Below are 56484 nucleotides of genomic sequence, written 5' to 3'. Positions count from 1 at the left end.
GGCGGGGCTGCTGAAGGGCCGCAGGGCGACGACCCACTGGGGATGGCTCGACCAGCTCGCCGGGTTCGGCGCCGAGCCGGTCGGCGAGCGCGTGGTCATCGACGGCAAGATCGTGACGGCGGCGGGGGTGTCCGCCGGCATCGACATGGCCCTGAGCCTGCTGGCCGCGACGCACGACGAGGAGACGGCGCAGACCGTGCAACTCGCGATCGAGTACGACCCGCGGCCGCCCTACTCGGCAGGCAGCCCGAAGACCGCCCCGGCCGGCCTGAGCGACAAGGCGCTGGCCCTGATCGGCTGAGCCGTTCGTGCCGTCGAGCGTGTCGACCGGCACGGGCCTCGCGCCGCCCCCGCGGCTCCTCCGGGAGATTGTTCCGCATCGACCCCAGGCAACCGGTGAGGCCGCCGGGTGAACGAGGGTGATACCACCGGGCGCCTCTGGGGCGGTCCGGTGCGCGACCCTCAGGAGCGTACCGCTCGGTCATGACCCGCGGGAGCGCCTCGTCGAGACCGCCGCGTGAGGTGGTCGCCCACCTCGCGCGGCAGCCGGCCGCGCTACGTCACAGGGCCCGCCGCGTCCGGCCCTCCGGACACCGCGGGCAGGTCGAGGTGCTCGCGCAACGTCGTCCCGGTGTACTCGGTGCGGTAGGCGCCCCTGTCCTGCAACTCCGGAATCAGCTTGTTCACGATGTCCTCCAGAGAGGAGGGGAGCAGGTGCGGGCTGATGTTGAACCCGTCCACCGCACGCGTACGGACGTATCGCACCCATTCGTCGGCGACTTGCGACGCGGTGCCGACGAAGGCGCGCTCGCGCGGCGTGACCCGGCGGACGAGCTGCAGGATCGACAGGTTCTCCGCCGCGGCCTGCTCCCGCCACCGGGCGATGGTGGCGAGCTTGCCGGTGCGCCGCTCGATGGGGAGCGTGCCGCGAGAGGGGTCCAGCTCGGCCGCGCTCGGCTCGATGTCGGGCAGCGGGCCGTGCGGATCGTAGGCCGACAGGTCGGTGTTCCAGTACTGCTCCAGGAACGCGATCGCCCGGGGTGGCGAGACCTGCTCCGCGAACACCCACTCGGCGCGCTCTCTCGCCTCTTCCGGAGTGTCGCCGATGATCACCGAGGCGCCGGGCAGGATGCGCAGCGAGTCCGGCGAGCGGCCGTGACGGGCCAGCCGGGCCCGCAGATCGGCGGCGTAGGCGACGGCCTTGTCATAGTCGGTGTTGGCCGAGAACACCACGTCGGCATGACGGGCCGCCAGCTCGCGGCCGCCGTCGGAGTCGCCCGCCTGGAACAGCACCGGCCGTCCCTGGGGGCTGGCCGGAACGGTGGCGCGGGCGCGCAGCCGTACCAGGTCGGTGTCGCGTCCGACCTCGCGGATCGCGCCGGGCCGTGCCCAGGACGCCTCCTCTCCTGACTCGGCGATCGCGTCCGGCGCCCAGGACGCCCACAGCTCCTTGGCCGCCTCCACGAACTGCGTGGCCCGCTCGTAACGGCGCTCATGGGCAAGCCAGCCGCCGTGGCGGAAGTTCGCGCCCGTCCAGGCGTTGTCGGTGGTGACGATGTTCCAGCCGGCCCGTCCGCCGGACAGGAAGTCCAGGCTCGCCAGGCGGCGGGCCAGGTCGGCGGGGAAGTTGTAGGTCGTGTTCTGCGTGGCGACCAGGCCGATCCGCTCGGTCACCGCGGCGAGGGCGGAGAGCTGGGTGATCGCGTCGGGGCGGCCGGCCACGTCCAGGTCGTGCACACGTCCGCGGTTCTCCCGTACGCGGAGCCCCTCGCCGAGGAAGAACGCGTCGAACAGCCCGCGCTCCAGGAGCTGCGCGACGTGGACGAAGGTCTCGATCGCGGTGTGGGATGCGGCGTGCGGATCCGTCCAGATGAGCTGGGGGCCGACCCCGGGATAGAACACGCCGAGGTGCACCTGGGCGTGCGGGTCGTAGGGGGCGCCGGTCGGGCTGGGGGAGGTCATGGGGCGTCCCTTCAGACGGTCGCGCTCGCGACGGCGGCGAAGCGGTTGGCGGGATGGGGCAGGCCCAGCGTCGTACGGAGCGTGGCCCCGGGCACGGGCGGTGCGTGCAGGCCCGCCGCGGCGAGCGCGGGCAGCACGTCCGCGGCGAGCACCGGCAGGTCGGCGGCGAGGACGGCGGGGTGCAGGCGAACCCCGTCGACGGCCGGGGGGAGCGAACGCAGCAGTGCCACGAGCCCGCCGGCCGGTCCGGTGTAACGCAGGCGTCCCGAGTCCGGCCACGGCGTCGCCGCGTCCAGGACGGCGAGCCTCCGCGCCGCCGGTTCGGCGGCGTCGAGCACGACCTCGATCTCGGCGAACGCGAGCGCCGCGCCCGCGTCCTTGGCCTGCCGTGCCCGGCGGGCGAGCGCGTCGGGATCGGTCTCGCTCACGAGCACCACGTCGGCCAGGGCGTCGAGTTCCAGGGCGGCCGGGGCGAGCACGACGACCTGGCCCTGCGGCGGGCGCGGTGTGATGAGAGGTCCCGAGATGGTGAAGTTCGTCCCGATGTAGTTGACGTGATGGACGCGGCCGGAGTCGAGGTAGCGGCCGGTGGCCACGTCCTTGATCACCGCGTCGTCCTCCCAGGAGTCCCACAGCAGGCGGGCCACCTCGATGACGTCGGCCGCCTCACGCCGCGCGTCCTCGCCGGTGAGCGCCCGCGCCCCGATGGTGGCGAAGGCGTCGTCGCCGTCGGCCGCGCCGACCACCCAGGCCGCCCGGCCCCGGCTGGCGTGGTCCAGGCTCGCCAGCTGCGTGGCCAGGTGGAACGGCTCCGTCGTGGTCGTGTGCAGCGTGGGGGCGAGCCCGATGCCGCTGGTCAGAAGGGCGGCGAACGCGGCCCGGGTGCCCGCCTCCAGGCGCCCGGCGTCGTCCGGCGCGGGGCCGGCCGGGAGCGGGGAGTCGGCGAAGGTGGCGAGCGTGAAGCCGGCCGCCTCCGCCTCGGTGACGACCCGCCGCAGCGCCGCGGCCGTCAGCGTGTGCGCGGGTGGGCGGCCACTGTGGCGCCAGGAGGCCGGATGGGCGCCGTCTCCGTCCAGATCGACGGCGAGCGACAGGCGACGATCGGTCATGGTGGGCTCGTCCTCTTCTCTCCGTGCGGGTGTTCCTCCGCGGCGTTGCCGTCCAGCAATTAGCTGGTTATTTGGTAGGAATAGTCTGGAAGACGGATATGTTCCCGCACAAGGCGATCTTTTTCTGAGGACGCGTTCTGAGGGGCCCGGTCAGCCCGCGACCGGGGGCGCTGCCCCGTCCGGCCCTGTCGCGGGTCGCCAGCCGAGTTCGGGCCCCAGCCTCGTGGCGATGTCGGTGAGGATCTGCACGTAGTCCTCGTGGCCGAAGGTGAACGGCAGCGCGAACGCGACCTCGTCGATCTCCCGGAAGGCGGCGTGCGCGTACAGCCGCTCGGCGATTTCCGCCGAGCTGCCGACGAGATCGGGCGCGAACATCATGCGGGCAGGTCCCTGCGGTGCGGCGGTGCGGGGCGTGCGCTCGGCGGCGTACTCCTCGTACTTGGCCCGCTGCTCCGGCGTCGCCGTGTCGGTGGGGATGACGACCAGCCCCTGGGAGACGCGGGCCTTCTGCCCGTCGGGGTGGCGGTCGCGGAACTCCCGAATGTGGGAGAGCTGGATCTCGGCGAAGTCCTCCGACTCCTCCGCCTTGACGACGCTGCTGGTCAGGAAGTTCATGCCGTGTTCGCCCGCCCATCGGGCCGAGCGGAGGCTGGCGCCGCCGTACCACATGCGATCGCCCAGCCCCGGCGAGTGCGGCTGGACCCGGTCGGAGAAGACCTCGAACCCCTCGGTGCCGCTGAAATCGGTGACCGGCTCGCCGCGTACGAAGGACAGCAACCGGCGCACCCGCTCGTAACTGAAGTCCTCCAGGTCGGCGGTCCCGGGGTGGAGCGCGTCCTTGACCTGGTCGTAGTGCATCGGGGGCCCGACGCTGACGCCCGGGTTGAGCCGGCCCCCGGACAGGATGTCCACCGTGGCAAGGTCTTCGGCGAGCCGTAGTGGGTTCTCCCAGCCGAGGGGGGTGACCGCCGTCCCCAGCTCGATGCGGGTGGTGCGCTGGGAGGCCGCCGCCAGGATGGCGACCGGGGAGGAGATGCCGTACTGCAGATGGCGGTGCCGCACCCAGGCGCTGTCGAAACCGAGCCGCTCGCCCAGCTCGATGATCCGCAGCGTCGACTCGTGTCCCGGGCGCGGGTCGTCCCCGTCGAACAGTCCGATGGTCAGAAAACCCAGCTTGCGCAGTGGTTGTGTGGGCACCGGCATGATGACCTTCCTCCTCTTTGTCCAAAGCCAACCAGGAATGAGGGGAAATAATTGCCGGGGCCCGGCGGCTCCGCAACACTCGACGTCCTCGCTGGTCTACGACCGGCCGGCCGGTGCGCCGAACGGCCCGGCGTCGTCCGCGCGGCGCCGCCTGATGACGGTCTCGACCACGATCAGGTTGACGACCCAGCCCAGCGTCTGCCCGACCGGGATCATCGAGTTCGCGAGCTCTCCCATCGCTTCGGCCCCGCGGAAGGGGCCTGCACCAGCAGGAGCAGGGGAACGAGGACGCGCGCGGTGACGGCGAGGAACGCCGAGGAGATAGGCCCGGCCGAGCGCCCGGTGGACTCGCCTGCGAGCCCGCACCTTGGGCATGAACTGCAGGGAGCCGAGCACGAGCGCCACCGCGCCACGGAAGCCTTCACGCAGACAGCGAGGCGGCGTCGGGTTGGTCAGGCGGCGCTCGGGTGGTGCGATCAGTCCTTCGGCCAGTTGTCTGGGGAAGACACATAAGTGCCGCGATGGGGAACGGTGAACACCCATCCCTGCTTGCGAAGGAAGTCCACGGCGTTGCGAGCGGTGGCCTTGGCGACGCCGTACTGCTTCATCGGCGCCTTCTCCGGCGGAATGCGCCGATTCGGCACGAGGTCTCCGTTGCGGATCTGTTCCAGGATCTCGGCCGCTATGCGCTGGTAGACAGGCGTCCGTTCGGCTGACCGTGGAGTGCCCGGCTGTCCGACGAACGTTCCTTCGCCTTGGACGGTGTAGACGAGGCCCTGCTCGCGAAGCTCCCGGGTGACGCGTCGTGCCGTGAGGCGGGCGATGCCGTATTCGGCTTCCATCTCGGTCTCGCTCGGGACGGCGTCGCCCGGCTCGAGCTCGCCGTGATCGATCTGCTCTCGGATGATCTCGGCGATCTGTTTGTAGATCGGCACCGGACCGTCGCGATCAATCATGAAGGAATGATAGACGAAACCGGACGTCTACCTACAAAGCAGACAACCACCGGCTAGATGTATAGGAGTAGTAGACCGCTATAGCTAATATGGTCTACGCGTCGTCGACCTGGCCGTCAGACGCGATCCGGCGCCAGGCGGTGTCGGTGACGATCACGTGGTCGAGGAAGCGGAGGCCGACGGTGTCGGCGGCCTCGTGGAGGCGGGCCGTGACCTCGACGTCGGCGGGGCTGGGGTCGAGCGATCCGCTCGGGTGGTTGTGGGCGAGGCCGAAGGCGGCACCGCCGGAGAGGAGGACGGTCGTGACGATGTCGCGGACGGGCGCGGGAGTGTGGTCGCTGCCGCCCTCGGTGACAACGGTCCGGCGGAGCACGGCGCCGCGGCCGTCGCACACGATCACGACGAGCCGCTCGCGCGGCTGTCCGTGCAGCAGGGGAGCGGCAGCCGAAGCGATGTCGGCCGAGCAGGTGATCCGGCTTCGCTCCGGCTCCGCCTGGGCCCGCCGTACGAGATGGAACGCGGCCGCCACACGGGCGGCCTTGGCGGGGCCCACACCTGGGACGGCGAGCAGCCGGTGGGCCTCGGAACGGGCAAGCTCCCCGAGGTCGCCACAGTGGGCGATGAGCTGGGAGGCGAGTTCGACGGCGCTCACGCCCCTGCTGCCCGAGCCGAGCAGCAGGGCGAGCAACTCCCTGTCGGCGAGCGCGGCGGCTCCCGACGTCAGCAGCCGCTCACGCGGCTGGTCGGCCAGGGGCATGTCCTTGACGCGCATCGGCACCTCCGGATGGGGGATCCGGATTGGTTGTACCAGTGGGCACCGACAGTCAGAGGGGGCTGGGAATGCCGTAGACCAGCCGGAACCTGTCGCCGGGCACCACGGCGTCGCTGGTCTCGACCGGGCGCTCCCCGGTCCAGTACGTACGCTCGATCTGGAGCACCTGGACGCCGGCGGGCAGTTCGAGCAGGTCGCTCTCGGTCGGCTGGGGGACACGGATGAGCACGCTCTCGCTGATCTCCGTGACAGGCAGGCCGCTCGCCGCGAGCCGGAAGGCCGCGCTCCTGCGTTCGTACGTGCCCTCTTCGGGCGCCTGGCTCTGGCCGGGCTCGATCGGCTCGTACGAGGTGAGCAACTGCACCGGGCGGCCGTCCCCGCGGAAGATGTAGCGGGTTCTGATCACCGGGCTGCATTCCCCGATGCGGAGCCGGCGGGCGATGTCGGGAGGAGCGTCGGTGAGCTCGCTGCGCCAGCTCCAGCTGGGTTGTCGGCCGCCCGCCTGCATGTCGCTCGCGAAGGCGGCGTGCGGTTCGGGATAGCGGCTGCGGTGGAGCGGGAGCAGGATCGGTTTCTCCCGCACCCGGTGGCCGGAGCCCACCCGGCCGATGATGAGGCCCTCCTGGGCGAGCACGCGCAGCGCGTGGCGGGCGGCCGTTTCTCCGACGCTGTATTTCCGGGTGATCTGGTGCCGCGAGGGGATCGGTGCGCCCGGGGGGAGCGTGCCGTCGACGATCTGGCGGCGAATGTCCTCGACTACGCGCAGGTAGACCGGATCAGAGTTTGCCATCAATCCATCCCTGAGGGGGTGACGGGTCCTCCAAATCTTGGCGTATTCGCCGGGCGACCGAGAGTGACGGGGATGGCCTGTGACTCCAACTTTACCTGGTGAAAGGGCTGCTAATGGGTGATTGTGCCGCTAAGCGGCCAGGTGCTGATATTCCCCTTCCACCGCCCTATCACGGTATCCATGCCAGCCCTCCACGGGACGGGCACAAGCGGATCAAATGGATGCAGCCCACCAACCGCAGCGATCGCGTACGGGTGCGCCGACACACGTGCGAGTGCAAGCCGACGATCTATGAGCTGTGCGCGGCGGGCGGCCTGTTGTTCATCCGGCGGACGACCCGGGGCAAGAACCCGGAGGTCCGCGAGACCGAGCGGCTCGTGGCCGCGCGCATGGAGGAGCTGTGGGTGCGGCTCCTCGCAGGCGAGGTCCACTGACGTGGTCGCGGCTTCCGCCGCGGCCCGCCGCCCGCCCCGAAGGGGCTCGAAGGCCAGCGCAAACCCGTAAGGGCACGCGAAGGCTCGCGCGAAAACCGTGCAGGCCGGCGGAGGCTCCGCCAACCTGTGGAGGCCCGCGCGGGTTCGCGAAAACCCGTGAAGGCCCGCGGGCTCGCGAAAGACCCCCGAGGCCCCCCAGGAGACCCCTCGAAGACCGCTCGAAGACCCCGAAGATCCCCTAAGAACCCCCGGAGGTGCAGAAGCCGCTGTTCGCGGCCTTCCGGAAAATTCTCGCCAGCGGCGTGTAACGTCCGCGTAAGACGCGGCGATTTTCGGTTAGAGGTCGCTGATGTGTGTACCCCCGAGCACATATCGGCGGCCTCTTCCGCTGTCAGCGCCGCTCACGGGGCGGTACTGGACATAACGGGGTGGCGAGGTCCATCACTCCTGCGGATCCGGGTACCGTTCGGTCTATGGCATCGCCTACTGGAACCTCCGACGCCCCCTTCGGCCGCACGCTGACCGCCATGGTCACACCGTTCACCTCTGACGGCGCCGTCGACTATGAGGGCGTCCAGCGGCTCGCCGCCTATCTCGTGGACGAGCAGCGCAACGACGGCCTGGTCGTCAGTGGCACGACAGGGGAGTCCCCCACCACCTCCGACGAGGAGAAGGACCGAATCCTGCGCGCGGTCGTCGAGGCCGTCGGCGACCGGGCCACCGTCGTGGCCGGTGCCGGCACCAACGACACGCGGCACAGCGTCGAGCTGGCCAGGGCCGCCGAGCGCGCCGGTGCGCACGGTCTCCTGGTGGTGACCCCCTACTACAACAAACCGCCGCAGGAGGGTCTGCTCCGGCACTTCACGGCCGTCGCCGACGCGACCGGCCTGCCGGTGATGCTGTACGACATCCCGGGCCGAGCCGGGGTGCCCATCACGATCGAGACCCTGTTCCGGCTGGCCGAGCACCCGCGCATCGCCGCCGTCAAGGACGCCAAGGGCGACCTGTTCACGGGCTCGCAGGTGATGGCCTCCACCGATCTCGTCTTCTACTCCGGCGACGACCTGCTGAACCTGCCGTGGCTTTCCGTCGGCGCGGCCGGGTACGTCAGCGTGGTGGGCCACGTGGTGGGCGCCGAGCTGGCCGCGATGGTCGACTCCTACCGGTCCGGTGATGTCGAGAACGCTTTGGCCGTCCACCGTCAGCTCCTTCCGGTGGTCTCGGCGATCATGACCCGCACCCAGGGGGCGATCATGGTCAAGGCGGCGTTGAAGCTGGTGGGCCAGGACGCGGGATACGTCCGGCCGCCGCTCGTGGACGCCACGGAGGAGCAGACGACAGCGCTTCGGGAGGACCTCATCACGGGGGGCCTCAAGCTTGTGGATTAGATCAACAGATGGAGCCGAATGAGCGACTTGATCAGAAGGAACGACGATAGGGAACTGCGCGCGCACGGCGAGCGGCCCGGGGCGGAGGGCGCGGAATGAGTCATCCGCATCCCGAACTCGGTCCGCCTCCGGCGCTGCCGGAAAACGGCCTGCGCATCGTGGCGCTGGGCGGCCTCGGTGAGATCGGCCGCAACATGGCGGTGTTCGAGTATGACGGCCGCCTGCTCGTGGTGGACTGCGGTGTGCTGTTCCCCGAGCCCGACCAGCCGGGCGTCGATCTCATCCTGCCCGACTTCGACTACATACGGGGGCGGCTCGACGACATCGAGGCGCTCGTGCTCACGCACGCCCACGAGGACCACATCGGCGCGGTGCCCTACCTGCTGCGCGAGCGGCGCGACATCCCGATCGTCGGTTCGCGGCTGACGCTCGGGCTCATCGAGAGCAAGCTGACCGAGCACCGGATGCAGCCGGTCAAGGTCGAGGTGGCCGAGGGCGAGCGGCGCACGTTCGGGCCGTTCGAGTGCGAGTTCGTCTCGGTCAACCACTCGATCCCCGACGCGCTGGCCGTGGCGATCCGCACCCCTGCGGGCCTCGTCCTCCACACCGGCGACTTCAAGATGGACCAGCTTCCGCTGGACGGGCGGCTGACCGACCTCGGGGCGTTCGCCCGGCTCGGGGCCGAGGGCGTCGACCTGCTGATGTCCGACTCCACCAACTCCGAGGTGCCGGGCTTCGTCACCAGCGAGCGGGAGATCGCGCCGGTCATCGACGACGTCTTCCGCAGCGCGACCAAGCGGATCATCGTTGCGAGCTTCGCCTCGCACATCCACCGCGTGCAGCAGATCATGGACGCGGCCGAGAAGCACGGCCGCAAGGTCGCGCTCATCGGCAGGTCGATGGTGCGCAACATGGGCGTGGCGCGCGAGCTGGGCTACCTGAAGGTGCCCGGTGGCCTGCTCGTGGACTCCCGGGAGATCGAGGAGTGGCCGCCGGAGGACGTGGTGCTGATCTGCACCGGCTCCCAGGGCGAGCCGATGGCCGCGCTGTCACGCATGGCCAACCGCGACCACCCGATCAGGATCGCCGAGGGCGACACCGTCCTGCTCGCCTCGTCGCTCGTGCCGGGCAACGAGACGGCGGTCAGCAAGGTCATCAACGGCCTCAACCGGTGGGGCGCTCGGGTGGTCCACAAGGGCAACGCGCGGGTGCACGTCTCCGGGCACGCCGCCGCGGGCGAGCTGCTGTACGTGCTCAACCTCACCAAGCCGTCCAACTTCATGCCCGTACACGGGGAGTGGCGGCACCTGCGGGCGCACGCCAGGCTCGCCGAGCTGACCGGCGTCCCCCGGGAGAACATCGTGATCGCCGAGGACGGCGTGGTCGTCGACCTCGTCGACGGCCAGGCGAGGATCACCGGCGCGGTTCCGTGCGGGTACGTCTTCGTGGACGGCACCTCGGTGGGCGACATCACGGACGTGGCGCTCAAGGACCGGCGGATCCTGGGCGACGAGGGGTTCATCTCCATCGTCGTCGTGGTCGACTCCACCACGGGGAAGCTCACCGGGGGCCCGGAGATCACCGCGCGCGGCTCGGGCATCGACCCCGACGCGTTCGACGCGGTCATCCCGCAGATCGAGGTCGCGCTGCAGGAGGTCGCCGCGTCCGGAGTGGCCGACGAGCTGCAGATCCGCCGGACCATCAGGCGTACGGTGGGGCGCTGGGTGAGCGACACCTACCGCCGCCGCCCGATGATCATCCCGGTGGTCGTCGAGGTCTGACGGGTTTATCCCGTTGTACTCGGAGACGGGCGTGGCGTAGCGTCCCGCCCGTGTCCGAGGTGAGGATCGTCTACCGCAAGTACGGCGGGGCGCTGCACTGGCACCAGTACGCGCGGGGGCTGGGCGAGGACGAGCACGGCGTCTGGACCGGATGTCCCCCGGGCACCGTCGGCCGGCGGGGAAACGAGCCGCCGGTGGTCTGGGAGGACGCCTTCGTGATGCTGTTCCCTGGGAACGCGTGGTGGACGGCCACGTTCAACTCCCCGTCGAACCGGTGCGCCATCTACTGCGACGTCACCACCGTGCCCGTCCGCGGCGACGGCCGGATCACGATGGCCGACCTCGATCTCGACGTGCTCCGGATGCGCGACGGCCGGGTGATCCTGGACGACGAGGACGAGTTCGCCGTCCACCAGGTGCGGTACGGCTACCCGGAGGAGGTCGTCCGCCAGGCGGAGCGGTCGGCCGCCTGGCTGATGGAGGCGGTGGCCGCGCGGACCGGCCCCTTCGGCGGCGCCCACCACCGCTGGCTGTCCCTCGTGAGATAGGGACCACGCCCGCCTTGATGTAGGCACCATGCAGGACCGAGGCCATGGGAAACCCTCTGTGGCTCATGACCACGCCCGCTTTGATGCAGGCACCATGCCCCATGCCTCGGCGGGCAGTGCCTCGCCGGACCACGCCTCAGTGGGCCACGCCTCAGTGGGCCGGGCCTCAGTGGGCCGGGTCTCGGCGGGGGCGCCCCCGGTGTGCGGGGACGCCCCGGGCGTGTGGCCCGCATCAGTGGGCCGTGACCGCGCCCTCGGCGGGCTGCCCGCCGGTCTCCTCGTCCTCGGTCTCGGGGATCACCTTGGGCACGCCGCGCAGTGCGAACGGCACGGCGACCGCGAGCACGAGCAGGATGGCCGCGCCGGTCAGCACGGTGACGTGGATGCCTTCGACGAACGCCTGGCGGGCGGCCCGGGCGACGGCCCCCGCGGCGTCGCCCGGGAGCGTGGCTGCGACCTTCAGCGCGCCCGCGAGCGTGTCGCGTGCCTCGGCCGCGGGCCCGCCGGGCAGGCCGGGCGGAAGCGCCAGGCCGTTCCGGTAGGCGCTGGTCAGCACGGTGCCGAGCACGGCGATGCCGAGCGCGCCGCCCATCTCGTGCGCCGTCTCCGAGATCGCGCTCGCCGCGCCGGCCCGTTCCTTGGGCACCGAGGCGAGCAGCGTGTCGCCGGTCACCGCGAACGTGAAACCCATCCCGACGCCCTGGATGATCATGGCGACCAGCATGTAGAGATAGGGCGTCTCCGTGTCGATCCGGCTGAACAGGATGAACCCGGTCGCGGTCAGCACCAGCCCGAGGCTGACGACCGGCCCGCGGCCCCACCGGTGCACGAGCACACCGGACAGCGCGCCGCCGAGGCCCCCGGCGAGGCCGCCCGGCAACCCGGCGAGCCCCGCGGTCAACGGCGACCAGCCCATGACGAGCTGGAAATACTGCGCGAAGACCACCGACATGGCGAGCATCGCGAAGACCGCGACCAGTTCGGCGCCGACCGTGGCCGCGAACGCCCGCCGCCGGAACAGCGCCACGTCGATCAGCGGCTCGGCCAGCCGGGTCTGCCTGCGGACGAAGACGACCAGCGCGGCGACCGCGACCACCGCCGCGACGATCACGGGGGCCTGCGCGACGCCGCCGGTCGTGGCCTCCTTCATCGCGTAGATCAGGCCGAGCACGCCTGCGGCGGACAGCGGAACGCTGACGAGGTCGAGCCGTCCGGGCCGGGGGTTGCGCGACTCGGGCAGCACGACGAACCCGGCGGCCATGACGGCCACGACGACGGGCACGTTGATCAGGAAGACCGAGCCCCACCAGAAGTGGTCGAGCAGCAGGCCGCCGACGACGGGCCCGAGGGCGAACCCGATCGCGCCCACGCTGCTCCAGATGCCGACCGCGGTGGTCCGCTCCTTCGGGTCGGAGAACACGTTGCGGATCAGCGACAGCGTCGAGGGCATGATCGTCGCGCCGGCCACGCCGAGGAGCGCCCGAGCGGCGATCAGCAGCGGGGCGTTCGGCGCGAACGCCGTGAGCACCGAGGTCGCGCCGAAGGCGGCCAGGCCGGTGAGCAGCAGGCGTTTGCGCCCGATCCGGTCGCCGACGTTGCCCATGGTCACGAGCAGCGCGGCCAGCGCGAAGCCGTAGATGTCGGCGATCCACAGCAACTGGGTGGCCGAGGGCGCCAGGTCCTCGCCGAGCTTCGGCAGGGCGAGGTGCAACACGGTGAGATCGAGGGACAGCAGGAGCATGGCCAGGCAGGCGACGACCAGCGTGCCCCATTTGCGAGAGGTGCCGTTCATGGCCGTCAGCGTGCGCCCGGGCGCTGACGGCTCATCCACCGAGCGCTGACAGGTGCCTTTCGATGACGGTCAGCGCCGCCGCCTCCGTGTCCTCCGCGGCGCCCTCCGCAGCCCCCTCCGCGGCACCCCTCGTGACGCCCGCCGTGGCCGGCACCCGCTGCCGCGTGAACGCCTCGGCCTCGGCGTACGTCCGGTCGAAGGCGTCGTCGCCGAGGACGGTCCGGCAGCGCGCCTCGATCCGGGCGACGTCCGGATCGCGGACGGCGGGCGCTCCGCGCAGCGCGCCGCCGACGCCCAGCAACCAGGCGGCCCGCTCGGGGGCCTCCTCCAGCAGCGCGACGCCGGCGACGCCCTCCGCGACCGCGGCGGTCATGGCGAGGCTGCGGGTGCCGAGGCCGGTGGTGAGGGCGCGGCGGTGCCACGCCAGCGCCTGGGCGGCCTGGCCCGACATCTGCGCGGCCCAGCCGAGCGCGAGATAGACGTGCGAGCGCGTCTCCTCGGCGGTGAACCACTCGGCCGTGCACTCCGCCAGGGCCGTCTCGTACCACCGCCGGGCCCCGGGCAGGTCGCCGTCGTGCCGGGCGAGCTCGCCGAGCCCGAGGAGCGCCGTCGCGAGGATCTCCGGTGCGCCCGTGCGCCGGGACAACTCGGCGGCCCGCTCGAAGTCGGCCCTCGCGGCGTCCATGTGCCCGGAACGCATGCGGGCCCAGCCGCGCCGGCAGAGGCTCTCGGCGAGGTCCGCCGTGGCGCCCAGCCGCTCGGCCAGGTCGATCGCCTCGTTGGTCAGCGCCTCGACCCGTTCGAGATCGCCCCGCCCGTCGGCGACGTCCGACATCGCGGACAACATCATCACGCGGAGCCAGACGTCCCCGGCGGCGCGGGCGTCGCGGAGCGCGCCGGTGAGCTCCTGCTCGGCCTCGTCGAGCCGGCCGTCGAACGCCTTGAGATAGGAGAGGCTGAACCGGCTGAGCATCCGCGTCCACGGGTCGCGCTCCAGCGCGCGGAACAGGTCCTCCATCCGGCCGAGCATCTCCCCGGAGGGTGGACCGCTGATCATCGCGTTCAGCACGAGGAGGTACGGCTGACGGGGCGGCATGGGCAGCGTGTAGGTCCGGCCGATGGCCTCGGCCACGAGCGCGTCCAGGGCGGGGCCGCTCGTTCCGCCCCAGGCCACGAGGCAGGCGCACACGACGTGCTCCTCCTCCAGGCCCTCGGGCGGCGTGGCGCCGACCTCGCCCAGCAGTTCGGCGCCCAGCCGGGCGGCCTCGCCGCGCAGCCCGCGCAGCAGCCAGTAGCCGGCCGTGGCCGACAGCAGCCGCAGCGCGGGTGCCAGATCACCCGCGCGTACGGCACGGCGCAGCGCGGCCTGCAGGTTGTCGCGCTCGCCGTCCAGCCGGCGCAGCCACTCGATCTGACCATGCCCACGCAGGTGCGGGTCGGCCGTGGCGGCCAGGTCGAGGATGTACGCGAGGTGGGCCTGCCGCATGGTCTCGCTCTCGCCGGCCTCGGCGAGCCGTTCGGCGCAGAACGCCCGGATCGTCTCCAGCATCCGGTAGCGGTCGTCCACCACCTCGACGAGGGACTTGTCCACCAGGGAGGCGAGCACACCGTCGGTGTCGGGCAGGCCGCACACCCGCTCGGCCGCCTCCAGCGTCGCGCCGCCCGCGAAGACCGTCAGCCGCCGGGCGAGCGCGCGCTCCGGCTCGTCGAGCAGGTCCCAGCTCCACTCGACGACCGCGCGCAGCGTCCGGTGGCGCGGCTGGGCCGTACGGCTGCCGCGCGACAGCAGCGCGAAGCGCGGGGCGTCGCCCTCCGCCGCCGGGTCGCCGTCGTCGCCGCCCAGCCGGACGGCGATCCGGGCCAGGGGCAGCGAGCGCAGCCGCGCGGCGGCCAGTTCGACGGCGAGCGGCAGCCCGTCGAGCGCCCGGCAGATCCGCAGCACGTGCCCGACGTCGCCGGGCGTGAGGACGAATCCGGGGCGTACGGCGGCCGCCCGCTCGGCGAACAGCCGTACGGCCGGATAGGCGAGCGCGTCCTCCACGGAGGGCTCGGCGGCGGACTCGCCGGCGGCTTCGTCGGCGGGCGGCGGGACCCGCAGCGGGGGCACCGGGCACAGGCGCTCGCCGGTGATGCCGAGCGCCTCCCGGCCGGTGGCCAGCACGCGCAGGGCGGGGCACGCCGCGAGCAGCCGGTCGGCGAGCCGGGCCGCCTCCTCCACGACGTGCTCGCAGTTGTCGAGCACGAGCAGCACCGGCCGCAGGGTGAGGGCGGCCACGAGGCGGGCGACCGGATCGGCGGCGCCCTGCCGCGTGCCGGGAGCGGGGATGGCCGCGGCGGTCTCGCGCAGCCCGAGCGCGCCGAGCACGGCCTGCGGCACGTCGGCGCCGTCGGTGAGCGGGGCCAGCTCCACGAGGCAGACCTCGCCCGGCCACCGGCCGGCCGCCTCGATCGCCAGCCGGGTCTTCCCGGTGCCGCCCGGGCCGATGAGCGTCACCAGCCGCGCCTCGGCGAGCAGCGCGCCGATGCGCTCCAGCTCGTCGTCGCGGCCCACGAGAGAGGTGAGCGGGACGGGGCGCCCGCCGGTCGCGGCGGAGGCGGAGGCGGGAGCGAGGGAGGGATCGGAGCGCAGCACCGCGAGGTGGATCGTGGCCAGCTCGGCCGAGGGATCGACGCCCAGCTCGTCGGCGAGCACCCGCCGGGCCTCGTCATAGACGGCCAGCGCCTCCGCCGGGCGGCCCGCAGCGTACAGCGCGCGCATGAGCTGTCCGCGCGAGCGCTCCCGCAGCGGGTGTGTCGCGACCCGTTCCTGCAGCTCGGGCAGCAGGTCGCGGTGCCGCCCGAGGGCGAGGCGGGCCTCGGTGAGGTCTTCGGCCGCCGACAGGCGCAGCTCCTCCAGCCGGGCCGCCTGGACGGGTGCGAACGGCGCGTCGGGCACGTCCGCGAGCGCGGGCCCGCGCCACAGCGCGAGGGCCTGGTCGAGCAGGCCGGCGGCCCCGGCGGGGTCGCCCGCGTCGAGCGCCCGCCGCCCCTCGGCCGCCAGCCGTTCGAAGCGCGGCGCGTCCACGTCGTCCGGGTCCACCGCCAGCCGGTAGCCCGCGGGTTCCCGTACGACGAGGTCGCCGAGGTGCTGGCGCAGCCGCGACACCTGGGCCTGCAGGGCGTTGGTCGCTCCGGCGGGAGGCTCGGCGCCGTAGAGGCCGTCGATCAGGCGTTCGGTGGTGACGACCCGCCCCGCGTTGAGGAGCAGCAGGCCGAGCAGCGCCCGCACCCCCGGCCCGCCGACCGGGACCGGGCGCTCGCCGTCGGGCCGCGCCTGCGTGGGGCCGAGGATGCCGAACCGCATGCCCATGATTGTCCCGCATCGTGTCGGTCTCTGGGGTGGGCTCGGCACGGGTTCGGCACGGGTTCGGCACGGTGCCTCAGCGGCGGATCGCCTCGGCGATCGCCTTCAGCCGGGCCGCGGAGGCGAGGCCGCCGTGATACCAGTGGATCTCGTCGGCACCCGCGGCCGTGTAGGCCTCGGCGAGGAACGACAGCGCCGCGCCGTCCGCCGGGCGCGGGGGCAGGGCCAGCACGTACGCGCCCACGCGGGGGCCGAGCCGGCCCAGGGCGCGCAGCCCGGCCTCGTCCACCTCGGGGGCGTTCCAGCAGTTGCCGACGAGCACGTCGACGTCCACCCCCTCGGGCACGGTCGCGAACGGGCCGGTCGCCCACGGGTCGGCGTTGGCGTGCAGGGCGATCTTCAGGCCGGGCCGCACCGCCCTGGCCTCGGCCAGCAGCAGGTCGCGCAGTTCGCCCGCGAGCCCCGTGCGCAGGTCGCGCACCGGGCCGGCGAGGTCGCCGAGCGCGTCCTCGACCGAGCGCGGCGCGCCGTCGACGCCCGCCCGCACCCTGGCGCGGACCTCGGCGAAGTCCAGCCCGGCCGCCTCATAGCGGCGCAGGCAGGCCGCGCAGAAGCACAGCGACAGCAGCGCGATCTGCGCGGGCGACCAGTCGGCGCCGTCGGTCTTCTCGTGGTGGCCGCCGTGCCGGAAGCCGAGCGCGCCGCACGCCTCCAGGATCAGCGCGTCGGGGTCGCCCGCCTCGACGACCTCGTGGACCAGCGTGCGGCAGTAGTCGCGCACGTCGGCCGCCGCCGGGCACAGCGCGTACGGATAGAGCTCGCCGAAGGCGTTGGTGACGACCAGGTCGGGGTTGGCCGCGCCGAGCAGCGTGCTGTGGGTCAGCACGGTCCACGCGTGGACCGGCAGCCCGACGGCGCGCAGGGCGTCCCTCGCCTCCCCGAACGGGTCGCCCGAGTCCACCCACGACGGCGTGCCGGGCACGAGCCGCGACCCCTTCCACGCCTCCTCGCGTACGGGGACGTAGCAGGCGGCGTGCCGGGCGTCGACCAGCCGGTGCGCCGGATGGAAAGGGGTGGCGGCGCGGGTGGTGTGGTAGGAGGCGGCGAGCGCCACCGCGTCGACGCCGAGCGCCTTGAGGCGTGCGGCGGCGCCGGGGTCGCCGACGATGTCCCAGGGGTAGGCGTAGATGACGTTCACCAGCGTGGCCTCCGAGCGGAGAAGGACGGGTCGACGGACCGCATGTACGTCGTGTCGTCGCGGGAGCGTACCCCGCACTTCTCATACTGCTCGTTCATGATTGCGAGGGCGTCGCGGTCGAGTTCCACTCCGAGTCCCGGGCCGTCGGGCACCGGGACCGCGCCGTCCACGAACCGCAGCGCGCCGGGGACGACCACGTCCTGGCCGTCCTGCCAGGGCGTGTGGGTGTCGCAGGCGTGGGTGACCGACGGGGTGGCGGCGGCCAGGTGGGTCATCGCGGCGAGGCTGATGCCGAGGTGGGAGTTGCTGTGCATGGACAGCTCGATGCCGAAGGTCGCGCACAGTGTGGCGATGTGCGCCGAGCGCACCAGGCCGCCCCAATAGTGGTGATCGGTCAGCAGCACGCCGATCGCGTTGCGCCGGACGGCCTCGGGCAGGTGCTCGGGCGTCACGACGCACATGTTGGTGGCGAGCGGCATCGGCACCTCGGCGGCGACCCGGGCCATGCCCTCGATGCCCTCGGTCGGGTCCTCCAGATATTCGAGCACGCCGTCGAGCTCGCGGCCCACCCGGATCGAGGTCTCCACGCTCCAGACGGCGTTGGGGTCGAGGCGCAGCGGATGGTCGGGGAACGCCTCGCGCAGCGCGCGGGTCGCCTCGATCTCCTGCTCGGGCGGGAACACGCCGCCCTTGAGCTTGATCGAGCGGAAGCCGTACCGGCCGATCAGCATCCGGGCCTGCTCGACCACTCCTTCGGGGTCGAGTGCGGCGCCGAAGCCGTCGTCCGGCGCGCCCGGGTGGCCCGCCCACTTGTAGAACAGATAGGCGCTGTACGGCACGGCGTCGCGCACCCTGCCGCCGAGCAGGTCCACGACGGGCCGGCCCACCGCCTTGCCCTGGATGTCGAGGCACGCCACCTCGAAGGGGGAGAAGATCCGGTCGACGGTCTTGGCCCGCGAGGAGGTGCCGGTCAGGCCGTGCAGGTCGGTGACGACGTCGGCCCCGACGAGGCCGGCCACGGTGGCGTACATCGCGTTGTGGCCGTAGACGTCGTGTCCGATCAGCGCCTCGGCGGCGGCCCGCACCCGCACGAGGTGGTCGAGGTCGCCGTAGGTCTCGCCGAGGCCGGTGAGCCCCTCGTCGGTGACGACCTCGACGATCGTGCGCAGCGCCCACGGTTCGTGCACGCCGGCGGCGTTGAGCAGCGGCGGGTCGCGGAAGGCGACCGGCGTGACGTTGATCTCGCGAATCCTCATCCCACGATCTCCAATCCGGCCTCGATCAGCCGCTCCAGCCGGGCCACGTGCTCGGGCGCCGCGTCGACCAGCGGCGGGCGCACCGGGCCCACGTCGAGGCCGCGCAGTGCGACGCCGGCCTTGATGAGCGAGACGGCGTAGCCGGGCACGAGGTCGCGCAGCTCGACCAGCGGGCGGTAGAAACCGGCGAGCAGGCGCCGCACGAGGTCGTCGTCCCCGGCGGTCACGGCCTTGTGGAAGGCCAGCGCCACCTCGGGGAGGAAGCAGAACACGGCGGAGGAATACAGGCTCACGCCGATCCCCCGATAGGCGGGCACGGTCATCTCGGCCGTCGGCAGCCCGTTGAAGAACGTGAAGTCGCCGTCGGTCGCGTCCCTGACGGCGAGCACGATGCGCTGCATGGCGTCGACGTCGCCCAGGCCGTCCTTGAACCCGACGACGTTGGGGATCTCGGTGAGCGCCACGGCGGCGGCGGGCGTGAAGCGGGCGTTGGCCCGTTGGTAGACGATGATCGGCAGGTCGGTGGAGGCCGCGATCTCACGGACGTAGCGGACCAGCCCGTCGGCGGGCGCGCTGACCAGGTAGGGCGGCAGCAGCAGCAGGCCGTCGGCGCCCGCGTCGGCGGCCCTGTGCGCGCACTCGCGGGCGAACGGGAGGGAGCCGCCCGCTCCCGACAGCACGGGCACCCGCCCGTCCGCCGACTCGACGGCGATCCGCACCACCCGTGCGTACTCGTCGATGCCCAGTGCGTTGAACTCGCCGGTGCCACAGGCGGCGAACACCCCGCCCGCGCCCTCGGCCACCCCTCGGCTCACGTGCTTGGCCAGCACGTCCTCGGCCAGCTCACCGTCCGAGCCGAACGGTGTGACCGGAAAGAAGAGAACGCCGTCGAGCTGCATCCGCCCACCCCCTGGTGTCCACATATATGGACAGAGTTCTTCAATATGTCCCCGAAGCTAGCCGGATCATCCGATGAAAGTCAACTTTGTCACCCTTTGGCCGCGCCGCTGCTGCCCGCGGCGCTGGTCGGCCCGCGGCGCTGCGTGTAGGCGGGCGTCATCGGCATCTCTCCGGAGCCAGGCTGCCGGCGGCAGGGGCGAGTGCGGGGGGTGAGTGCAGGGGGCGAGTGCGGGGGGTGAGTGCAGGGAGTGAGTGCGGGGGGTGCGTGCGCCGATCGGACAGATGACGCGGCATATGCCCGCCTCCGGTTCACGTGTTTGGGGTGGTTCACGTTCTGAATCGGCCCCGCAATTGTGATTGCTCGCTAGCAAGACCGTAGAAATTGGCATCAGTTGCGTCAAGGAGAGATGTCAGGTCAGATATGTGAACCATGCACGTGCTTGTGAACATTTGTGGGTTGCTGCGAGACTGACGCCGTTCCGCATCGACACGGTCCATACGTCGCTTGGACGATCACGGAGCGCCGCGCACCGGCGCGGGCACCAAGATCCCCCTCGCCGGGGCCGCGCTCCATGCAGGGCCGATCCGACAGGAGGCACATGCGAATTCTCATGACCGGCGCGGCGGGCGGCGTCGGCACCCTGCTGCGACCCCGGCTGGCCAGAGAGGGGCGCGTGCTGCGCCTGCTCGACGTCGTCCCGCTGGAGGCGGGCCCGGGCGAGGAGGCCGTGACCGCCGACATCACCGACCCCGCCGCGATGGAAGCGGCGATGGACGGCGTGGACGCCGTGCTGCACCTGGGCGGCCACAGCGTCGAACAGCCGTGGGCGGACATCCTGCAGGTCAACATCAACGGCACCTACGTCGTGCTGGAGGCCGCGAGGCGGGCCGGAGTGCGCCACGTCGTGCTGGCCAGCAGCAACCACGCGGTCGGGTTCCACCCGCGCGGCGAGGGCGAGGCGCCCGACTACCTGTTCCCGCGCCCCGACACCTTCTATGGCGTGAGCAAGGTGACCAAGGAGGCGCTCGGCTCGCTCTACCACGACCGCTACGGCATCCAGGTGACCTGCCTGCGCATCGGCTCGTGCTTCGAGAAGCCCAGGGACGTGCGCATGCTGTCGACCTGGCTGTCCCCGGACGACTGCGCGCGGCTGGTCGAGGCGTCGCTTGCGGCCGACGGCTTCCACGTGGTGTGGGGCGTGTCCGCCAACACACGCCGCTGGTGGTCGCTGGAGGAGGGCCGGGCCATCGGCTACGAGCCCAAGGACGACTCGGAGGTGTTCGCCGAGAAGCTGATCGCCGAGCACGGCGAGCCCGATCTCGGCGAGCTGCCGCACTCCCTGGTCGGCGGGGCGTTCTGCGGTCCCCGTTACGATGTCGGGAATCTGACGGCGGAAAAGTGAGGTGACCGATCAGGTGATCGATTCCGTACAGGCGGCGGTCGAGCGAGCCGCGACGGCGGGCGAGGCGTGGCGGGCGACGCCCCCGGCCGAGCGAGCCACCGTGCTCGAAAGTGTCGCCGACGCCCTGCTCAAGCACGCCGAGGAGCTGTGGCCTGCCGCCGCGGAGGAGACCCGGCTGCCGGAGGCGCGGCTGCGCGGCGAGATCGCCCGTACGGCCGCGCAGTTCCGGCTGTTCGCCGACGTTCTGCGGGACGGCGGCTGGGTCGAGGCGGTGATCGACCACCCCGACCCCGGCGCCACCCCGCCCCGGCCCGACCTGCGGCGGATGAACCACCCGCTCGGCGTCGTGGCCGTCTTCGCGGCCAGCAACTTCCCCTTCGCGTTCTCGGTGGCGGGCGGCGACACGGCGTCGGCGCTCGCGGCCGGCTGCCCGGTCGTGGTCAAGGCCCACGAGGGGCATCCCCGCACCTCCGACCTGACCGCCTCCGTCGTACGGCAGGCCCTGCCCGACCCCGACCTGCTCGGGCTCGTGCACGGGTTCGAGGCGGGGGCTCCGCTGGTGCAGCACCCGCTCGTCACGGCGGTCGGCTTCACCGGCTCCCTCGCGGGCGGCACGGCCATCCAGCGGCTGATCGACGAGCGGCCCGACCCCATCCCGTTCTACGGCGAGCTGGGCAGCGTCAACCCGGTCGTCGTGTTGCCGTCGGCCGGCCCCGCCGAGGTGGCCTCCGGGTTCGCGGCCTCGCTCACGCTGGGGGTGGGACAGTTCTGCACCAACCCCGGCCTGGTCTTCGTACCGGCCGAGGGCGGGTTCGAGGAGGCCATCGCCGAGGCGGTCGGCGCGACCAGCGGCGGGCCCATGCTGACCGGCAAGATCCGCGAGGGCTACCTGCGGGCGTCCGGCCGGCTGGCCGAGCGGCTCCCCGTGCTGGCCGGCGGAAGCGAGGTGGACGGCATCACCCCACAGGTCTTCGCCGCCGACCTGGAGGCGTTCGCGGACGGGCTGCCCGAGCTGGCGGAGGAGTGCTTCGGCCCGTCGGCGATCGTGATCCGCTATCGCGACGCCGCCGACCTGCCCGCCGTGCTGCGCCGGCTGCCCGGGTCGCTGACCGCGACCATCCACGCGGCCGGGCCGGAGGAGGCCCGCGATCTCGTGCCGGTGCTGCGGCGCCTGGCGGGGCGGCTCATCTGGAACGGCTGGCCCACGGGCGTCGCCGTCTGCTGGGCGATGCACCACGGCGGCCCCTGGCCCGCCTCCACTGCCCCGGCGCACACCTCCGTCGGCGCGGCCTCGATCAGCCGCTGGACCACCCCCGTGGCCTACCAGGACTGGCCGGCGGATCTGCTGCCGCCGGAGCTGCGCGACGACAACCCCCTCGGCGTGCCGCAACGCGTGGACGGCCGCCTGCGCGTCTGACACCACCGCGCTCGTCGCCGCGTGTTCGCTACCGCGCCGCTCCCGTTCCGGGGGAGCGGCGCGGACTGTTATTCGGCCCGCTGTTCCGTGTGCTGTTCCGACCGGTCTTCGGGGTGCCGTTCGGGGCCGAGCCCGAGGAGCCGGGCGACCAGGGAGACCTGCTCGGCGTAGTGCCGGACGAACTCGGGGGAGTGGGGATCGGCTCCGCAGACGCCCTCGACGACGTGTGGCAGGGTGACGGGGGCCATGGCGGCGGCCATCAGCATGATGCTCAGACAGGCCGGATCGACCTCGTCCGGCAGCCGGCCCGCCGCCTGCCGGGCGCGGACCTCGTCCACGTAGCCCCGCAGCGCCTCGGAACGCGGCGCCTGGTCGGGATCGGTGTGCGGCCCCGCGTACTCCAGGCCGCTCCACGCCAGCAACCGGACACCGTCCGGGTTGTCCAGCGCCTCCAGCGCGTACCTGCGGATCTGCTCGGGCAGCGGCGTGGCGGGCGACACGAGCTCGCCCTGACGCTGCCGCCAGCGTTCCCCGAGGGCCCGATAGAGGCCCTCCTTGCCGTCGAAGTAGTACGAGATCAGCTGCTGGTTGACGCCGGCCCTGGCGGCGATCGCGCTGAGCCGGGCGCCCGCGTAGCCGTGCGCGGCGAACTCGGCCGTGGCCGCGTCCAGGATGAGCCCGCGGGTGCGCTCCGGGTCGCGCTGCCGTTCCTGGGGCTTGGGCGATCTGCGGGGCTTCGGCGTGGACATGATCCGATCGTAGCGCTGACAGTGTCATCCATCCATTCAACACAATCAACCATCTGATTGACACAATTTTATAGACGGTTGATTATGGGTGCGACAGGTTCCGAACGGGAGGACGCACCCATGACCACGCCGTACGACGACAGGACCGCCGTTCTCATCGTGGGAGGAGGCATCACCGGCCTGTCCGCCGCGCTCTTCCTCACCCGCCTCGGGGTCCGCCCGATGCTGGTCGAACGGCATCCGTCGACGGCGATCACACCGCAGGCGCGGGCGTTCAACCCGCGCTCGATGGAGATCTACCGCTCGCTCGGGCTGGAGGAGGAGATCCGCGGGCGGCAGTCGATCCTCGCCGGCCTTCCGGAGATGATCGGCGCGGACACGCTGGCCGGCCGGGAGCGCTTCCGCGTGGACCTGCTCGCGCACGTCCGGCCGCCGTCATCGGTCGGCCCGGCCGACTGGGCGATGATCGACCAGGACGAGCTCGAACGGATCGTGCGCTGCCATGCCGAGAGCGGCGGCGCGGACATCCGCTTCGGCACCGAGCTGGTCTCCTTCGACGCCGACGACGACGGTGTGACGGCCGTCGTCCGCGACCTGCGCACCGGCGCCGACCGATGCGTCCGCGCCGATTATCTGGTCGCCGCCGACGGTCACCGCGCCGGCGTGCGCGGCCGGCTCGGCATCGGCGCGGACCAGCCGGGACCGGTGACCCACGTGGCGTACTTCGTCTTCGACGCCGACCTCACCGCCGTGCTGCGGGAACGCCGGTTCCTGCTGGCCTACCTCGACCGGCCGGTCACCGGCACCGTGCTCGTGCCGCTGCGGACCCCCGGGCGGTGGATGCTCGGCGTGCCCTACCGGCCGGGCGAGACCCCCGGCGACTTCTCCGAGGGGCGCTGCGCCGAGCTGGCCCGCCTCGCGACCGGGGTGGAAGACCTCGACCTCACGCTCGTGCCCCCGGTGCCGGGATGGCCGTGGAAGGTCTCCCACAGCACGGTCGGCGGGTGGGTCGCCCACCGATACCGGGCCGGGCGGGTGTTCATCGCCGGTGACGCCGCCCACGTCGTGCCGCCGTCCGGGTCGTACGGCGCGAACACCGGCATCGCCGACGCGCACAACCTGGCGTGGAAACTCGCCGCGGTGATCGGCGGCCGGGCGGGAGACGCGCTGCTGGACACCTACGAGACCGAGCGCCGGCCGGTCGCGCTGCTGACGCTGGAGACCGCGACGCGGCACCTCGCCGGTCGCCACGAAGGCACCGGCGAGGACGTCACCGCGATCGACGACCTGACCATGATCCTCGGGTACCGCTACGACTCCCCGGCGATCATCCCGGAGACGCCCGCGCCCGAGGCGCCGGCCGAGGACCCGCGGGCGCCCGGCGGGCGTCCGGGCCTGCGGGCGCCGCACGTATGGCTGGAGCGCGCGGGGACCAGGCTGTCCACGCTCGACCTGTTCACCGGAGCGTTCACCCTGTTGATCGGCCCGGACGGCGCGGAGTGGGCCGCGGAGACCCCGGGCCGCGCCGGGCTGGACGTCCACCGGATCGGCGTCGATCTGCGTGATCCCGAAGGCCGGTTCTGCGAGGCGTACGGCATCACGAGGACCGGCGCGACCCTCGTCAGGCCCGACGGTTTCGTCGCCTGGCGGTCGAAGCAGAGCCCCCGCGGAGGGCGGCCGGGACGCCGGCTGGAGGAGGTGCTGGCCCGCCTGCTCGCTCCGGACGCCCGCCCGAGGTGAAGGGCCGGCGTCTCGATAGCCTGGACAACCAGGTGCGAGCATCGGGGGTCTCGCCGTGGCCGACGTGGTTGACCGATACTTCAGTGCGTACAACGCCCACGACCTGGACGAGGTCATGGGGTGCTTCTGCCTCAAGCCCGTCGCGGTGGGGCCGGGCGGCCCGGTGGAGGGCCGTTCGGAGGTGGCGTCCTACCACACCGCGATCTGGAGCGCGTTCCCCGACCTGCACGTCACGGTGTTGCGGAAGGTCGTGGAGGGCGACGTCGCGGCGGTCACCACGGTGGGGACCGGCAGGCACACCGGGCCCTTCCCGCTCACCACGGGTGAGGAGCTCCACGGCTCCTGGCGGTACGTCAGCGTGCGGTGCGGCTGGTTCTTCACCGTGCAGGACGGCCTGATCGTCGACCAGCAGATCTTCTTCGACCAGCTTGAGCTGTATCTCCAGCTCGGGCTGCCGCTGTCCCGCCTCGGCCCGCCCTGACGAGGGTGCGCGCGGCTCCTCCGCACGCGGCCCCTCCGCACACCGCCTCCGCACACCGCCTCTGCACGCGGCTTCTGCACGCGGCTTCTGCACGCGGCCCCTGTGCGCGCGCACAGGGGCCGCGCGCCTGGCACGCACAGTCGCGTACAGGGGTCGCGCGCCGCCGGCCGTCAGTGGATCTCGCCGGCCCCGGCGTGCCGGGAGACCTCCCTGCGCACGCTCGCGGCGGGGTCGATCCCCGTGTGCAGGGCCGGCGTCCAGCCCGCGTCGGCGCCGAGGTCGGGGTCGTTCTTCGCGTTGTAGACGGAGACCAGGTCGATCGGCGTCTCCTTGCCGCCGACCCGCAGCAGGTTGCCCTTGGCCGTCAGCGTCGTGCCGCCCCAGTTGTAGAGCAGGTCGGCCGGGTCGACGCTCCGGCTCAGCCGGAAGTAGTTGTTCTCGGCGTAGATCTGCGACTCCACGCCCACGCCCAGCGCGTACTCGAAGGGCTCGGCGTCGGGCACCTGGTAGTAGTTGTTGTAGACGTGCACCTTGCCGAACCGCACGCGGGGCAGCCGCTGCAGGTTTCCGGAGAACTCGTTGTGGTGCACGGTGACGCTGAGCTTGCCCCGGTCGGTCGCGGGGTTGTTGGTCGAGCCGATCAGCATGGTCTTGTCGTGGTCGGAGAACTTGTTCCACGACACGGTCACGAAGTCGGAGCCGTTGGTGATGTCGGCCTGCCCGTCGTGCACCTGGTACGGCCGCCCGAAGTAGAGCGGCTGGTCGGAGTCGGGGTTGTCCCCATCGGTGAAGGTGTTGTGGTCGATCCAGACGTGGGTCGAGCCGGTGACCGAGATGTTGTCGTAGAGCGAGTTCCAGTTGCCCTCGTCGCCGTCGGTGGGGTCCCACTGGGGGAAGCAGTCGGCCGCGTCCTCGAAACGGATGTTGCGGATGATGACGTTGTCGGCCTTGTCCACGTGCAGGTTGACGTGCCGGATGGTCGCTCCCGGCAGGCCTGCGATGGTGGTGTCGGACGGCACCTTGAGCTTGATGTACTTCGTCTGCGCAGCGGCGGAGGCGGCCCGCGCGTCCTCCATGGGCCCGGACGGCTCGGTGTCGCGTCCCCACACCGCCGGGTCGTACGCCGCGAGGTAGCCGGCCAGGGTGTAGCCGCCGGTGGCGAAGTCGGCGCAGGTCTTGTCGACGTCGATGACGCCCTTGACATAGATGATGCGGGGGCCGGGGGAGGCGAGCGCCGCGGCCAGGCCCGCGCGGTCGGTGACCACGTGGACGTTCGACGCGGGGGCCGCCGCGCCGCCGGTGGTGCCCGTGCCGGACGAGGCCCAGCCGTCGCCCGAGGGCAGCGTCTGCCGCCCGATGTCGGCCGGCTTCCCGGCGGGCGGGGGGACCGCTCCGGCGGGGCCCGCTCCCAGCACGGGGACGGCGGCCGTGATCGCGAGGGCGGCCGACAGGAGTAGGGATCTTCCGGGCATGACTGTCTCCGTTCCGCGGTCGCTCCCCCGAGACGAGTCGTACGTGTCGCCGGCGCTCAGGCCGGATCGGGCGACCGCTCCAGTTCTTCGAGAAGGGCGAGGCCGCGGCCGATCAGCCCGGCGAGCCTGTCGAGGTGCTCGGGGCTGGGATCGGACAGCGGCCGGCGGACGGGTCCCACGTCCAGACCACGCAGGCGAACGCCCGCCTTGATGAGCGAGACGGCGTACCCCGGGCCCTCGTTGCGGAGGTCGACCAGGGGACGGTAGAAGCCCTCGATCAGACGGTTCGCGACGTCGTCGCGGCCGTCCCGCATCGCCCGGTAGCAGGCGAGCGCGAGGTCGGGGAGGAAACAGAAGACGGCGGAGGAGTAGCGGACCACTCCGAGGTCCCGGTACGCGAGCTGGGACAGCTCCGCCGTCGGCAGGCCGTTGAAGTAGAGCATTTCCGGCGGGGCGGCCTCGATGATCCGGCGCAGGAGGCCGAGGTCGCCGTAGCCGTCCTTGAGCCCGATGACGCCCGGGTGCCGCGCGAGCGCCGCGACCGTCTCCGGCTCGAAGATCGCGTTGTCCCGCTGGTAGAGGATGATCGGCAGCCGGGCGCCGTCGGCGAGCGCCTCGTAGTGGCGGCGCAGGCCGTCCTGGCCCGCCTGCAGGAGGTAGGGCGGCAGCGCGAGCAGGGCCGACGCCCCCCCGTCCTCGGCCGCCCTGGCGAACTCCAGGGCCATCGCGGTGCCGTAGCCGGTGCCGGCGACCACCGGGACGCGCCCGGCCGCCTCCTCGACGGCCGCGGCCACGCAGGCGGCGTAGTCGCGCAGGCTGAGCGTGGGGAACTCGCCGGTGCCACAGCAGGCGAACCCCGCTCCGCATCCCGCCTCGACACCCTGCCGCACGTGCCGGCGGAACACCTCGAGGTCGAGCCGCTCCTCCTCGTCGCAGGGCGTGACCGGGAAGAACAGCAGGCCGTCGATTGTCACCGGCTTCCTCCGTCATCCATCTGAACGTGATTCATATTCGTGAACACCGGGACCGTACGGCGCGCGGCGGCGCGCGGTCAAGACGCGCACCCCGAAGAGAGCGAATGTTTCGAATAGGACACGGATCCTTGACAGGGATGCGGCCCGAACATCACCGTGGATCCGTCCACGTTTGTGAACCACGTTCAGGAATATGTCTTGGCTGTGGTTCCGGCAAGAGTCGCAGAGGAGATGCGCCGGTGACGACGATGCGCCGCAAGGCCGTGCCGTACCTGCTGATCTCGCCGACGGTCGCGCTCATCGCCGCGTTTCTCGTCTACCCGATCGCCAGCGTCGCGTACTACAGCCTGCAGCACCGCAACCTCACCCGGCCATGGGCGGACGGCTTCGCCGGGCTCGGCAACTTCCGGCAGATGCTGTTCGAGGACGAGGTCTTCTGGCACAGCCTCGGGTTCACCGCCAAATGGGTGGTCGCCGAGATCGGCCTCCAGCTGATCCTCGGGCTGGCCCTGGCCCTCATCGTCAATGAAAGTTTCATCGGACGGGGGCTCGCCCGGTCGCTGGTCTTCTCGCCCTGGGCAGTCTCCGGAGTGCTGACGACGGGCATCTGGATCCTGCTCTACACGCCGAGCACCGGCGTGCTGCGCTTCCTCGGGCAGCCCGAGGCGGCGGTCCTCGGCAACCCCGACACGGTCTTCCCCGCCGTGGTGGTGACCGAGTTGTGGCGCGGCGTGCCGTTCTTCGCGATCCTCCTGCTCGCCGGCCTGCAGGGCATCCCCGGCGAGCTCTACGAGGCGGCGGCGGTGGACGGCGCCGGGCGCGTCAGGCGCTTCCTCCACGTCACGCTGCCGCACCTGCGGGACGCGATCGTGCTGGCCACGCTGCTGCGCGGGGTCTGGGAGTTCAACAACGTCGACCTCCTCTACACCCTCACCGGCGGCGGCCCGGCGCAGGTCACGACCACGCTGCCGCTGTACGTCGCCCAGCGGGCGGTCGACTCCAAGGACTTCGGGTACGGCTCGGCGCTGACGATGGCGGGCTTCGTGATCCTGCTGTTCTGCTCCATCCTCTACCTCCGGCTCAGCCGGTTCGGCGGGGAACGATGAAGAGGCGAGGGGTTTCGCGATGAGCGCCGACGTCATGACCCGCCCGCGCACGCGAGCGTTGCCCCAGGGGGCCCGCCGGCGGAGGAGACGCGATCCCGGCCGTGTGCTGCGGCTCTACGTCCCTCTCGGGCTGTATCTGGTCTTCACCCTCGTGCCGTTCTACTGGATGCTCGTGTTCGCCCTCCGGCCGGCCGGTTCGACCGACCCGGTGCCGTGGCCGATCACGTTCGAGCACTTCGAGACCGTCTGGAACGACATCGGCTACGCGGTGTTCTTCAAGAACAGCGTGATCGTCGGGGTCTGGTCGCTGCTGGTCACCACGGTCATCGCGGTCATGGGCGGCTACGCCCTGTCGCGCTACCGGTTCCGCGGCCGGAGCCTGTTCATGGTCGTGCTGCTGTGCACCCAGTTCATCCCCGGCGCGATGATGCTGATCCCGCTGTTCTCGATCTTCAAGTCGCTCGGCCTGATCAACAGCCTGGCCAGCCTCATCGTCGCCGACACCGTCTTCAACCTGCCCTTGTCGATCATCCTGATGAGCGGGTTCATCTCGGCCGTGCCGTTCACGGTCGAGGAGGCCGCGATGGTCGACGGCTGCACCCGGTTCCGCGGCTTCCTCGCGATCGTGCTGCCGCAGCTGCGGCCCGGCCTGATCGCCGTGGGGTCGTTCGCCTTCATCCACACGTGGAACAACTTCCTGTTCGCGCTGATGTTCGTCAGCAAGCAGGACAGCTTCACGATCCCGGTCGGGCTCAGCTACACGATCGGGGAGTACAGCGCCGACTTCGGGGCCCTGGCGGCCGGGGGCGTCGTCGCCGCCCTGCCGGTGGTCTGCGTGTTCGCAGTGGTCCAGCGCTATCTCGTGCACGGCATCAGCGCCGGCGCCGTCAAGGGATAGCACCCCCAGAGACGGTCAAGGGATAGCACCCCCAGAGAACTGTCGAGAGCAGCCTGTCGTAAGCAGGAGGAACCATGAAGATGAAAGTGGCCTGGGCGGCGCTCGCCGTTCTGGCCGTCACCGTTACCGGATGTGGGTCGGACTCGGGTTCCGGCGAGGGCTCCGGCAAGACGACCATCACGTTCTGGGACAACAACGGGGGCGCCCGCACCCCGATCTATCAGGAGCTGATCAAGCGGTTCGAGGCGGCCAACCCCTCGATCCACGTCGAGTACGTCGGCGTCCCGATCGCCTCCGTCCAGCAGAAGTACGACACCGCCATCGCGGGCGGGGACACCCCCGACGTCGGCGGCGTCACCACGTCGTACCTGGCCAACCTGACCGGCCAGCAGGCGCTGGAGCCGGCGGACGAGTGGCTGGCCAAGAGCTCGGTGAACGGCAAGCTGGCCACGTCGATGCTCGACTCGGTCCGCAAGACCGTGCCGGACGGCAAGCTCTACCTGGTGCCCAACACCTCCAACATGGACGTGGTGTGGTACCTCAAGGACAAGCTCCAGCAGGCGCCGGACACCTGGGACGAGTTCTTCAAGGACGCCGACGAGCTGACCAAGAAGCCCGACGAGTACGGCTACACCATCCGCGGCGGGGCCGGCTCGATCTTCCAGATCCTGGCCGAGATGTACTCCTACTCGGGCGTGACCGAGTTCTTCGACGCCTCGGGCAAGAGCACGGTGAACGACCCGAAGAACGCCGAGTTCCTCACGAAGATGGCCGGGCTGTACAAGAAGGACACCCCCGAGGCCGACGTCACCAACGACTTCCCGAAGATGGTCGCCCAGTTCGGCACGGGGAAGATCGCGATGATGCACCACAACCTGGGCTCGTACAACGACCACGTCAAGGCGCACGGCAAGGACAAGATCGGCGCCTTCGCGCTGCCGACCGGTCCCGGCGGCAAGCGGACCATCGTCGCCAACCCCGTGGACGGCTTCGCGGTGTTCAAGAACAGCGAGCACAAGGACGCCGCCTGGAAGTTCGTGGAGTTCCTGGTCTCCCACGACGGCAACAGCTACTGGAACGAGCAGACGGGCCAGATCCCGGCCAACACCGAGGCGCAGGGCGACTCCTGGGTGCAGGGCCTGGAGCACCTGAAGACGGCCGTCGACACGCTGAGCGACCCGAACACCCAGGTCGTGTCGCCGCCCTACTACCTGCCGCAGTTCTCCTCCATCACCAAGGCCGACACCGAGCCGCTCTTCCAGAAGGTGCTGCTCGGCCAGATGAAGCCCCAGGAGTTCCTCGACACCCTGGCGCAGAAGCTGACCGACGCCCAGGCCGAATGGAAGAAGGCGACCGGCGGCTGACGATCGCCGCCGCGTCCCGGGACCGGGCCGGTGCGTACCTGACCGCGCACCGGCCCTCCGGCCCCTCCACACCGACAGAGAGGAAGAGGTCATGGCGGTCGTCGAACGCGTCATCGTCACGGTCTTCGCCACGGTCACCAAGTCCGTGGTGGACGGCCACGGCCACCGGCACCCCGGCCCGCCCCGCGAGGTGCGGGAGGCGCTGCTGGCCGTCACCGACAGCGACGGCGCGACCGGATACTGCCTGGCGGCGCCCGACACCGTCAGGGAGGCGGTGATCACGGGCCACATCGGCCCGGCGCTGATCGGTCAGGACAGCCTCGACCGCGAACGGCTGTGGCACCGCGTCGCCCGCCGGCAGCGGGGCGCCCAGGGCAACCTGTCCGACCGGGCGCTCAGCGCGGTCGACCAGGCACTGTGGGACCTCGCCGGGCGCAAGCTCGGCCTGCCGGTCTGGAAGCTCCTCGGCGGAGCCCGCTCCGAGGTGCCCGCCTACGCGAGCACGATGTGCGGCGACGACATCCCCGGCGGCCTGGCCACCCCCGACGACTACGCCGCCTTCGCCAAGGAGCTCGTCTCCCGCGGCTACCGCGGGATCAAGCTGCACACCTGGATGCCGCCCATGCCGTACGGCGTGGACCGCGACATCGAGGCGTGCGCCGCGGTCCGGGAGGCGGTCGGCCCGGACGTCGCACTCATGCTCGACAGCAACCACTGGTACTCCCGCTCCGAGGCGCTGACCCTCGGCCGGGCCTTGGACGAGCTGAACTTCGCGTGGTACGAGGAGCCGATGGAGGAGGCGTCGGTGCAGTCGTACCGATGGCTCGCCGACCAGCTCAGGACGCCGATCCTCGGGCCGGAGACCTCCTGGGGCAAGCACATGGCGCGGGCGGAGTGGGTGGCCGCGGGGGCCTGCGACATCCTCAGGGTCGGCGTGGTCGGCTCCGGCGGCATCATCCCGGCGATCAAGGCCGTTCACCTGGCCGAGTCGTTCGGCATGGACTGCGAGATCCACGGCAACGGCTCCGGCGCGCTCGCCGTGATCGGCGCCACCCTCTGCGGGCAGTGGTACGAACGGGGACTGCTGCACCCGCACTCGGACTACGACACGCCCGCCCCGCACCTGCGGTCGATCGTCGACCCGCTCTCCGGCGGAAAGGTGCGGATGCCGGACACTCCCGGACTAGGGGATGATCTGGATATGGACTACATCGCCTCCCGTACGGTCGCCTCCTGGGGAACCGGCTCACAATAGGAGGCGGAACAGGCGGGTCAGGGAGGTACACATGGCGGAACCCGTGCCGCACGTGAAGTCGGCACTCCGGACGGTCGAGCTGCTCGACTTCTTCGCGCAGTATCCCGGACTGCACAGCCTCACCGACCTACAGGGCAAGCTGGGCTACCCCAAGAGCAGCCTGCACGCCCTGCTGCGCACGCTGGTCGACCTCGGCTGGATCGAGACCGACGTCACCGGCACGCTCTACCGGATCGGCATGCGGGCTCTGCTGGTCGGGGCGACGTACATCGACGGCGACCCGGTGGTGCAGCTCGCGCACGACGCGCTGGACTGGCTGGCCGAGGTCACCGGCGAGACGGTGCACCTCGCCCGTCTCGACCATTTCGACATCGTGTATCTCGCCACCCGCGCCTCGCGGCACTACCTGCGGCCGTTCTCGCGGGTGGGCCGCCGTCTGCCGGCGAGCACCACGTCGCTCGGCAAGGCCATCCTGGCGAGCCGCGACGACGACGAGGTCCGCGCGCTGCTGCCCGCCGAGCTGCCCGCGCTGACGGCCAACACGATCGTGGACGCCGACGAGCTGCTGGTCGACCTCCACCGGGTGCGCAAGCAGGGCTACGCGGTGGACCGTGAGGAGAACACCGAGGGGCTGCGTTGCTTCGGCGTCGCGCTGCACATCAGCGACCCGCCGCGCGACGCCATCAGCTGCTCGGTGCCGATCCCGCGCCTCACGCCCGAGCGGGAGAAGGAGATCGCCTCCTGCCTGCTGGAGGCACGTGAGCGCATCGAGCGCTCCGCCATGCGGCAGCGCCGCGCCTTCTGACACGTCGGCGGCGCCCCGCACGCACATGCGTGCGGGGCGCCCGCATATAGAAGAAATCTAGAATTCGTCCGGGCGTGGCGATTATTTTGGGGCCGGCCGGATCGGCGGGCCGTTCCGCACCGTATTCTTCCCGGTCTTCGGCGTATTCGCGAATGGACATTGACCGGCGGCAATTCGCGCTGATAAGTTCCCGGTGTCGTGATCGTCTCCTCGGGCCGATGGAGGTCGGCTTGCGCCTGCCGAAAGTGAAGGCCGAGCACCGGCCGTACAGGATCGGGCGCGACAGGATTCGCATCGGCGGCTCCATTTATGGAATCGCCGCGGAGATATCGGATCCGCATGGTCACGCGTGGGCCGCGTTGTCGGCGATGGACGGGACCCGCGCGCCCGCCGACGTCGCCGATCATTTGTGCCGTCTGTTTCCCGGCATGAAGCGGGTGGACGCCGCCGGCGTGGTGGACCTGCTGCTGCGATCGGGCTACCTGGAGGACGCGGCGGCCCCGCCGCCGAGTGACCTCAGCGCGGCCGAGACGGAGCGATATTCGCGGAACAAGGCGTTCTTCCGCTGGGTGGATCTCGTGCCCCGGGCCCATGGATGGGAGGCGCAGGTCGCGCTGAAGCGCGCACGCGTGCTGGTCCTGGGGCTCGGGGGCACCGGCAGCCACGCCGCCTGGGCGCTGGCCGCCGCGGGGGTCGGCAGGATCCACTGCGTCGACCGCGACGTGGTCGAGGTGTCCAACCTCACCAGGCAGGCGCTGTTCACCGAGGCCGACATCGGGAGACCGAAGGCCGACGTGGTGGTCGAACGCCTCACGGCGATCAACTCGGGTGTGCGCGTGACCGGGGAGACCCGCGCCGTCGAGAGCAGGGCGGACGTGTCCGCGCTGCTGGCCGGGTTCGACGCGCTCGCCCTGTGCGCCGACGAACCTCGCGGCCAGGACAGCATCCGGATCTGGGCCAACCGGGCATGCCTGATGGCCGGGGTGCCGTGGGCGGTCGGCGGCTATCGGGGTCCCCTCGTCAGCGTGGGGGTCTTCGCCGCCGGCGGGCCCTGCTACGAATGCCTCACCGCCGCGATCGAGGCGTCGCTGGAGCCGGGGGTCCACGTCGACCTCGGCGGGCCGGGAGTGCTGGCGCCGTCCGCCGGCATTTCCGGACACCTCACCGCGCAGGCCGTGATCTCGATGGTGACCGGAATTCCGGCGACGCTGCGCAGTCATGTCACCGGGATAAATCTGATCGCCCCCGAACAGCATGTGTACACGCACTATGCGGCGTCGCCGGAATGCGCCGGCTGCGCGGTGCGGGGGAAAAGGGAACGGAAATCAGCGGTTGACGCCTGAAATGCCCCGGCTTAGTGTCGTGAGTTGTCGCGACGAAAGGGGGTGGAAATGGAGCGACAGGAGCCGGCGGTGCAGGATTCCGCCGAGACCGAGGACGCGGCCGGAAAGATTTCGTTCCGGCTGCTCGACAAGATCGAGACGACGCAGTCGTACAGCGGAAACTCGAATAGCTGACCGGTGATGGTCCGGATGGTCGATTTCCGAGTCGCCGTCCGGACCATCGTCATGCGAAATACGAATGACGGTGAGGCATGAAAATACCCCGGCCCGAGGCCGTGCCGGGCACGATGCTGCCCATGCGGGAGTACGCGGCGGACTTCCTTGAGGTCTTCCACGACGTCGACGGTGTGATCTGGAAGCTGGAGCGCGCCCAGACGTTCGACGAAGGGGAGAACCCGAGCTGGAAGGCCATGCGCGCGGGAGACTGGCACCGCTCGCTCGAACTGCTGGAAGAGGCGCGGGAGACCATCGCCGCGGACCTTCCGGCCCGGGGGGAGCTGCGCCGCCTGCGGATCGTCGAGACGCCGCTCACCGCATATCTGCAGTGGGAGCTGCACCTGCTCGCGCTGCGCGCGCGCCTGGGGGAGCGCGGCAGGGTTCTGGACGCCGGTGAGCTGGCGGGCCTCGAGGCGGACGGTCCCCTCCCGGAGCTCGTCGTCTTTCCCGGCAGGCACATGTACCACGTGCGCTACGACGACCGCGGCGCGTGTGCCGGCGCCCGCCGGATAGACGACGCCGACGCCGTCGCCGCATGGACGTCGGTCGTCTCCTCGCTGTACGAGCGGGGCGAAGACCTGCCGGCCTACGTGGAGAAGCGGGTCGTCCCGCTTCCGCCGCCCCGGACGGACGCGCAAGCGCGATGACGCACGTCCGGCTGCGTCCTCTCGGGTTCCGCGAGGACGAGGACGGATGGATCGTCGGCCGCGTCGACACGGGCGTCTGCATCGAGGTGCCCTACGCCGGCAAACGGGCGATCGAACTGCTCGGCAGCGGGCGGACGATCCGCGCGGCGCGCGAGGAGCTGAGAGCCGAGCTCGGGGTGGAGCTCGACGTGTCCGGATTCGTGGACGACCTGGCGGCCGTGGGGATGGTGGCCTCGATCGGCGACCGGGTCTTCGCCGACACCGGCGCCCCGGCGCCGTCGCTTCCCTGGATAACGCGGGAAATGGTGCGGTGGACGCTGAGCCCCCTGCTGCACTGCCTGCTGGGCCTGCTCGTGCTCGGCGGGGTCGTCGCGGCGGTGCTGCGGCCCGGCGTCGTTCCCCGGTGGCATGCCCTGCTCTGGAGCGACCACGGCACGGTGGTCCTGCTGAGCGAGATCGCCGTGGTGGCCGTGCTCGTCTCACTCCACGAGCTCGCCCACCTCCTCACCGCGCGGGCCGCGGGCGTCCCCGGCCGCATCCGGATCGACACGCGCCTTCAGTTCCTGGCCGCGCAGACCGACGTCTCCGGCGTCTGGCTCGCCGAGCGGCGGGTCCGCCTGACCGTCTATCTCGCGGGGATGGCGGTGGACGCGAGCGTGCTCGCCGCCTGCCTGCTGACGATGGCGCTGTCCGGCACGAACACGCTGCTGTCGGTCATCGCGCTCACCGAGATGACGGGGCTGGCGTTGCAGTTCTTCGTCTTCATGCGCACCGACCTCTACTTCCTGCTCCAGGACCTGGCGCGCTGCCGCAACCTCTACGCCGACGCCGCCGCCTTCCTGCTGCACCTGCTTCGCCGCGCCGTACGGAGGCCCACCGCGGAGCCGCTCACCGGGTTGGACCCGCGGCAGCGCCGGTTCGTCCGGTTCTACAGCGTGCTCCTCGTCGCCGGGACGGGGCTCTGCCTCGGGGTCTTCCTCCTGATCTCCGTCCCGTTCACGGTCGCGCTGATCGCCAGGTCCCTCGGCGTGCTGCTGCATCACGACGGCCTGGTCGACGCCGCCGACGCCCTGCTGACGCTGGGGGTCGTGGTCGCCTACCAGGCCGTGTGGGTGAGGGCGTGGGTCCGCAGGCACGGACCACGCGTACGGGGGTTCGCCGCGAGGCTGGTGCGCCACCGCGCGCCGGGGGCGAGCGTGGTCAGGCGCGGTTCGTGAGCGGGGTCAGCTGGTGGATGTCGTGCCGGGCGCGCAGCGCCGTGATCTCGGCCGGGTCCGGCGGTCCCGAGGCCAGCATCCCGGTGAGCTCCCGCAGGTAGGTCTCGTGACCCGCGGGGGTCACGATGAACAGCATCCGGGCCGGTTCACTGCCGGGGTTGAAGAACGCGTGGGGGCATCCGGCCGGCACGTGCATGAAGCTCCCGGGCCCGCCCCGCAGCACCTCGGCGCCGGCCTCCGACCGCCAGGAACGCCAGTCGGAGCCCGTCTCGGAGTCCGCCGGATGGAAGGCGAGGAGGTCGAGCTCGCCGTCGACGACGTAGAACATCTCCTCCGCCTCGTGATGCAGGTGCGCCCCGACGTCGAAACCCGGGGCGACCACGGCCTCGAAGACCGACCACGCCGCCGCCTGCTCCGCGCCGACCTTCAGCGTCATCGCCTGGATCGAGTCGCCGCCTCCCGGCGGAAGTAACAGTCCATCGGTCATGTCCTCGCACCTCACGCTTTCCAGCCGGTGGCGCGCAGCCACGTCTCCAGGGTCATCAATCCGGGGTGCTCGGCGCGCAGGGCAGGCAGATCGACCTGTGCGGGGTGCTCCTCGAAGAACTCGAACATCCGGGCCACCCACGGGTCGAACGCGCGCACGTGCTCGATCGGCGTCCGTTCGAAGCGGGCCGGCAGGCCGCACACCCGGCCGAACGTGGCGGCGATCTCCGACGGGGTGGGCTCGTCGGCGCCCAGATCGACGGTGCGGCCGAGGTACTGGCCGGGGCGCTCGAAGGCGAGGGCGGCGAACACCCCGATGTCCTCGACGCTGATCAGCTGCATCGGCGTCCCGGGATCCATGGGGAGCCGTACGACCAGCGTGCCGTCCTCCAGGCTCGGCCGGTTGTAGGTGCTGAAGTTCTCCATGAAGGAGACCGGGCGCAGAATGGTCGCCGGCAGCCCGAGCTCGTGGATCTCACGCTCGATCCGCGCCTTGCTCTCGATGTGGGGGATTCCGGACTGGTGGTCCGTGCCGGGGACCGAGCTGTACACGAGGTGTCCCGTGCGGATCTCCGCGGCCAGCCGGGCCCCCGTCAGGCCCCGCCGCTCCTCGGCGGCGGCGCCTTCGACGGTGATCGTCGGGCCCTGCATCATGGTCAGCGCCAGGAAGACCCCGTCCACGCCCCGCATCGCGCGGCGCAGCGACTCCTCGTCGTCGAGGTCGCCGACGAGGAGTTCCGCCCCCGACTCCTCCAGCGCCTTGGCGGCGGAACCGCCCGGGTCGCGCACCAGGGCGCGTACGTTCCGGCCCCGGGCGAGCAACCGGCGCGCGGCGGCGCCGCCCTGCCGGCCCGTGGCTCCGACGACCAGTACGGGATCGCTCATGGCGTATGCCTCCATGGCAGACTCGCGGTGTGAGGGATCATGGGCGTCACGATAACGAGGCGGCGTCCGGCGGTCCTGGCACTCGTGCTGCCAGTCATGGACCCGACCGCCGCTCCAGGACGTCGAGCCGCAGGGCAGAGCTCGGTGCGTTCCTCCGCGCCCGGCGGGCCCGCCTGCGCCCGTCCGACGTCGGCCTGCCGGAAGGCGATCCGGCCCTGCGCCGCACCCCCGGCCTGCGCCGTGAGGAGATCGCCGAGCTCTCGGGCGTCGGCGTCACCTGGTACACCTACCTGGAACAGGGACGGGACATCTCGGCGTCGGCGCAGGTGATCGACGCGCTGGCCCGTGCGCTGCTGCTCGATCCCGACGAACACCGGCACCTGCGCCATCTGGCCGGGCTGGCCCCGCCGGACACGCCGTCAGGAGAGGGGGAGCGGCCCCGGGACCGGTTGCGGCGCCTGGTGGACGCCGCCGCTCCGAACGCCGCCTGCGTGTACGACGCGCGCTTCGACTACCTGGCCTGGAACACCCCCTACACCCTGCTCCGCCACGATCCGCTGACGCTCCCGCCGGACCGGCGGAACCTGCTGTGGATGATGTTCACCGACCCCGGCAACCGCGCCCGGATGGTCCACTGGGAACGCGCCGCCCGCGCCCTGATCAGCCAGTTCCGCGCCGCGATGGGACACCGGCAGGGCGACCCCGCCTTCACCGCGCTGGTGACGGCGCTGAGCGAGGTCAGCCCGGAGTTCCGGGAGTGGTGGGCGGACTACCCGGTCCGCCGCTTCAGGCCCGCGACGGTCGCCATCGATCACCCCGAGATCGGGCGGCTCGACCTGGAGATGTTCCAGCTGCGGCCGGCGGAGCACCCCGATCTCCTGCTGGTGCTGCAGGTGCCGGCGAATGAGGACGGCCGCAGGCGGGTGAGCGCGCTCCTCGACGGGCGGCGCGGGCCCTCCAGCACCCCAGAGGGCGGCGCCTCGTAGGACGCGCTCGGCCGGGCGGTGCTTCGCGGGCCGCTGTCGTGTGCGGCGCGCTCGGCCGGGCGGTGCTTCGCGGGCCGCTGTCGTGTGCGGCGCGCTCGGCCGGGCGGCGCTTCATCGGGTGGCCTCCCGGCGCGCCGCCCCGGCAATCGCCCGCATCCGGGGTAACTTCGGCATCATGGCCACCCGTACGTCCGGACAGGGGTCCGGCAAGCGCCCCGCGTCGCGCTCCGGATCCCGTACGGCTTCCACCAAGCGATCCCCGTCGGGTTCCCGAGGCAGGCCGGCCCCCAGATCCGCGCCCAAACGGCCCGTCGCCACCGGCCAGGATCCGGTCAGCTGGTTCTTCCTCGTGATCGGCAAGCTCGTCATCGGCATGTGGATGCTGCTGGCGAACGGCGTGGGGGCGGCGGCCCGGGCACTCGGACAGGGCGCCCGCGACCTCGATCCCGCGCACCGCCGCGACGGGCAGGGGCTGGCGGTGCTCGCAGGCGCCATCGTGCTCGCCGCCCTGACCTGGCGGGACACCAAGACGGGGTTCGCCGCGTTCGTCGACGCCGTGGTGCGCGGGACGGTGGGCTCGCTCACCTGGGCGGCGCCGGTGCTGCTCGCGCTGCTCGCCTGGCGGCTGCTGCGCCACCCCGACCAGAACTCCGAGACCGGCAGGATGGGCATCGGCTGGACCGCGCTGCTGGCCGGGATCCTCGGGATCGTGCACGTCGCCCACGGCACGCCGTACCCCTCCGGGGGTCCAGACGACGGCATGGACAACGTGTCGGCGGCGGGCGGCATGATCGGGTTCATCGTCTCGGCTCCGCCGTCGAGCATCCTGCCGGCGTTCATCACGATCCCGCTGCTGCTGATGCTGTCCGGCTTCGGCCTGCTGGTGATCACCGCCACGCCGATCCACCGCATCCCCGAGCGGCTCGCCGAGATCCAGCACATGCTCTTCCAGCGGCCGGACGAGAACGGGGAGCCCCGCAGGGCCCCCGCGCCGCCGAGGAAGCGCACGCGCAAGCAGCCGGGCGGCGGGCGCGACGTGCCCGAGGGCGGCGACACCGTCAAGCCGTACGACACGCCGGTGCTGGCGGAGAAGGACCATTCGCCGGAGATCGTCCCCGGCCTCGTGGACGACATCGTGGAGCCGGCCGAGCCGGAGACGCCCAAGCCGGCGCCCCAGCCCCCGCTGCCGACCCCCGCGCCGCGCAAGGTGGAGCAGCTCGTCCTGTCGAGCCAGGAGGGGCCCTACACGCTGCCGGACCTGGCGATGCTGCGGCCGGGCAGCGCGCCCAAACAGGAGACCAAGGCCAACCGGACGGTCGTGAACGCGCTGACCAGCGTGATGGAGCAGTTCGCGATCGACGCGCAGGTCGTCGGCTTCACCCGGGGCCCGACGGTGACCCGGTATGAGATCGAGCTCGGCCCGGCCGTCAAGGTCGAGAAGGTCACCGCGCTCACCAAGAACATCGCCTACGCCGTCAAGTCGGCCGACGTCCGGATCCTGTCTCCCATCCCCGGCAAGTCGGCGATCGGCGTGGAGATCCCCAACGTCGACAAGGACCTCGTGTCGCTCGGCGACGTGCTGCGCTCGCAGGTGGCCCAGGCCGACCACCACCCGATGATCGTCGGGCTGGGCAAGGACGTCGAGGGCCGCACGATCGTGGCCAACCTGGCCAAGATGCCGCACATCCTCATCGCCGGCGCCACCGGCGCGGGCAAGTCGACCTGCATCAACGGCCTGATCTCCTCGATCCTGATGCGGGCCACGCCCGATGAGGTCCGCATGGTGCTCGTCGACCCCAAGCGGGTGGAGCTCAGCTCGTACGAGGGCATCCCGCACCTGATCACGCCCATCATCACCAACCCGAAGAAGGCCGCCGAGGCCCTGGAGTGGGTGGTGGGCGAGATGGACCGGCGCTACGACGACCTGGCGGCCAGCGGCTTCCGGCACGTGGACGATTTCAACAAGGCCGTGCGCGCGGGCAAGCTGGTGCCGCCCCCGGGCAGCGAGCGCGTCTACCAGCCGTACCCATATCTGCTGGTGATCGTGGACGAGCTGGCCGACCTGATGATGGTCGCGCCGCGCGACGTGGAGGACTCGATCGTCCGCATCACGCAGCTCGCCCGGGCCGCCGGCATCCACCTGGTCATCGCCACCCAGCGGCCGTCCGTCGACGTCGTGACCGGCCTGATCAAGGCGAACGTGCCCTCGCGGCTGGCGTTCGCGACCTCCTCGCTCGCCGACTCGCGGGTCATCCTCGACCAGCCGGGGGCGGAGAAGCTGGTCGGGCAGGGCGACGCGCTGTTCCTGCCGATGGGCGCGAGCAAGCCGATGCGGCTGCAGAACGCCTTCATCTCCGAGAAGGAGATCGCGGAGGTCGTCGGCCACTGCAAGGCCCAGATGCAGGCCGAATATCGGGAGGACGTCGCCGCGCCCGCCACCGCGAAGCGGGAGATCGACGAGGAGATCGGCGACGACCTCGACCTGCTGATCCAGGCCGCCGAGCTGATCGTGTCGACCCAGTTCGGCTCCACGTCGATGCTCCAGCGCAAGCTGCGCGTGGGCTTCGCCAAGGCCGGACGGCTGATGGACCTGCTGGAGAGCCGCAACGTGGTCGGCCCGAGCGAGGGGTCCAAGGCCCGAGAAGTGCTGGTCAAGCCCGACGACCTGCCCGGCCTGCTCGCCGACCTCCGCGGCGGCGAGTAGCCGCCGGGCCTCGCCGAGCGTCCGCACGGCCTGGATCGCCTGATTTCAGCGGCGTGCGACCCGGTGGGCGGCGGTGGCGAGCAGCAGGGCCGCGTGCGCGCCGGGGTCGGTCACCGGGTGGCCCAGCAGCGTCTCGATGCGCTGCAGCCGCTGGTAGAACGTCTGCCGGCCGAGGTGCAGCGCGGCGGCCGCACGGGTCGCGCTGCACCCGTGCAGCAGGAAGACCTCCAGCGTGCCGACGAGGTCGGTCCGGTGGGCCGTGTCCCAGTCCACCAGCGGGCCGATGGTCCGCCGTACGAGCTCGGCGGCGTGCCCGGTGTCGGCGTGGCGGGTGAGCTCCAGCTCGAGGGCGAGCGCGCGGGTGGTGACGAGCCGGGCGTCCCGCCGCAGCCCGAGCGCGGCCCGTGCGTCCCGCAGCGAACCGCCCAGCTCGGCCAGGCCGGTCGCGGCGTGCCCCACGGCGACTCTGAGCTGGGGGGTGTGCAGCCGCCGCAGCGCCTCCTCCAGCGCCTGGGCGGCCGCACCGGCGGCGTCCGCCACGGCCACCGGCACCGCGAGGGTGCCGAGCACCAGCCGGCCCACCCGCCCGCGCAGGGCGGTCGTGTGCAGGATGTGCGCGGCCCGGTCGAGTACGGCGAGCGCGGCCGCCGTCTCCAGGGCGTCCACGGCCACGCCCACCAGCAGGTGGGCGGGCCCGGTGGGCAGGCCCGCCATGACCGCCCGTACGCCGGGGTCGGCCTCGGCCGTGCCCTCGATGAGGTCCCGCAGCAGCGCGGACGCCTGGCGGTCGCGCTCGCTCGGCGGACTGCCCGTCCTGAGCATGGCGAGGGCGAGGGCGACGGCCGTGCGCTCCAGCGCGATCGCCAGGTCGTCGGCGGGCAGCGCCGAACCGGGGCCGGCCACCAGCCGCCCCCAGGGATGGCCGTGGAGGGTGACCGGTGACTCGCAGACCGCACGCTCAGCCGCGCGCCAGGCGTCCCGGTCGCTGCCCACGCCGTGGGCGGCGACCAGCGCGCCGCTGGCGGACAGCAGCATCAGCGGTGCCCCCACGACCTCGGCTCCGGTCGCCAGCACCCCGGCGACCCCGGCGCCGGCGATGAGCGCCTCGTTGAGTGCGCGGGTGGCCGAGTCGCCCACCCGCAGCCGCCGGCTCGCGTAGTCGACGATCAGCGTGTTGACGTGCTCGGTGATCCGGATGAACGGGACGACCGCGTGCAGGGCGATGAACGGCAGCTCCTGCCTGCGGGCCTCCTCCACCAGCTCGCGCGGCGTCTCGGGGAACGTGCGGCCGAGTTCGAGGGCGACCCCGGCCACGCCCCTGGCGGCGATCTCCCGCAGGTAGTGCCGCCGCGCTCCCGCGTCCGTGCCGGCCAGGCCGAGCCCGGTCGTCAGCAGCAGCTCGCCGCCCGTGAGCAGGGGGCCGATCTCGTAGATCTCGCTGGAGTGCACCCATCGGACCACCCGGTCGAGCGCGCCCTCCCCGGCGAGGACCTCCGGCCGGGCCTCCCGCAGCACCTCGAAGGACAGCAGCTCGCGCAGCGTCAGAGGCATCGATGCACCCCTATACGGATCGTCCGTTAAGGGACGTCATAGTACGGACGTTTCGTCCGTTCCCGAAGGCGCCGCCCGGAGGGATAGTGAGCACATGACAAGCGACGCCGCCATGCTCAGCGTGGCCCTGGAAGAGGCCAGGAAGGGGTTCGCCGAGGGCGGCGTGCCCGTCGGCGCGGCCCTGTTCGGCCCGGACGGCCGCCTGCTCGGGCGCGGGCGCAACCGCCGAGTCCAGGACGGCGATCCCTCGGTGCACGGGGAGACCGCCGCCTTCCGCGACGCGGGCCGCCAGCCCTCCTATCGCGGGACCACCATGGTGACCACCCTGTCGCCCTGCTGGTACTGCAGCGGCCTGATCCGGCAGTTCCGCATTCCGCGCCTGGTGGTCGGCGAGTGCCGCACGTTCACGGGCGCGCACGAGTGGCTCGCCGAGGCCGGGGTGGAGGTCGTCGTGCTCGACGATCCGGAGTGCGCCGGGCTCATGACGGCCTTCATCGCGGCCAACCCGGCCGTTTGGAACGAGGACATCGGAGATGAGGCATGAATTCGGTTCCCGTCGTCGACCTGACTCCCTGGTTCTCCGGTGAGGCGGACGGCCGGGCGCGGGTGGCCGCCCAGGTCGACGCCGCGCTGCGCGAGATCGGCTTCCTGCTGGTCACCGGGCACGGCGTGCCGGCCGAGCTGCGCGAGGACGTGCGCGCCGCGGCCCGGCGGTTCTTCGCCCTGCCCGCCGAGGTGAAGCAGCGGTACGCGGCCGTCGTGGGGGAGCGGGGCTGGCTGCCGCCGGGCGTCGAGGCCAACGGCTACGCCGAGGGCACGCCCACCCCGCCCGACCTCAAGGAGACCTTCGCCGTGGGCGCCGACCGGCCGATCGGCGTCCCGGAGATCGACGCCGAGTGGTTCCTCGCCAACGTCTGGCCGTCCGAGGTGCCCGAACTCCAGGCGCTGCTCACCCGCTACCTGGCGGAGATGCGCTCGCTGGCCGGCGAACTCCTGGTGATCTGCGCGGCCGCCCTGGGGATCGAGGAGGACTTCTTCGCCTCACGGGCCGACCACCCGTCGTACACGATGAACATCAACCGCTATCCGCCGCTGTCGCAGGTGGGCGAGCCGGAGCCGGGGCAGTTCCGGATCGGGCCGCACACCGACTTCGGCACCGTGACCGTGCTCGACCGGCAGCGGGGCGTCGGCGGCCTGCAGGTCTACACCCTTGACGGCGAGTGGATCGACGCGCCGTTCGTGCCGGACTCGTTCACGATCAATATCGGTGATCTGCTGGCCCGCTGGACGGGCGACCGCTGGCGCTCCACCCGGCATCGGGTGCTCCCGCCCGACCCGTCGGCGCCGGACGAGGAGCTGATCTCGCTCATCTACTTCTACGAGTGCAATCCCCTGGCCGAGGTGGAGTCGCTCGGCCCCCCGGTCGGCCGGGTCTCCTACGAGCCCGTCCGCGCGTCCGACTACCTCCTCGAGAAGCTGAGGGCGATCACCGTATGACAGTTCTGGAACCCTCCGAGGTCGCCGTACGCGAGGGCCGGTACGGCGACAAGGTCGCCGCGATCGAGCCCGGCGGCATCGAGTTCATCCCCCTCTCCGAGCGTCACGGCAGGCCCCGGCAGCTCTTCTGGACGTGGACCTCGCCGAACCTGGAGTTCGCCACGATCTTCCTCGGGGTCCTCGCCGTGGCGGCGTTCGGGCTCGGCTTCTGGCAGGCCGTGCTCGCCGTCGTCGTGGGCAGCGGCCTCGGGGCCCTCACCCACGGCGTGCTGTCGGCCAGGGGTGTGAGCGCGGGACTGCCGCAGATGGTGCTCGGCAGGCTGCCGTTCGGCTATTGGGGCAACGTCATCCCCTCGGCGTTCAACTCCGTCGCCGCCGGAATCGGCTGGTTCGCGGTCAACAGCGTGAGCGGCGCGCTCGCGCTGAACACGCTGACCGGCCTGCCGGGCTGGGCCTGCCTGCTGATCGTCGTCGCGGTCATGGTGGTGCTCGGATTCTTCGGCCACAACCTGGTGCAGGCCTTCGAGAAGTACGCGTTCCCGGTCCTCGCGGCGATCTTCGCGGTCACCTCCGTGATCATCCTGTCGAAGGCCCAGCCGGGCTATGCGGGCAGCGGGGGAGGGCTGGGCGGCTTCCTGCTGACCGTGGGCGCGACGTTCGGTTACGCGGCCGGCTGGAACCCGTACGCCGCCGACTACACGCGGTACCTTCCGCAGGACGCGAGCAGGCGGGCCACCGGCCTGTCGGCGGGCCTCGGCGTGTTCGTGTCGTGCGTGCTGCTGGAGGTCGTCGGCGCGGCGTCCGTGACGATCGGGGGCGGCGACGCCCTCGGGCAGCCCACCTCGGCGTTCACCGGCCACCTGCCCGCGCTCGTGGCGAACCTGACGCTGCTCGCGATCGCCCTCGGGGCCGTGTCGGCGAACGCGCTCAACGTCTATTCGGGCGCGATGTCGCTGCTCGCCCTCGGCGTACGGCTGCCGCTGACGATGCGCCGGGCCATCGTCGCGCTGGCCTGCGGCGTGATCGGTTTCGTGGTGGCGCTTTCGGGCCTGGAGGACGCCGGGCACAAGTACGAGGCGTTCCTGCTGGTCATCGCGTACTGGATCGGCCCCTGGCTGGGCGTGGTGCTGACGGACATGCTGCTGCGGCGCGGCCAGGACATCCGCGCGCTCGAACCGCTCATGTTCGACCGGCGGCACACCAACTGGGCCGGGCCCGTCGCGATGGTCGCGGGGGTCGTCCTGTCGGTCTGGCTGTTCTCCAACCAGGAGCAGTACGTCGGCCTGGTGCCGCGGAGCGTGCCCCAGGTGGGGGACATCGCGTTCGAGGCCGGGTTCCTCATCGCCGCCGGGCTCTATCTCGCGCTGAAGCCCCTGCGGCGCTGAACAGGCCCCGGCCGCTCCCCGCGCGCACTCTCCGTGAACATTTGGCACACCCCCGGGTACACATCGTAGCCAGTTACTGATTGAATGTGACTAACTACGCATTGTGGGGCGAGCTGCAAGCTCGAACAGGGGGGCGTGACCAATGAGCGTTGGTGCTGTTTTGGCCGAAGCCCGTGAGCGCGCCGGGCTGACCGTGCGTCAGCTCAGCGAGCGCACGCGGGTCCGCGAGTCCGTCATCGAACGCTTCGAGCGTGACGACTTCTCGGTGGGCGACTTCTACGCACGCGGGCACATCCGTACCATCGCCTCCGACCTCGGCCTGGACGCGGACGAGATCCTGCGGCAGTACGAGCAGGAGAACGCCGACATCGCGTCACCGGTCAAGGCCTCGGCGGTGTTCAGGCGCGACGTGAGCGAGCGGGCCCGCTGGGCCACGGGCTGGACGAAGGCCGCCGCGGTCGCCCTGGCCATCGTCGCGGTCGTCGTCATCGCGCGGATGCTCGGGGGCTCCGGCGAGAAGGCCGGCACGACTGCCGCCCAGCTCCCGGTGACCGCGCCGCACCAGCACGCGCGTAACGAGAAGGGCCACGAGAAGAAGACCCTGGAGGAGGCCCTCGCGCCCGGCACGGTGGTCGTGAAGGTCACCGCGCGCAAGCCGTCGTATATCAACGTGCGGGACGCCAAGGGCAAGGAGATCTTCCAGGGGACGCTGCCCGAGGGGAGGACCTCGACCTATTCGGCGAAGGACCGCATGCGGGTGACCATCGGCGACGCGGGGGCGGTGCGGCTGGAGGTCAACGGAAAGGACCTCGGCACGCCCGGCAAGGACGGCCAGATGATCCGGCGGACCTTCGAGGCGGGCGGCCCGAGTCTCCGTTAATCGCCGACTGCCGATACCGTAGTTCGCATCATGTCTTCTCGCCGAACCGTATCGCTGATCACGCTGGGCTGCGCCCGCAACGAGGTCGACTCCGAGGAGCTGGCCGCGCGGCTGGAGGCCGCCGGCTGGCACACCGATGACGACGATCCCGACGTCGTCGTCGTCAACACGTGCGGCTTCATCGATTCGGCGAAGAAGGACTCCATCGACACCCTGCTCGCCGCGGCCGACTCGGGCGCGAAGGTGGTGGCGGCGGGCTGCATGGCCGAACGGTACGGCGCGCAGCTCGCCGACGCCCTGCCCGAGGCGACCGTCATCTCCTTCGACGACTACGCCGAGATCGGGGAGCGTCTCGACGACGTCATCGCGGGCAGGCCGCTGGTCCCGCACTCCCCGCGGGACCGCCGCACGCTCCTGCCGATCACGCCGGTGGAGCGCTCGGCCGCCCACGCCCACATTCCCGGTCACGCCCAGGCGGACCCGCTGCCGGAGGGCGTCGCCCCCGCCAGCGGCCCGCGCATGCTGCGCAAGCGGCTCGGCTCGGGGCCGGTGGCGTCGCTGAAGCTCGCGTCGGGCTGCGACCGGCGCTGCACGTTCTGCGCGATCCCGGCCTTCCGCGGCTCGTACGTCTCGCGCCGCCCGGAGGACCTGCTCGCCGAGGCCGCCTGGCTGGCCGGGCAGGGCGTCAAGGAGCTCGTGCTGGTCAGCGAGAACTCCACGTCGTACGGCAAGGACCTGGGCGACCTGCGCGCGCTGGAGAAGCTGCTGCCCCTCCTGGCCGCGACCGAGGGCATCGAGCGGGTGCGGGTCAGCTACCTGCAGCCCGCCGAGCTGCGGCCCGGGCTGCTCGACGTGATCGCCTCGACGGAGGGGGTCGCGCCCTACTTCGACCTGTCCTTCCAGCACGCCAGCGGGACCGTGCTGCGGCGGATGCGGCGCTTCGGCGACCCCAAGCGGTTCCTCGACCTGCTCGCGCAGATCCGCGACCGCGCGCCCGAGGCGGGCATCAGGTCCAACTTCATCGTGGGGTTCCCGGGGGAGACCCAGGAGGAGTTCGACGAGCTGGTGGCCTTCCTCGAAAAGGCCAGGCTCGACGTCATCGGTGTCTTCGGCTACTCCGACGAGGAGGGCACCGACGCGTACGGCTTCGAGGGCAAGCTCGACCAGGACGTGATCGACGAGCGGGTCGCGATGCTGACCGAGCTGGCCGAGGAGCTGACCGCCCAGCGGGCCGAGGAACGCATCGGCGACGAGCTGCAGGTCCTGATCGAGGAGGACCTCGGCGACGGCGGATACGAGGGCCGTGCGGCGCATCAGGGTCCCGAGGTGGACGGCGCCGTCACGGTGCAGGGGATCGGCCTGGTCCCCGGCCAGATCGTCCAAGCGGTCGCCGTCGACTCCGAGGGGGTCGACCTCATCGCCCGGATCAAGGCAGGCACATGACGGAGCGCGGTGAGCCGCCGATGGACGTGGCGGGCCCGGGGGAGATGACACCGGAGTCCGCGGCGCCGCCGGTCGCCGCCGTGCCCGCCACGCCGGTGGCGATCCCGGCGTCCGCTCCGCGTGTCCCGCAGGCGGGGCAGGGCGTCGCGGGGGAGCCGGGCTCCGGGGCCGTGACCGGCGACCGTACGGCCGCTGAGCCGCCGTCCGCCGGAGAAGGCACAGGAGAAGGCGCCGGCGAGGGCGCCGCGGAAGGCGTCCCCGGAGGCGCCGGGGAAGGTATCGCCGGAGGTGCGGGGGAAGGCGTGGTGCGCCGGGTCAGCACCTGGAACATCGCGAACGTCCTGACCATCGCCCGGCTGGCGATCGTCCCCGTCTTCACCGTCTTCCTGTTCGTCGAGGGGGAGGGCTGGCGGCTGGCGGCGCTCGGGGTCTTCCTGCTCGCCTCCCTCACCGACCAGCTCGACGGCTGGCTCGCCAGGAAGTACGCGCTGGTCACCGACTTCGGGAAGATCGCCGACCCGATCGCGGACAAGGCGCTGATCGGCGCCGCGCTGCTCAGCCTGTCGTACCTCGGCGAGATCCCGTGGTGGGTCACCGTGGTGATCATCGCCCGCGAGGCGGGAGTGACGCTGCTGCGCTTCCTCGTGATCCGGCACGGGGTTATCCCGGCCAGTTACGGGGGCAAGGTGAAGACTGTTTTGCAGATCGTGGCCATCGCGCTCTACATCGTGCCGGGGGTGCCCGACGTGATCAGGTGGGTGGCCATGGGGCTCGCCCTGGTGGTCACGGTCGGGACCGGCGCCGACTACGTGGTGAGGGCGGTGCGGCTGCGGCAGGTGGCGAGGAGTGCGCAAGGCTGATGAGGGGTGTGGCGAGCGAGGTGCTGTCCCTGCTGGTGCGGCAGGGCGCGACCGTCGCCGTGGCGGAGTCGCTCACCGGCGGCCTGATCGGGGCCACGCTGACCGGTCCGATGGGCGCCTCGGCCGCCTTCCGGGGCGGCGTGATCGCCTACGCCACGGACCTCAAGGCGAGCCTTCTCGACGTGCCGTCCGATCTCCTTGAACGAGAGGGAGCGGTGCATCCCGACGTGGCCGCGGCCATGGCGGTCGGCGTTCGCAAGCTCGCCGACTCCGGCTACGGCCTGGCGGTGACCGGGGTCGCCGGCCCCGATCCCCAGGACGGCAAGCCGGTCGGCACGGTCCACATCGCCCTGGCGGGACCGGGAGAGCGCCTCTGGCACCGTGACCTGCGCTTGACCGGAGACAGGGACGGGATCAGAACCGCCACCTGCCAGGAGGCGTTGCTGCTGCTGGAAGGTGTGCTGAAGGCAAATTCGGGGGAACATCTGGGGTGATTACCGCGTTACGTCCCCAGCGAACATGCTCGCCTCGGTCTGCCGCGGTGTCGTCCTCTACAGGTACGGTGGAGCTGTGAGTGAGGTCCGTGAGCCAAAGGCGAGGAGCAAGACAGGCGCACGCCCGGCGAAGGGGCCGAGCGAACCCATGATGACGGCGAGGCGTATGTACGAAGGGCAGATTAAGAAGGGGCGACATGAGCCCACCGCGAGAGGCGTCGTGAAGGCGCCCCCCTTGGGGAGGGAGCGACAGATGATCCTGCTGCGTCAGCTGCTCGGTGACGTACTGCGGCGGCTGAGGGTGCGGCAGAATCGCACCCTTCGCGAGGTCTCCACGCTGGCGCGTGTCTCACTCGGCTATCTGTCCGAGGTCGAGCGCGGCCAGAAGGAAGCCTCCTCCGAGCTGCTCGCCTCGATCTGCGGCGCGCTCGGGGTGCCGCTGTCCCAGGTGTTGCGTGAAGTGTCCGACCAGTTCGCACTGGCCGAGCTGCAGGCCGCCCCCGTGCTGGCAGATGTGCCCGAGCACGAGCGCCTGCCCATACCCGAAACCGTCCCCGCCGGGCCGGATTTCGAGGGTTTCCCGGAGGTCAAGGACATGGTCGCCGCCTAGGCGGCGTCTCGACGCCCCGCCGTGCCGGCGGACGGCGTCTCCGCGACCTCGCCCGATTGTCCCCGTAGGCCCCATAAGACACGGCCCGATAGGGCACGCCCGGTCCGAAGGCCAGGGCGTGACCTCCGCGCCCGCAGTCCGGGTCGACCCGGACCCGGGTGCCCAGTCCCGATCCCACGGGTGGGCGCCTGGCCCCCGCAGGCCCGTTTCCGTGCCCGTTTCTGTATCGTGCGGCCCGTTCCGCCCGTTCCCTTTGGTGTCGCCTCGGGTGTCGCCCCGTTCCCTGACGCGCCCACCGGGCTCCGTCTCCGACTTCGTGCGGCCCGCTCCCGATGGGGTCTCCGTTTCGTACGGCCCCGTCCCGGCGCGCCCGTATGGCCCCGTCTCCGTGTCGCCTGGGCCGTTTCCGGCGCGCGTCTGGCCCGTCCCCGTGTGCGTGGCCTGCTCCTGGCGCGCCTGTCTCACCCGTTCTCGACACGCTCGTCTGACCCCGTCTCTGTGTCGTGGGCACGTTTTCAGCGGTTCCGCCGGGTTGTGTTCGCCACTTCGTCTCCGTGGTGCCTGCCGCGCTCCCGTAACGTGCTCACCGCTGCTCGCGGTCTCGTGGACCCGCCCTCGGCCTTCGGGCGCGCGCTTGCGGCCGCCCGCGATCACGATGCGTGGATCTCGACCACCCTGCCGTCCGGGTCGGTCATGAGGTGGCGGCCGGGCTCCAGCCGCGGCTCGGCGGCGGCTCCGTCCACGTCAAAGCCGAGCCGTACGGACCCGGTCCTGCGCTCTGCGGTCGCCGGATACAGCTCGAACACGGTGCCGTCGGCGAGGACGGCGGCGTGGTGCCGCGGGCCCTGGCCGTGCCGTTCCAGGGTGAACTCGACACCGAGTGCGCCATAGAAGGCGCGGCACTCCTCCAGCCGGTCGGTGTACAGGACGAGCAGCATGACGCGGGCGGCGGTGGGCGGCACGGGATCCCCTTCGTGTGCGTACCGGTTCTCAGTCGCGCTGGCAGGAGGGACACCAGTAGATGAGCCGCTCGGCCGGCTGTGGGCCCATCTCCCCGCGGCTGACAGGGGTGCCGCAGTGGTGACACGGGCGGCGTGCCCTGCCGTAGACGAGCAGCGACCGCCCGGGGCGCGCGTCGCCCGTCGTCACCGGGAGTGGCGCGTCCTTGCTCGCGTCCATCAGGCGGTGGGCGACGGAGACCAGCGCCTCCAGCTCGTCCGGCGGAATCGACCCCACCGGACGCCACGGGGACATCCGCGCGGCGTACAGCGTCTCGGCCCGCCAGATCGTGCCGATGCCCGCCAGGTCGCGCTGGTCGAGCAGCGCCTCCCCGATCGACCGCTGCGGGTCGCGCAGCAGGTTCCGTACGGCGAGGGCGGCGTCCCAGTCCGGCCCGAGCAGGTCCGGGCCGAGATGCCCCACGACCCGCTCCTCGCGGTCGGTCGGCACGAGGTCGACCATGCCCAGCCGGGTGCCGACCGCCTGCCACTGGATGTTGGCGAGGATCAGCCGGACCACGTCGCCCCTCGGCGCCGGACGGCCCGCCGGGCCCACGCGCCAGCTTCCCTCCATGCGCAGGTGGGTGTGGACGGTGAGCCCACCCTCCACCCGGGTGAGGAGGTGCTTGCCGCGCGAGACCGTCGTCAGCACGGTCCGGCCGCGCAGATCGGCGGTGGCATACCGGGGCACCCGGAAGTCGCTGCGGGTCAGCCTCCGGCCGTCGAGGGCCTGTCTGAGCCGCTTGGCGGTCCGATAGACGGCGTCACCCTCCGGCACGGCTCTCCTCCCGCGAGGATCGGGTACAGGCGGCTCACACGGGCATGTGCGAGTCCCATGCCGCCGGGTCGGCGGCGAGCTCGGTCACCCGGGGCGGCAGCTCGCCCTTGGCGATCTGCTCCAGCGTGACCTCTTCGAGGATGGCCCGCTCACTCGCCCGCAGCGCGATCCACACCTGCTGCAACGCCTGGGCGGCGCCCTGGTATCCGACGTGCTCGGGCCGCTCGCCCCGCACGTTGGCCAGAGGTCCGTCCACCGCGCGGATCACGTCGGCGAGCGAGATCTGGCTGGCCGGCCGTGCCAGGACATAGCCCCCCTCTGGGCCCCGCTGCCCGCGCACCAGTCCGGCGCGGCGCATCTGCAGGAGGATGTTCTCCAGATATTTGGGGGGCATCTCCTGCTCCTTGGCCAGCTCGCCCACCGTGGTGGGTCCCTCGCCCGACGCGGCGAGTTCGGCGGCGGCACGGAGGGCGTAGTCGACACGGGCAGAAAGTCGCATGTAGTCGATTATCCCGCCTGGTTGGCATCGGTAGGACGCCCGCCTGCCATCACGGCCCGGCGGAGCCCTGATTTTCCGGCCGCAGACCCTAATTCAGCCGGAGCCGTACGACGAGCGGGAGGTGGTCGGAGTAGGGCACGCGGGGTGCCTCGGCCGCCACGGCGGTGAGCCCGTCCGAGATCAGCACGTGGTCGATGCGCCGCACGGGAGCGTCGGCGGGAGAGGTCGGCGGGTCGCCGAGCGCCCGCAGCGGATCGGACAGGCCGGCGGCCTCCAGCACGCGCATCTGGGGGTCGGACGGCGTCGTGTTGAGGTCGCCGGCCACGATCACCGGTCGCGGGCCGGCGCCTGCGGTGCCGGACGGGAGGGTGCCCGTGGCGAGCCGCCGGGCGATCGCCGCCGCCTCGGGCGCCTGCCCGCGCGGCTCCTGCAGGTGCGTGTTGACGATGCCCACCTCACGGTCGCCGATCCTCAGCACGATCGACTGGGCCTGGGCGCCGGTCGGATACCCGTGCCGTCCGAGCCGGGTCGAGCCGATCTCGGCGACGGGCAGGTTCGTGAGCAGCGCGTCGCCCCAGAGGCGGTCGGCGGCGGGCGCGAAGTAGTAGCGCATGCCCAGGCCGCGGGCGATCCTCGCCAGGTCGTCGTGCCCGCCGTTCAGCAGCCAGCCCCGGTCGACCTCGCTCATCAGCACCACGTCGGGACGCCGCGTCGCGACCCAGGCGGCGATGTGGTCGAGGTCGAGCCGTCCGCCGAGCCCGAAGCCCATCCGGATGTTGTACGCGACGAGGGTGAACTCGTTCCCGGTGATCGTCTTCGTCGCGGACGGCGACTGCCAGGTGAGCAGGCCGGTCAGGACGGCCGCCGCAAGCCCGATCGCCACCCACCGGCGCGGCACTCGCCTCGTCGGGGTGGTCTCTTGCGGTGGGGCTTCCCGGAAGAAGACGACGGCGGCGACGAGGACGGCCACGGCCGGCGGGGCCAGCGCGTTGGGGAAGCCCAGGTCGGCGTCGAAGGACGCGTAGTAGAGGAACGCCCCGACCAGGAACACGAGTATCCCGCCCAGCACCGCGACGCCCCCGCGCCCGGCTCTGCGCTCCGGGACGCCTCCGGCCGTGTCGTCGGCAGCGCTTGCGCGCCCGCTTGTGCTTGCGGCGGCGGTGCCCGCTTGGCGTCCGGCGATGCCGGCGCAGGCCCCGAGTGCGACCGTCGCCACGAGGGCGGGTACGCCCGGCACGCCGGCCTCGGCCGCCGCCACCCCGGCGACGAGGAGGACCCCGGCCACCCGGCCCCACGACGCGATCCGGCTCCAGGACACAGCTCGGCCCCACGGCACAGGCCGGCCCGACGACAGTGTCCATGCGCAGACGACGGCCGCGCACAGCGCCGCGGCCTGGAGCGCGACCGCCAGGGCGGTCAAGGGCGCACCGTGCTGCCCGGCGTCCTGCGCGAGCGTGGCCGCGCCGCCGCAGTACATGCCCGCGAGCATGAGCACCGGGCCGAAGACGAACCAGACGGCCGCCGGGGCGGGGACGGGCGACGCGGGCGAGAGCCGTACGGACCAGAGGAAGGCGGCGCAGAGCGCGGCGACGGCGATCCAGGGGAGCGGGCCGTCCCGCCAGACGAGGTCCACCCGGTCGAGGGCCAGGTGGAGGATCGACGCACCGGCCAGGCCGCCGATCAGCCCGGCCGGCACCCACGTGCCCGCCGTCGTCCGCGCGCAGCCGTAGAGGAAGACCACCCCCGCCGTGCCCCCCGCGGAGGCGAGCAGGAGCGGGGGCGTGCCTCCGTCCGCCGCCTGGAGGCCGAGCCGGGCCGCGACGAGCGCCACCGCACCCACCACACCGACGATCCGGGGCGACGCGAACCGCGCCGCGGGGACGGCGGCGAACGGCAGGACGAACCACAGCGCGGCGTACGTCCCCATGCCGGCGGGAGCGGTCTCGCCCGCCCTGCCGTACAGGGGGATGAGGGACGGCAGGAACACCCGCACCACGTCGATCAGGAGCGTGACGCCCGTCGCCAGCATGACCAGCGGCCACGGGGGAGCGGGAAGCCCGCGGGCAGGTGGGGTGTGCGGTTGCCCGGACGTCTCGGTCATGGCGCTCCCTTCGGGCTCATATGAGCCATCCTCACGAAAGATGGGAGCGTTACCAATACGTTCGACCTGGGGCGTTCCTCGCACGTGCCGGCTCGCTAAGCTTGCTGGAAACCTTGTTGTTCATTCACGGGCGCACATGGTCGAAGCGCCGCCGGGGGCCGAGCGAACCGGAGAGGCGTGGGTGGGCGCACCGACGGCGAGCCGGAGACTTCAGACGATGGGAAGCAGGAGCATGGAGCGACGTCCTGGCGTGCCCCGGCTGCTCCGGGAGATCAACGACCGGGCCGCCCTGGAACTGCTGCTCGCCTCGGGTCCGCTGACCCGCGGCCAGATCGGGGAGCTCACCGGCCTGTCCAAGGTCACCGCGTCCCAGACGCTGGCGCGTCTGGAGGAGCGCGGCCTGGTGGAGGTCGTGGGGGAGCAGGCGGGCAACCGCGGACCCAACGCCGCGCTGTACGGCGTGATCGCCTCCTGCGCGTACGTCGCGGGGCTGGAGGTCGGCCCCGACCGGGTGTCGGCGGCGATCGCCGACATCAACGGCGACGTGGTGGCCGAGGTGACGGCCTCCCCCGAGGGGCAGGATGACCCGGTCTCGCTGGTGCACTCGGCCGTTGTGAAGGCGTGCAGGAGTGCGAAGGTCGCGCTGTCGCGGCTGCGCGGCGTGGTCATCGGCACGCCCGGCGTCGTCGATCCCCGCACGGGGGACGTGCGGTTCTCCTTCGACCTGCCGCAATGGCACGAGGGCATCCATGAGGCGCTCGCGCGCGACCTGCGCAGGGACGTCACGATCGAGAACGACGTCAACCTCGCCGCGATCGCGGAACGCGCGAAGGGCTCCGCCCGGGAGGTGGACGACTTCGTGCTCGTGTGGGTGGGCCGGGGCATCGGCCTGGCCGTCGTGCTGGGCGGACGGCTGCACCGTGGCCGGTCGGGCAGTGCGGGGGAGATCGGCTACCTGCCGGTGCCCGGGGTGCCGCTCGCCGACGACGTCAGAGCGGTGCCCGGGCGCCTGCCGTCCCTCGGGGGCGGCCTGCAGTCGCTGGTCAGCTCCGAGGCCGTCACCGAGCTGGCCCGTGGGCACGGCTTCGCCGGGGACACCGCCGCCGACTGCGTCACCGCGGCCGTCGCGGCCGGGACCGCGGGCGAGCCGCTGCTCGACGAGGTCGCCTCGCGGCTCGCCCTTGGTGTGGCGTCGGTGTGCGTGGTGCTCGACCCCGGCCTCGTGGTGCTGGCCGGAGAGGTCTGCCGCGCCGGTGGGGCGGCGCTGACCAGCAGGGTGGAGGAGGCGGTCGCGCGCATCTGCCCGGTCCCCCCGCAGGTCGTCACGAGCCAGGTTGAGGGCAACCCGGTGTTGCGCGGCGCCGTTCTCGCCGCGCTCGACCAGGCCCGCGAGGAGATCTTCACGGCATAGGGAGTGCTCCCGGCCGAAGTCCCGATCCGGACGTACGGCGGTGGCGCCGTCACATGCCGTGCATGGAGTGGTCCGGTGTGGCGTCCATGGAGTGACCCGACGTCCCACTCATTGTGTGGCCCGGCATGTCGCTCGTGGAGGGACTCGGCGTCCCACTCGTCGAGTGATCCGGCATGTCGTCCATGGAGTGGCCCGGCACGTTTCCGTTCGCGTCGGTCACGATGAACATTCCGGCCATTCCCATGTCGGAGTGGTTTTGTACGTGGCAGTGGTACATCCACATTCCCGGGCCGACCTGTTCGCCGGCGATGATTTGGAAGCCGAAGGATTCTGCGGGTCCTGTGGTTTTGGTGTCGATGATTCGGCTTTGGTCGTCTGGGTTGGTGAGTGTGCCGGT

General features: G+C 71.8%; 52 protein-coding genes (1 of these 52 only partly in view). 29 read left to right on the top strand and 23 right to left on the bottom strand.

Annotated features, from left to right (window positions below; all coding sequences use genetic code 11):
- Positions 1-301: the end of a DJ-1/PfpI family protein gene (locus FLV34_RS15150; protein WP_142649906.1), read on the top strand. The gene continues 323 nt to the left of window position 1, outside the view; the window shows 301 of its 624 coding nt (coding positions 324-624); the start codon falls outside the window, past its left edge; the stop codon is at positions 299-301.
- Between the two features lie 254 nt (positions 302-555).
- Here the strand turns inward: FLV34_RS15150 and FLV34_RS15145 are convergent, their stop codons facing one another.
- From FLV34_RS15145 to FLV34_RS15120, 7 genes are all read right to left on the bottom strand, one after another.
- On the bottom strand, positions 556-1962 hold the full coding sequence (locus FLV34_RS15145; RefSeq protein WP_142649905.1) for an NtaA/DmoA family FMN-dependent monooxygenase: 1407 nt from the start codon (positions 1960-1962) through the stop codon (positions 556-558).
- An 11-nt stretch (positions 1963-1973) separates the two neighbouring features.
- A complete protein-coding gene (locus tag FLV34_RS15140) occupies positions 1974-3071 on the bottom strand; it encodes an LLM class flavin-dependent oxidoreductase (RefSeq protein ID WP_147943396.1) in 1098 nt (365 codons plus the stop codon).
- A gap of 150 nt (positions 3072-3221) precedes the next feature.
- Complete coding sequence (locus tag FLV34_RS15135; protein ID WP_147943395.1) at positions 3222-4274, bottom strand: LLM class flavin-dependent oxidoreductase; 1053 nt, start codon at positions 4272-4274, stop codon at positions 3222-3224.
- A 96-nt stretch (positions 4275-4370) separates the two neighbouring features.
- A complete protein-coding gene (locus FLV34_RS40455) occupies positions 4371-4511 on the bottom strand; it encodes a hypothetical protein (RefSeq protein WP_187280644.1) in 141 nt (46 codons plus the stop codon).
- 239 nt (positions 4512-4750) lie between these two features.
- Positions 4751-5230: a GntR family transcriptional regulator gene (locus FLV34_RS15130; protein ID WP_147943394.1), complete on the bottom strand. Its 480-nt coding sequence runs from the start codon at positions 5228-5230 to the stop codon at positions 4751-4753.
- Between the two features lie 94 nt (positions 5231-5324).
- Positions 5325-6002 (bottom strand): RadC family protein, encoded by a 678-nt coding sequence (locus tag FLV34_RS15125; RefSeq protein WP_142649901.1) that lies wholly within the window; start codon positions 6000-6002, stop codon positions 5325-5327.
- A gap of 52 nt (positions 6003-6054) precedes the next feature.
- Positions 6055-6792, bottom strand: a complete 738-nt coding sequence (locus tag FLV34_RS15120; protein WP_142649900.1) for a GntR family transcriptional regulator — start codon at positions 6790-6792, stop codon at positions 6055-6057.
- A gap of 221 nt (positions 6793-7013) precedes the next feature.
- Here FLV34_RS15120 and FLV34_RS15115 point away from each other — a divergent pair, with 221 nt between their 5' ends.
- The 4 genes from FLV34_RS15115 (at position 7014) to FLV34_RS15100 (ending at position 10943) form a co-directional block, all read left to right on the top strand.
- Entirely contained in the window at positions 7014-7226 is a 213-nt protein-coding gene (locus FLV34_RS15115; RefSeq protein ID WP_240971803.1) for a hypothetical protein, read from the top strand.
- Positions 7227-7699: 473 nt separating this feature from the next.
- Positions 7700-8614, top strand: a complete 915-nt coding sequence (gene dapA, locus FLV34_RS15110; protein WP_142649899.1) for a 4-hydroxy-tetrahydrodipicolinate synthase — start codon at positions 7700-7702, stop codon at positions 8612-8614.
- A 95-nt stretch (positions 8615-8709) separates the two neighbouring features.
- Positions 8710-10395, top strand: coding sequence for a ribonuclease J (locus FLV34_RS15105; RefSeq protein ID WP_142649898.1), 1686 nt, complete (start codon positions 8710-8712; stop codon positions 10393-10395).
- A gap of 50 nt (positions 10396-10445) precedes the next feature.
- Positions 10446-10943 carry a DUF402 domain-containing protein gene (locus FLV34_RS15100; protein ID WP_147943393.1) on the top strand — a complete coding sequence of 166 codons (498 nt, stop codon included), beginning with the start codon at positions 10446-10448 and terminating at the stop codon, positions 10941-10943.
- A 232-nt stretch (positions 10944-11175) separates the two neighbouring features.
- On the opposite strand, the gene FLV34_RS15095 is transcribed toward FLV34_RS15100, so the two are convergent.
- From FLV34_RS15095 to FLV34_RS15075, 5 genes are all read right to left on the bottom strand, one after another.
- Positions 11176-12735 (bottom strand): DHA2 family efflux MFS transporter permease subunit, encoded by a 1560-nt coding sequence (locus FLV34_RS15095; RefSeq protein ID WP_147943392.1) that lies wholly within the window; start codon positions 12733-12735, stop codon positions 11176-11178.
- Positions 12736-12766: 31 nt separating this feature from the next.
- Positions 12767-16078, bottom strand: a complete 3312-nt coding sequence (locus tag FLV34_RS15090) for a BTAD domain-containing putative transcriptional regulator (protein WP_187280643.1) — start codon at positions 16076-16078, stop codon at positions 12767-12769.
- A 76-nt stretch (positions 16079-16154) separates the two neighbouring features.
- Positions 16155-17276, bottom strand: coding sequence for a hypothetical protein (locus FLV34_RS15085; protein WP_147943391.1), 1122 nt, complete (start codon positions 17274-17276; stop codon positions 16155-16157).
- Positions 17273-18532, bottom strand: a complete 1260-nt coding sequence (locus tag FLV34_RS15080) for a glucarate dehydratase family protein (protein ID WP_142649893.1) — start codon at positions 18530-18532, stop codon at positions 17273-17275. The genes FLV34_RS15085 and FLV34_RS15080 overlap by 4 nt, the downstream gene beginning before the upstream one ends.
- Entirely contained in the window at positions 18529-19431 is a 903-nt protein-coding gene (locus tag FLV34_RS15075; RefSeq protein ID WP_142649892.1) for a 5-dehydro-4-deoxyglucarate dehydratase, read from the bottom strand. Before FLV34_RS15075 ends, FLV34_RS15080 begins: the two co-directional genes overlap by 4 nt.
- A gap of 600 nt (positions 19432-20031) precedes the next feature.
- Here FLV34_RS15075 and FLV34_RS15070 point away from each other — a divergent pair.
- Together FLV34_RS15070 and FLV34_RS15065 are read left to right on the top strand one after the other, a co-directional pair.
- Entirely contained in the window at positions 20032-20835 is an 804-nt protein-coding gene (locus FLV34_RS15070; protein ID WP_142649891.1) for an NAD(P)-dependent oxidoreductase, read from the top strand.
- A 13-nt stretch (positions 20836-20848) separates the two neighbouring features.
- Complete coding sequence (locus tag FLV34_RS15065) at positions 20849-22252, top strand: aldehyde dehydrogenase (NADP(+)) (RefSeq protein ID WP_312845768.1); 1404 nt, start codon at positions 20849-20851, stop codon at positions 22250-22252.
- Positions 22253-22320: 68 nt separating this feature from the next.
- Here FLV34_RS15065 and FLV34_RS15060 read toward each other — a convergent pair whose 3' ends face one another.
- A complete protein-coding gene (locus tag FLV34_RS15060) occupies positions 22321-23001 on the bottom strand; it encodes a TetR/AcrR family transcriptional regulator (protein ID WP_147943390.1) in 681 nt (226 codons plus the stop codon).
- 120 nt (positions 23002-23121) lie between these two features.
- Between FLV34_RS15060 and FLV34_RS15055 the strand changes: the two genes are divergently transcribed.
- Together FLV34_RS15055 and FLV34_RS15050 are read left to right on the top strand one after the other, a co-directional pair.
- Complete coding sequence (locus FLV34_RS15055; RefSeq protein ID WP_147943389.1) at positions 23122-24741, top strand: FAD-dependent monooxygenase; 1620 nt, start codon at positions 23122-23124, stop codon at positions 24739-24741.
- A 55-nt stretch (positions 24742-24796) separates the two neighbouring features.
- Positions 24797-25222 (top strand): nuclear transport factor 2 family protein, encoded by a 426-nt coding sequence (locus tag FLV34_RS15050; RefSeq protein ID WP_168066247.1) that lies wholly within the window; start codon positions 24797-24799, stop codon positions 25220-25222.
- A gap of 170 nt (positions 25223-25392) precedes the next feature.
- Here the strand turns inward: FLV34_RS15050 and FLV34_RS15045 are convergent, their stop codons facing one another.
- Positions 25393-26694 (bottom strand): polysaccharide lyase family 1 protein, encoded by a 1302-nt coding sequence (locus FLV34_RS15045; RefSeq protein WP_147943388.1) that lies wholly within the window; start codon positions 26692-26694, stop codon positions 25393-25395.
- 56 nt (positions 26695-26750) lie between these two features.
- The gene (locus tag FLV34_RS15040) at positions 26751-27668 is read right to left on the bottom strand and encodes a 5-dehydro-4-deoxyglucarate dehydratase (RefSeq protein WP_147943387.1); all 918 of its coding nucleotides are present in this window, start codon (positions 27666-27668) and stop codon (positions 26751-26753) included.
- A 248-nt stretch (positions 27669-27916) separates the two neighbouring features.
- Between FLV34_RS15040 and FLV34_RS15035 the strand changes: the two genes are divergently transcribed.
- The 9 genes from FLV34_RS15035 to FLV34_RS15000 all read left to right on the top strand — a co-directional run bounded on the left by FLV34_RS15035 (position 27917) and on the right by FLV34_RS15000 (position 36519).
- Positions 27917-28774 (top strand): carbohydrate ABC transporter permease, encoded by an 858-nt coding sequence (locus FLV34_RS15035; RefSeq protein WP_142649963.1) that lies wholly within the window; start codon positions 27917-27919, stop codon positions 28772-28774.
- 19 nt (positions 28775-28793) lie between these two features.
- Positions 28794-29672, top strand: a complete 879-nt coding sequence (locus tag FLV34_RS15030) for a carbohydrate ABC transporter permease (protein WP_142649884.1) — start codon at positions 28794-28796, stop codon at positions 29670-29672.
- Positions 29673-29746: 74 nt separating this feature from the next.
- A complete protein-coding gene (locus tag FLV34_RS15025) occupies positions 29747-31036 on the top strand; it encodes a sugar ABC transporter substrate-binding protein (protein WP_142649883.1) in 1290 nt (429 codons plus the stop codon).
- 91 nt (positions 31037-31127) lie between these two features.
- Positions 31128-32291 (top strand): enolase C-terminal domain-like protein, encoded by a 1164-nt coding sequence (locus FLV34_RS15020; RefSeq protein WP_142649882.1) that lies wholly within the window; start codon positions 31128-31130, stop codon positions 32289-32291.
- Between the two features lie 31 nt (positions 32292-32322).
- Positions 32323-33096: an IclR family transcriptional regulator gene (locus FLV34_RS15015; protein ID WP_142649881.1), complete on the top strand. Its 774-nt coding sequence runs from the start codon at positions 32323-32325 to the stop codon at positions 33094-33096.
- A 230-nt stretch (positions 33097-33326) separates the two neighbouring features.
- Positions 33327-34439, top strand: a complete 1113-nt coding sequence (locus tag FLV34_RS15010) for a ThiF family adenylyltransferase (protein WP_147943386.1) — start codon at positions 33327-33329, stop codon at positions 34437-34439.
- A 48-nt stretch (positions 34440-34487) separates the two neighbouring features.
- Complete coding sequence (locus tag FLV34_RS42435; protein WP_260617399.1) at positions 34488-34613, top strand: hypothetical protein; 126 nt, start codon at positions 34488-34490, stop codon at positions 34611-34613.
- Positions 34614-34690: 77 nt separating this feature from the next.
- Positions 34691-35302, top strand: a complete 612-nt coding sequence (locus tag FLV34_RS15005) for a DUF6879 family protein (protein WP_142649879.1) — start codon at positions 34691-34693, stop codon at positions 35300-35302.
- Positions 35299-36519 (top strand): hypothetical protein, encoded by a 1221-nt coding sequence (locus FLV34_RS15000; protein ID WP_142649878.1) that lies wholly within the window; start codon positions 35299-35301, stop codon positions 36517-36519. Before FLV34_RS15005 ends, FLV34_RS15000 begins: the two co-directional genes overlap by 4 nt.
- On the opposite strand, the gene FLV34_RS14995 is transcribed toward FLV34_RS15000, so the two are convergent.
- Both FLV34_RS14995 and FLV34_RS14990 read right to left on the bottom strand, forming a co-directional pair.
- Positions 36503-37006, bottom strand: coding sequence for a cupin domain-containing protein (locus FLV34_RS14995; protein WP_147943385.1), 504 nt, complete (start codon positions 37004-37006; stop codon positions 36503-36505). The genes FLV34_RS15000 and FLV34_RS14995 overlap by 17 nt on opposite strands.
- An 11-nt stretch (positions 37007-37017) precedes the next feature.
- Positions 37018-37890: an NmrA/HSCARG family protein gene (locus FLV34_RS14990; protein WP_261985782.1), complete on the bottom strand. Its 873-nt coding sequence runs from the start codon at positions 37888-37890 to the stop codon at positions 37018-37020.
- Positions 37891-37919: 29 nt separating this feature from the next.
- Here FLV34_RS14990 and FLV34_RS14985 point away from each other — a divergent pair, with 29 nt between their 5' ends.
- Together FLV34_RS14985 and FLV34_RS14980 are read left to right on the top strand one after the other, a co-directional pair.
- Entirely contained in the window at positions 37920-38876 is a 957-nt protein-coding gene (locus FLV34_RS14985; RefSeq protein ID WP_222709517.1) for a helix-turn-helix transcriptional regulator, read from the top strand.
- Positions 38877-39051: 175 nt separating this feature from the next.
- Entirely contained in the window at positions 39052-41580 is a 2529-nt protein-coding gene (locus tag FLV34_RS14980; protein ID WP_147943382.1) for a DNA translocase FtsK, read from the top strand.
- 45 nt (positions 41581-41625) lie between these two features.
- Here FLV34_RS14980 and FLV34_RS14975 read toward each other — a convergent pair whose 3' ends face one another.
- Positions 41626-43131, bottom strand: coding sequence for a PucR family transcriptional regulator (locus tag FLV34_RS14975; RefSeq protein WP_142649873.1), 1506 nt, complete (start codon positions 43129-43131; stop codon positions 41626-41628).
- Between the two features lie 94 nt (positions 43132-43225).
- Here FLV34_RS14975 and FLV34_RS14970 point away from each other — a divergent pair, with 94 nt between their 5' ends.
- The 8 genes from FLV34_RS14970 to FLV34_RS14935 all read left to right on the top strand — a co-directional run bounded on the left by FLV34_RS14970 (position 43226) and on the right by FLV34_RS14935 (position 50300).
- Positions 43226-43675, top strand: coding sequence for a nucleoside deaminase (locus FLV34_RS14970; protein WP_142649872.1), 450 nt, complete (start codon positions 43226-43228; stop codon positions 43673-43675).
- Complete coding sequence (locus FLV34_RS14965; RefSeq protein ID WP_142649871.1) at positions 43672-44628, top strand: isopenicillin N synthase family oxygenase; 957 nt, start codon at positions 43672-43674, stop codon at positions 44626-44628. The genes FLV34_RS14970 and FLV34_RS14965 overlap by 4 nt, the downstream gene beginning before the upstream one ends.
- Entirely contained in the window at positions 44625-46013 is a 1389-nt protein-coding gene (locus FLV34_RS14960) for a cytosine permease (protein ID WP_147943381.1), read from the top strand. The genes FLV34_RS14965 and FLV34_RS14960 overlap by 4 nt, the downstream gene beginning before the upstream one ends.
- A 160-nt stretch (positions 46014-46173) precedes the next feature.
- Positions 46174-46893 (top strand): helix-turn-helix domain-containing protein, encoded by a 720-nt coding sequence (locus tag FLV34_RS14955; RefSeq protein ID WP_168066245.1) that lies wholly within the window; start codon positions 46174-46176, stop codon positions 46891-46893.
- Between the two features lie 30 nt (positions 46894-46923).
- A complete protein-coding gene (gene rimO, locus FLV34_RS14950; RefSeq protein WP_142649868.1) occupies positions 46924-48336 on the top strand; it encodes a 30S ribosomal protein S12 methylthiotransferase RimO in 1413 nt (470 codons plus the stop codon).
- A 278-nt stretch (positions 48337-48614) separates the two neighbouring features.
- Positions 48615-49196, top strand: coding sequence for a CDP-diacylglycerol--glycerol-3-phosphate 3-phosphatidyltransferase (gene pgsA, locus FLV34_RS14945; RefSeq protein WP_222709521.1), 582 nt, complete (start codon positions 48615-48617; stop codon positions 49194-49196).
- Positions 49196-49690, top strand: a complete 495-nt coding sequence (locus FLV34_RS14940) for a CinA family protein (RefSeq protein ID WP_142649867.1) — start codon at positions 49196-49198, stop codon at positions 49688-49690. The genes pgsA and FLV34_RS14940 overlap by 1 nt, the downstream gene beginning before the upstream one ends.
- A 253-nt stretch (positions 49691-49943) precedes the next feature.
- On the top strand, positions 49944-50300 hold the full coding sequence (locus FLV34_RS14935; protein WP_142620497.1) for a helix-turn-helix domain-containing protein: 357 nt from the start codon (positions 49944-49946) through the stop codon (positions 50298-50300).
- 650 nt (positions 50301-50950) lie between these two features.
- Here FLV34_RS14935 and FLV34_RS14930 read toward each other — a convergent pair.
- From FLV34_RS14930 to FLV34_RS14915, 4 genes are all read right to left on the bottom strand, one after another.
- On the bottom strand, positions 50951-51238 hold the full coding sequence (locus FLV34_RS14930) for a VOC family protein (protein WP_185949034.1): 288 nt from the start codon (positions 51236-51238) through the stop codon (positions 50951-50953).
- Between the two features lie 52 nt (positions 51239-51290).
- Positions 51291-52076, bottom strand: coding sequence for a DNA-formamidopyrimidine glycosylase family protein (locus FLV34_RS14925; protein WP_147943380.1), 786 nt, complete (start codon positions 52074-52076; stop codon positions 51291-51293).
- A 34-nt stretch (positions 52077-52110) separates the two neighbouring features.
- Positions 52111-52575, bottom strand: a complete 465-nt coding sequence (locus tag FLV34_RS14920; RefSeq protein ID WP_142649864.1) for an Rrf2 family transcriptional regulator — start codon at positions 52573-52575, stop codon at positions 52111-52113.
- Between the two features lie 88 nt (positions 52576-52663).
- Positions 52664-54676, bottom strand: a complete 2013-nt coding sequence (locus FLV34_RS14915; RefSeq protein WP_147943379.1) for an endonuclease/exonuclease/phosphatase family protein — start codon at positions 54674-54676, stop codon at positions 52664-52666.
- A 232-nt stretch (positions 54677-54908) separates the two neighbouring features.
- Here FLV34_RS14915 and FLV34_RS14910 point away from each other — a divergent pair, with 232 nt between their 5' ends.
- The gene (locus FLV34_RS14910; RefSeq protein WP_142649862.1) at positions 54909-56087 is read left to right on the top strand and encodes an ROK family transcriptional regulator; all 1179 of its coding nucleotides are present in this window, start codon (positions 54909-54911) and stop codon (positions 56085-56087) included.
- 49 nt (positions 56088-56136) lie between these two features.
- Here FLV34_RS14910 and FLV34_RS14905 read toward each other — a convergent pair.
- Positions 56137-56484, bottom strand: a 348-nt coding sequence (locus FLV34_RS14905) for a multicopper oxidase domain-containing protein (protein WP_147943378.1), incomplete at its 5' end; no start/stop codon positions are given.

It is taken from the genome of Microbispora sp. CSR-4, from assembly GCF_008033685.1.
Taxonomy (GTDB): domain Bacteria; phylum Actinomycetota; class Actinomycetes; order Streptosporangiales; family Streptosporangiaceae; genus Microbispora.
This window is presented reverse-complemented; position numbering and strand designations above follow the sequence as displayed.

Bases quoted from the DNA above. Each gene is read 5' to 3' on its own strand.
- FLV34_RS15140 (WP_147943396.1), bottom strand. From the start codon at position 3,071: ATGACCGATCGTCGCCTGTCGCTCGCCGTCGATCTGGACGGAGACGGC.
- dapA (WP_142649899.1), top strand. From the start codon at position 7,700: ATGGCATCGCCTACTGGAACCTCCGACGCCCCCTTCGGCCGCACGCTG.
- FLV34_RS14960 (WP_147943381.1), top strand. From the start codon at position 44,625: ATGACAGTTCTGGAACCCTCCGAGGTCGCCGTACGCGAGGGCCGGTAC.
- FLV34_RS15015 (WP_142649881.1), top strand. From the start codon at position 32,323: ATGGCGGAACCCGTGCCGCACGTGAAGTCGGCACTCCGGACGGTCGAG.
- FLV34_RS15070 (WP_142649891.1), top strand. From the start codon at position 20,032: ATGCGAATTCTCATGACCGGCGCGGCGGGCGGCGTCGGCACCCTGCTG.
- FLV34_RS15020 (WP_142649882.1), top strand. From the start codon at position 31,128: ATGGCGGTCGTCGAACGCGTCATCGTCACGGTCTTCGCCACGGTCACC.
- FLV34_RS14910 (WP_142649862.1), top strand. From the start codon at position 54,909: ATGGAGCGACGTCCTGGCGTGCCCCGGCTGCTCCGGGAGATCAACGAC.
- FLV34_RS14980 (WP_147943382.1), top strand. From the start codon at position 39,052: ATGGCCACCCGTACGTCCGGACAGGGGTCCGGCAAGCGCCCCGCGTCG.
- FLV34_RS14965 (WP_142649871.1), top strand. From the start codon at position 43,672: ATGAATTCGGTTCCCGTCGTCGACCTGACTCCCTGGTTCTCCGGTGAG.
- FLV34_RS40455 (WP_187280644.1), bottom strand. From the start codon at position 4,511: ATGGGAGAGCTCGCGAACTCGATGATCCCGGTCGGGCAGACGCTGGGC.
- FLV34_RS14935 (WP_142620497.1), top strand. From the start codon at position 49,944: ATGATCCTGCTGCGTCAGCTGCTCGGTGACGTACTGCGGCGGCTGAGG.
- FLV34_RS15090 (WP_187280643.1), bottom strand. From the start codon at position 16,078: ATGCGGTTCGGCATCCTCGGCCCCACGCAGGCGCGGCCCGACGGCGAG.
- FLV34_RS15125 (WP_142649901.1), bottom strand. From the start codon at position 6,002: ATGCGCGTCAAGGACATGCCCCTGGCCGACCAGCCGCGTGAGCGGCTG.
- FLV34_RS15080 (WP_142649893.1), bottom strand. From the start codon at position 18,532: ATGAGGATTCGCGAGATCAACGTCACGCCGGTCGCCTTCCGCGACCCG.
- FLV34_RS15045 (WP_147943388.1), bottom strand. From the start codon at position 26,694: ATGCCCGGAAGATCCCTACTCCTGTCGGCCGCCCTCGCGATCACGGCC.
- FLV34_RS15075 (WP_142649892.1), bottom strand. From the start codon at position 19,431: ATGCAGCTCGACGGCGTTCTCTTCTTTCCGGTCACACCGTTCGGCTCG.
- FLV34_RS14970 (WP_142649872.1), top strand. From the start codon at position 43,226: ATGACAAGCGACGCCGCCATGCTCAGCGTGGCCCTGGAAGAGGCCAGG.
- FLV34_RS14995 (WP_147943385.1), bottom strand. From the start codon at position 37,006: ATGACCGATGGACTGTTACTTCCGCCGGGAGGCGGCGACTCGATCCAG.
- FLV34_RS15135 (WP_147943395.1), bottom strand. From the start codon at position 4,274: ATGCCGGTGCCCACACAACCACTGCGCAAGCTGGGTTTTCTGACCATC.
- FLV34_RS15095 (WP_147943392.1), bottom strand. From the start codon at position 12,735: ATGAACGGCACCTCTCGCAAATGGGGCACGCTGGTCGTCGCCTGCCTG.
- rimO (WP_142649868.1), top strand. From the start codon at position 46,924: ATGTCTTCTCGCCGAACCGTATCGCTGATCACGCTGGGCTGCGCCCGC.
- FLV34_RS14990 (WP_261985782.1), bottom strand. From the start codon at position 37,890: ATGAGCGATCCCGTACTGGTCGTCGGAGCCACGGGCCGGCAGGGCGGC.
- FLV34_RS15105 (WP_142649898.1), top strand. From the start codon at position 8,710: ATGAGTCATCCGCATCCCGAACTCGGTCCGCCTCCGGCGCTGCCGGAA.
- FLV34_RS14915 (WP_147943379.1), bottom strand. From the start codon at position 54,676: ATGACCGAGACGTCCGGGCAACCGCACACCCCACCTGCCCGCGGGCTT.
- FLV34_RS15005 (WP_142649879.1), top strand. From the start codon at position 34,691: ATGAAAATACCCCGGCCCGAGGCCGTGCCGGGCACGATGCTGCCCATG.
- FLV34_RS15000 (WP_142649878.1), top strand. From the start codon at position 35,299: ATGACGCACGTCCGGCTGCGTCCTCTCGGGTTCCGCGAGGACGAGGAC.
- FLV34_RS15120 (WP_142649900.1), bottom strand. From the start codon at position 6,792: ATGGCAAACTCTGATCCGGTCTACCTGCGCGTAGTCGAGGACATTCGC.
- FLV34_RS15115 (WP_240971803.1), top strand. From the start codon at position 7,014: ATGCAGCCCACCAACCGCAGCGATCGCGTACGGGTGCGCCGACACACG.
- FLV34_RS14940 (WP_142649867.1), top strand. From the start codon at position 49,196: ATGAGGGGTGTGGCGAGCGAGGTGCTGTCCCTGCTGGTGCGGCAGGGC.
- FLV34_RS14930 (WP_185949034.1), bottom strand. From the start codon at position 51,238: ATGCTGCTCGTCCTGTACACCGACCGGCTGGAGGAGTGCCGCGCCTTC.
- FLV34_RS15060 (WP_147943390.1), bottom strand. From the start codon at position 23,001: ATGTCCACGCCGAAGCCCCGCAGATCGCCCAAGCCCCAGGAACGGCAG.
- FLV34_RS42435 (WP_260617399.1), top strand. From the start codon at position 34,488: ATGGAGCGACAGGAGCCGGCGGTGCAGGATTCCGCCGAGACCGAGGAC.
- FLV34_RS15025 (WP_142649883.1), top strand. From the start codon at position 29,747: ATGAAGATGAAAGTGGCCTGGGCGGCGCTCGCCGTTCTGGCCGTCACC.
- FLV34_RS15035 (WP_142649963.1), top strand. From the start codon at position 27,917: ATGCGCCGCAAGGCCGTGCCGTACCTGCTGATCTCGCCGACGGTCGCG.
- FLV34_RS14975 (WP_142649873.1), bottom strand. From the start codon at position 43,131: ATGCCTCTGACGCTGCGCGAGCTGCTGTCCTTCGAGGTGCTGCGGGAG.
- FLV34_RS15055 (WP_147943389.1), top strand. From the start codon at position 23,122: ATGACCACGCCGTACGACGACAGGACCGCCGTTCTCATCGTGGGAGGA.
- FLV34_RS15145 (WP_142649905.1), bottom strand. From the start codon at position 1,962: ATGACCTCCCCCAGCCCGACCGGCGCCCCCTACGACCCGCACGCCCAG.
- FLV34_RS15130 (WP_147943394.1), bottom strand. From the start codon at position 5,230: ATGATTGATCGCGACGGTCCGGTGCCGATCTACAAACAGATCGCCGAG.
- FLV34_RS14920 (WP_142649864.1), bottom strand. From the start codon at position 52,575: ATGCGACTTTCTGCCCGTGTCGACTACGCCCTCCGTGCCGCCGCCGAA.
- FLV34_RS15030 (WP_142649884.1), top strand. From the start codon at position 28,794: ATGAGCGCCGACGTCATGACCCGCCCGCGCACGCGAGCGTTGCCCCAG.